Origin of the sequence: Algorimicrobium echini, assembly GCF_900115185.1 — a bacterium.
GTDB classification, from domain to species: domain Bacteria; phylum Bacteroidota; class Bacteroidia; order Flavobacteriales; family Flavobacteriaceae; genus Algorimicrobium; species Algorimicrobium echini.
This window is the reverse complement of the sequence record NZ_FOVN01000005.1, coordinates 65,172-122,842: the sequence shown is the minus strand read 5'-3', so window position 1 is coordinate 122,842 and position 57,671 is coordinate 65,172. Positions and strand designations below refer to the sequence as shown.

The following is a 57,671-nucleotide window of genomic DNA, read 5'->3' as shown; positions in this document are numbered from 1 at the left end:
AAAACTCCGTACTACGCGAGCTGTTACAATTGATAATAAAGTACTGGTAATTCCTAATCATCTCTATTTAACCAATAGTTTATACAATTGGACACAAAATGGCATTTCTACACGCGAAAACATAACAGTTGGAGTGGCTTATGGAAGTGATACTCAATTAGTAAAACGCCTATTGCTAGATGCCGTTAATTCGCATCCAGATGTATTAGATCCTAAAGCAACAACTGTTTTATTTACAGATTTTGGCGATAGTTCATTAGATTTTAAAGTTGTATTTACTGTAAGCGATAGTTTTAAAGCTCAATTTCCTAAAAGTGATATTCGATTTGAAATTGACAGATTGTTTAGAGAAAACAATGTATCTATACCATTCCCACAAAGAGATATCCATATTATTGAAAAACCTAAAAACACTTAATTATTAAAAAAAAACTATTGAAAAAACGAATTAAATACCACTTTAAATGCTGTTTTACAGGGCTTTTCATGATTATGTGTCAGTTTATTAGTGCACAAATGACAGATTTAGCACGTGTTGAGTATTCTTTTATTCCACAGACAAGGTCTGAAGATCAATACACACGATTACGAGCGTTGTTTAATTATCCAATCGCATTGAAAAATAAATCGTATTTAGTTTTAGGAGCAGAATATAACCGTGTTATTCTAAATATTGAAGAAGATTATCCATTTGAAACATCGCATTTGAATACCATCCATATTATTGATTTCAACATTGGTTATACTTTTAAAACAAGTGAAAATTGGCGTTGGGGAATTAAGTTTAATCCGCGCATTGCCTCAACCCTTGAAACAACAGTAACAAATGAAGATATTTTTTATAATGGTGGTGTTTTTGCAATTCATGATAGGAGTGATGATACAAGTTTAAAACACCCGTATCGTTTAATATTGGGTGTAACCTACAATGCCACAACAGGATTGCCATTTCCACTTCCTTTTATAAGTTACACACGTGAAATAAATGAGCACTGGAGCTATAATGCTGGAGTCCCAAAATCCAGTATTAAATACAATTTTAACCCTAAAAATGTGGTTTTAGCTTTTGCAGGATTAGATGGATATTTTGCAAATTTACAGCAAGGCATACAAGTTAATGGTAAGCGAGCTGATAATATTTCACTTTCTGTAGTTGTTGGTGGATTAGGATATCAATATTTCCTTACTAAGCATTTAATTGCCTACACTTATGCTGGTTATACCTTTAGGCTCAATAACCGTTTAAGGGATTCAAACAGAGATGAAGTTTTTTCGTTAAACGAGATAAACGCTTTTTATTTAAGAACAGGAATAAAATTTAAACGATAACTATGCCAAAAATATTAGTAATAGAAGATGAAGCAGCCATAAGGCGTGTACTTGTTAAAATCCTTTCGGAAGAGAACGATACCTATCAAGTAGAAGAAGCTGAAGATGGTGTTGAAGGTTTAGAAAAAATTAAAAATGACGATTTCGATCTCATTTTTTGTGACATTAAAATGCCAAAAATGGATGGTGTTGATGTGTTAGAAGCTACCAAAAAAATAAAACCCGAAATTCCTATTGTCATGATTTCAGGTCATGGGGATTTGGACACGGCAGTAAATACTATGCGTTTAGGTGCTTTTGATTATATTTCCAAACCACCTGATTTAAACCGTTTATTAAATACTGTTAGAATTGCTTTAGATACTAAAGTGTTAGTGGTTGAAAATAAAATGCTGAAAAAGAAAGTCAGTAAAAATTACGAAATGATAGGCGAGAGTGCTGCTATTTCTCATATTAAAGATATGATAGAAAAGGTTGCTCAAACTGATGCACGTGTGTTAATTACTGGACCAAACGGAACAGGTAAAGAATTAGTAGCTCATTGGTTGCACCAGAAAAGCGATCGTTCTAAAGGAAATTTAGTAGAAGTGAATTGTGCTGCTATTCCCTCGGAATTGATTGAAAGTGAGTTGTTTGGTCACGTAAAAGGAGCCTTTACAAGTGCGGTTAAAGATCGTGCAGGAAAATTTGAAACGGCTAACGGTGGAACGATTTTCTTGGATGAAATTGGCGATATGAGCTTGTCTGCACAAGCAAAGGTATTACGCGCACTTCAAGAAAATAAAATCCAACGTGTTGGAAATGATAAAGATATAAAGGTTAACGTCCGTGTTGTTGCTGCTACTAATAAAGATTTAAAAAAGGAAATAGCAGAAGGCCGTTTTCGAGAAGATTTGTATCACAGATTAGCCGTTATTCTCATACAAGTACCAGCTTTAAATGACAGACGGGAAGATATTCCATTACTAATAGATTATTTTTCAGAAAAAATATCCCTTGAACATGGAACTGCTAAAAAATCTTTTTCCAATAAAGCCATCAAACAACTTCAGGAGTATGATTGGACTGGAAATATTCGTGAGCTTCGAAACGTTGTTGAGCGATTAATTATTCTTGGTGAAAAAGAAATTAGCGAAAACGATGTAAAAATGTTTGCTTCTAAATAATTTAAAATGTCTGGAATTTTTCAGACATTTTTTTTGTAAGTCATTCAGCATACAATCTATTTATCAAAGCGTATAGAATTATGTATATTTATAATTCCATTCAAATTTGAATATGTCAATATGAAATCAATAAAACCAAAAGATTTTAAGGCGCCCAAAACGGTAGTCCTAAAAGATCTTAAAACAACCTTTGATTTAAAGGAAAATAAAGATACCATTGAAGATGCGCTAGAAGATGTTTGTAAAGATCTTGCAAAAATTCAGAATGCCATGTATGCCCATGGAAAATATGCTGTTTTAATCTGTATCCAGGGCATGGATACTGCTGGAAAAGATAGTCTTATACGTGAGGTTTTTAAGGAACTTAACGCAAGAGGTGTTGTGGTGTATAGTTTTAAAACACCTACAGCATTAGAGTTAAAGCATGATTATTTGTGGCGTCATTATATAACGTTACCTGCTCGTGGAAAATTTGGTGTTTTTAATAGAACCCATTATGAAAATGTTCTGGTAACACGAGTTCACCCTGAATATATTTTGAATGAAAATTTACCAAACGTACTATCACTAAAAGATATTAATGATGAATTTTGGGATAATCGCTTCGAGCAAATCAATAATTTTGAAAAAACAATAGCTCAAAACGGTACAATTATTTTTAAGTTCTTTTTAAACATTTCTAAAGAGGAACAAAAGCATAGATTATTACGCCGATTAGACAAACCAGATAAAAACTGGAAATTTTCACCTGGAGATTTGGAGGAGCGCAAATTGTGGGATCATTACCAAGATTGTTATCAAGATGCTATTTCTAGAACAACAAAGCCACATGCTCCTTGGTTTGTAATTCCTTCCGATGATAAACCAACCGCTCGGTATATTGTCGCTAAAATTCTATTAGATACCTTAAAAACGTACAAAGATATTCGTGAGCCAGAATTGGATGATGACATCAAAGCAAATATTACTAATTACAGAAAACAATTAGAGAACGAATAATTTTAAGATTCCTTTTAGAAGTAAAACGTTAATTATAGCCTATTTTAGTCTTTTTAACGACACTTATACTAATTATGAAACAAATACTGCCTATTTTATTTTTTCTTTTAACCATCAATATATCAGCTCAAACAGATGCTGAAACGTTAAAAACCATTTATTCCACATCTTTAACAAATGGAAAAAGTTATGAATGGTTAGATTATTTGTCCAATCAAATTGGAGGTAGATTATCAGGTTCATTAAATGCTGAAAAAGCAGTGAACTATACCAAAGAACAATTAGAAACATTAGGTCTAGATAAAGTTTGGTTACAACCTGTAATGATTCCAAAATGGGTAAGAGGTAATAAAGAATATGCGTTTATAGAGTCTGCTTCTGGTATCACTACAACAGTAAATATATGCGCCCTTGGCGGCTCCATTGCTACACCAATTGGGGGTGTTAAGGCGTCTGTTATAGAGGTAAAAAGCATGGACGAATTGAAAATGTTGGGTAAAGATAAGGTGTCAGGGAAAATCGTTTTTTTTAACAGACCCATGCAAGCAGATTTAATACAAACCTTTGAAGCCTATGGTGGCTGTGTAGACCAACGTTATGCTGGCGCTATGGAAGCAGGAAAACTTGGTGCCGTTGGTGTTATTGTGCGTTCCATGAATTTACGGCTAGACGACCTGCCTCATACGGGAAGTATGAGTTATGGCGATTTGCCTAATTCACAACGTATTCCATCTGCAGCCATAAGTACTAACGATGCTGAAAAATTAAGTAGTATGCTAGCAATGGACAAAAGTATAAAACTATTTTTCAACCAAACTTGTCAGCAACTTAAAGACGTTCAATCTTATAACGTGATTGGAGAAATTACAGGAACCGAATTTCCAAATGAATACATTCTTGTTGGTGGCCATTTAGATTCTTGGGATTTAGGAGATGGGTCGCATGACGATGGTGCGGGTTGTGTACAATCTATGGATGTGTTACGATTATTAAAAGAAACGGGTATTAAACCTAAACGTACCATTCGCGTGGTGTTGTTTATGAACGAAGAAAACGGTTTACGTGGTGCCACAAAATATGCCGAAGTAGCCAAACAAAAAGGTGAAAACCATATTTTTTCTTTAGAAAGTGATGCAGGTGGTTTTACACCTCGTGGCTTCCAATTTGATTGTGATGATGCCGTTTTTGCTAAAATAGAAAGTTGGAAAGCTTTATTTAAGCCCTATTTAATTCATTATTTTGAAAAAGGAGGAAGTGGAGCAGATGTAGCACCCTTAAAAACAGATGGCAACGTATGCGCAGGATTGCGTCCAGATTCCCAACGTTATTTTGATCATCATCATGCAGCAAATGATACGTTTGATGCTGTAAACAAACGTGAACTTGAACTTGGAGCGGCAACGATGACAAGTCTGGTGTATTTAATTGATAAATATGGTATTTCGCCAATTTCAAATGCCAACGAACTTAAAAATTAAATTATGAAAACTAAATTTTTAGGACTGTTCGTTTTTATTAATATTACCATGACTGCACAAGAAAAACTTCCCTATTACGAAATTCCAGAAGCACCAGAAACTTTTACTGCAGGAACGGTTGCAGCTAGACTTATAGACGGATTAGGCTTTCGTTTCCACTGGTCCACAGAAGGTTTAAGAACAACCGATTTAGCTTATAAATTAACCGAAGAATCGCGCACTACAGAAGAAACTATACAACATATTTACAGCTTATCGAAAACCATTGTAAACGCAACCTTAAAACAAGCAAATACACGCGAACAAGCACCTAAATTATCTTTTGAAGAAATAAGAAAGCAAACCCTATTGAATTTCAAAACAGCCGCAGATATTTTAAGAACAAGTGATGATATTTCACAGTTTAAAATTATATTCGGTGACAAAGAAATACCTTTCTGGAATGAAATTAATGGCCCAATTGCTGATGCTATATGGCATTGTGGACAATTGGCTTCCTTTAGGCGTGCATCGGGAAATCCTATAAATTCTAATGTTAATCACTTTTCTGGAACTATAAAAAAATAATGGAACACGCGCACTTACATCAAATTCATCCAGTTTTACCCGTTCAAAATGTGTTGGCATCTTTGTTTTTTTATGTAAACAAACTCGGTTTTGAAATAGCGTTTGCTGACGATCCAAAAATACCTACTTATGCTGGGCTACGGCGTGGTGATATTGAAATTCATTTGCAAGTTCAAAATACGGAGCGTTTAGAAACGAATCAAATTACACCCATGCTTCGTGTTGTAACACAAAATATTGAAAATTTATATGTAGAATTTGAAGCCAAACAAGTTTTTCATGGAACCATACAAATTATACAAACAGATTGGGGAACTAAAGAGTTTACAATTTATGATTTAGATAAGAATGGTTTAACATTTTATAGTAATCTTTAAAGAATTAATGCGATTGATTTCCTTTCTTTTCCTCTCGCTTCAGTTCTATATACTTGCTAATCAGACGAATTCCTAATCTTGCGAAAAGGATGATAGCAAAAACCATAACAATACTAAATCCGTCCATTTAATTGAAAAATTTGGTTCAAAGATACTGGATTTGTTGGGTTTTTAAGGCTGCTTAAAGTGGTTTAACTAATAATTGTGAAAATTTAATACTTACTAATTTTGTTAGCTTTATAATAGATTTTTCTAGTAAGACGGAAGAATTTAATCATTTATTGGCTATTTTTTACATGTTACTCTAATTCTAAAAGGGCATTAATTGCAGATTGATTATCAGGATTGAGTTCTAAAGATTTCTTGTAAGCTTTTATAGCATTTTTTCGGTTTCCCATAAGCATTAAACATTCACCATAACTATCATAAGTGTTATACGCATTAGGGTATAATTCTATGTTCAATTTAAAAAGCTTTAAGGCTTCTTTATTTTGTTTCATATTATTCATAACAAAATAGGCTAATGCGTTGATGTAAGCTTCAGAGATATCGTATTCTGGAGACTCAATATTTTGGTTTTTTACGACTGCAATAATTTGATCAACCGTTTTACCATCTTCTAAAAGAGTTTCTAATTTTTTAAGTTTTGAAAGTACAGTTTCTATACTCTGGTAGGGATTTCCTAATTCTTTATTTATGAGTGTGAAAAGCGTATTAATATTTGCAACCAACATCCTGAAAACTTTTAGTAGATCACGTTCTGTATAATCTTTCAAACTAAAGGCTGCATTGAGAGTTAGTGCTATTTCAGGAAAATTGTCAGAAATATTTAAACTAGTAAATAGTTCATTGGTTGATGCGTTTTCATTTTTTAAAGCTAAAGTGTTAGGGTGATATCCTAATTTAACAGCACTTAAAAACTCCTTCAGAAAATTAGTATTATTACTGTAAGATTGAGTAATAATATTGTTTTGCATATTTTTTAAATCAATTAATTTATTTCTGATTTCTGAAGGCAGTAGTTTTATATCGCCTGTCGTTTGAAGGGTTTCAATAGTATTAGTATCAAATTTTAGGTAATCATAACTGTAATTAAGTTTTGAAGCGCTTAAAATAAGCGTTTCTGGGTTTTTATGTTCAGAAAACGTTTCTACAAACGCACTATATAGTGTAATGTTATCATTAAGCGTGGCAATTTGGCTTTTAAGAAATTTATGATCTTTTGCTAAATCTTGTAATATTTGCGTGTAATAATTATTTTTAATGTCTTCGCTTTTTCTAAATTCATTCCATTTATTAATTTGAAGTGCTATTAAAATTCCAATAACTACAAGAATAATTTCACCAATAGCATATTTTAGGTACCTGCCTGTTTTTCCAGTATCCATAAGGTGATAGCGTACTTTTTTAAAAATTTTTATCATATAATTAAATTCATATTATGATACTTGGTTGTTATTTTGGCTCCATGATTAAAAAAACGGCTGTACTATCACCAATGTTTAAAACCTGATGCCAGGTAATCGTGTCTTTTGAAAAGCTTGAGCCTGAAGGTACATTTACCTCTCGGGTTCCTGTAGTATCGGTTATTCTAAACTGGCTTCCAGACAGTGTGTAACCAACATGTGGATTGTGATAATGTTTTTCGTGACCTACACCTGGTGGAAATATGCATTTTAAAACGCGGATTTTAGGAGTGTTTTTTACAACCTCACAAACGGCTTTGCTATTCCAGCCAGCTTCCAACGGATCTGGTAAATTTGGTTTTACACCACAACTGAAATAACCAATGAATAGAAATATAAGGGTGGTTTTAAGTTGAATTTGTAAATGTATTTTTTTTGTCATACTCTTAACGAATTCATGTAGAATATCAATGCCTTGAAGATGCTTTAATTTAATGGGTGTTATAAGTCTTAATTTTTGCTGTTAAAAAAGACCCGTAAGTCTTTAAAGATAGTAATAATTTAGTTTCTGTTACATTTTTATTTTTTGCTATTTTTAAGCTGATTTATAAGTAATTCGGTATCATTAATAAGTTTTTCTAAATTTGTTATGGCATCCATGTTTATCCAGTAATGAGCTGCTGCATTACTTATATATTTTAATTTTTTAGTTTTTAAGTGAGTAGCTAATGTTTCCATATGGTTATCAGGAAATAGAAAAGCTGTGTTAGGCTCAAATCTCATAACATCGTTCTCGTAAGTAAATGGTGCATCAAGAGGTAAAGCCCAATTGGTGGCAACTGCAATCCATTCAGCTACATGTTTGTGTTTGGCATAATGATTAACAATGCTATCTCTTAGATGGATATTAGTAATGAGTTGTAAATTCCCAGTGCTGGATAAATCATCAAAAGTTGAGGTAGATGCTGTAAAAACGGGATATATACTTCCAAATTTAAAATAATTGTTTGCAGATGTTATTAAAGCTTCATTAGATATAGAATGGCTTTTTAAAGCTTCAGAAAAGGTAATAATAGACTGTTTACCATGTTCCAGGATTTTTATATTATCTGAAAATGTTATTAAATCCTGTTTGTTTTCTGAAAGTAACCTGTCAATATATTGCCGCTCTTTAGTTTTTGATTGTCGTAGTTCATTCCAATTATTAATTTGTAAAGCAATTAAAATTCCAATTACAACTAATATAATCTCACCAATAGCGTAAAGTAGATACTTGTTAACTTGATGAGTTTTTATCATGTTTTGCCTTATTTTACGAAAGAATTTTAACGTCATTTATATTCAAAAAAACAATTTTTAAATAGGTTATTTCTAGGTGAGGTTTGCATTAAAACTGAAAGTATATAAACTGTTCGCCACTACCTTGCGAAATGGCTATAAGGAAAAGCATCATAGCCCAAACAATTCCTAACAAAATAGGAGATATTTTTTGCGATACGGTTTTCATTGAAGTATTTCTCATGAACCAGTGACAAATAAACAACAGGCTTATAAGGATAAACACTTTAATGATTTCAAAACTTTGTAAAATTTTGATACCATCCGTATTCATAAAAAACATAGAATTAATCATATTTTTAGCTGTTGAAAATTCACGAGCTCTAAAAAACACCCATGTAAAATTTACGAGTGTATAGGTAAGTATAGCCAGCAAGACACCATTAAAAGAATTAATTTTTATATGAATTCTAGTTCTTAAAAGCCGTTCAATTATCAGGTATAGTCCATGTAGAGCACCCCAAATAACAAACGTCCAAGCAGCACCATGCCATAAACCACCCAAGAGCATCGTTATCATTAATGCGGCATACATTCTTGTAATTCCATTTTTGTTACCACCCAATGGGATGTATAAATAATCCCTTAACCAGCTGGATAGTGATATGTGCCAACGTTTCCATAAATCGGAAAAACCAATGGAAGCATAAGGGTATCTAAAGTTGTCTGGTAAGTTAATTCCAAGCATTAAGGCAATACCAATGGCACAGGTTGAGTAACCAGCAAAATCAAAGAAAATCTGCCCCGAAAAAGCTAAAGTGCCAGTCCAAGCATCCAGACCATGAAGAATTTCTTTGGAACCAAAAACGGTGTCAGAAGTATCAGCTAACAAAGTATCTGCTAGTACTACTTTTTGAAATAAACCGATGGTTAAAAGAAATACACCCCAAATAAATTGATTGACTGTAGCTTTTTTTTCTTCGTAGAATTGGCTAATTAAATCTTGAGCTCTAACAATTGGTCCAGCTACTAATTGCGGAAAGAAAGTAACATAAAGTGCGAAATCTAAAAATGTTCGTGCTGGTTTAATTTTTTTGTGATACATGTCTATGGTATAAGACATGGTTTGAAAGGTATAGAATGAAATTCCCATTGGCAGAATAATATCCATGGGTTGTGGTTCAAAATTTATTCCTATTGCATGAATGGCTACTGTAAAATTATCCAATAGAAAATTACCGTATTTAAAAAAGGCTAAAAAACCTAAATTGACAAACAAACTTAAAAGAAGCCACAACTTACGTTTACGAGAATTTTCTTCAACGGCTAGTTTATTGCCAGCGGTCCAGTCAACAACCGTGGATATCCAAAGAAGAATTACTAACGGTGGATTCCATAGACCATAAAAAACGTAACTTGCTATTAAAAGCATTCTTTTTTTAGAAGTCCAATTGAATATTTTTAGGTAGTATAATGCTAAAACCAATAATAGAAATACGATAAAACTTAATGAGTTAAATAACATGATTAATTGGTTTTAGAATGAGACAATGCACCATCAATTTTCATGATTTTAATCAACTCTGTGGTGAAATATTTGGCATCTTTTGCTGATAAATGGGACCATTCCGGACAGTCTAAATTTTTGAGTTGTTCATAATCTTCATAATGATAACCTTTTTTACCAGTTTGTAAAATGAGTTTATCCCAAAACTCCGATGTTTTAAAAAATTTAGTTTCTCCTTCTTTAAACAAACCAGAAGCAGGACAGTACACTAAAATTAAATTGCCGTCTTTAGCTTTAAATTTTTTAGCATCATCAGCAAAGAAACTGGTTGTAGCTTCACGTTCTGGTGGTTGATCGTTTGATGTTACTATTGTTTTCCAAACCAGTTTAACAGTATTTGCAAAAGCTGTATCATTGACAGTTTTTTGTGTCATTTGCATATTTCGGTCTTGATCTATGTCGCCAAAATTGTAGAATGGTGGAAATATGGGTTTCTCTAATCTGTTCTCTAATTGTATAGTTCCTAATAAAGATTTTAAATCTATGTCATCAGACCATCCTTCTTCAGTAGTAGAAACTAGTGCGAGGTTTTTTTGTAGTGGTAACGAAAGCCAATGGTTTAGGCGTTGTGCGTAGGTACGATTTTGATAATATTCAACACGACTTTGCGCACGTTTCCATGGACCTGCACCAGGATATGTGGTTGAGAAAAAGAGACCAGGCGTGACACCAACAATTACAGTACCATTAAAGTCTGTGTTATTTACAATGTCATGAAAAATGGGTAAAGGTGAAGCTCCAGCAGACGCTAATTGTATAGGTCTAACACCAGTTTCACTTTCCCATTCATTTAACTGAATATCAAAAAGTACTCGTGATGATCCCATGAGTAAAACATCACTTTTAGTGAGTTTATTTACTTTAGCACGTTGTACAGCCCAAAGATTTTTATCGTCATCAAGATCTGGCATTTTTCCTTCTGAACGCCAGAAGAGTTCCCAAGATGCTAAACCCAGAAAGCTAAAAGCAATAGCAATAATTAGTGATTGTTTTAAATGCATAATTTTTGGTTTAATATGTGTTGACACTGTTTAAGTTAGTTTGTATTATTTCTTTTGGGTGTCTTCATTTAGCATTCAGTACAAAATTTTGTTCAGCAGGTTTATAACAATCAGTGTTATTAGATAGAAATATTTTTATCTAATTTATATGTGACTGAAAATATGAAAGCTATTAAATTCGCTTTTATAATAAATTATTTAGTTTCAGCATCAGCTAATTTTTTGGTATCCACAAACTGTTGAAATTTTATAATTTTAGCATTTTCTAAAGACCATAAATGTGCAGCTTGAGCATTGTAAGTTTTTCCTGTTTCTTTGTTTTTAGCATCATACCTTAAAGTTGCTAATATGTGGTTATTACTCATATCATGAAGCTTGATGTCAGCTAGATTAAAATATTCATGATTGGCTCCAAGACGTGCAAAAACACCATTTAAAATGGCATCTGGACCTATGTAAGGGTTGCCATCTGCCATGGAGTTACTTTCGGCTTCATTCCATTCAATATTTGGATTCATACTACCTAAAACGGTTGGAATATCGCCAGTTGCAAAGGCTTTGTATAAATTGTCAATGACTTGGATATTTTGATTTGTGTTCATAATTTTTTTTGATTTTAGTTATTAAATTTTTACTGTTAAAAATTATCGATTTCAATTTTTTAACTTTCATTATCATTTAGTCTTCTCTTGGTAAGCGTAAATCCCTTTCTGCAATTTGAAATACCAATGCTGCTATAACTGTGGCATTTATCTTCATATCGCGTTCGGGAACATATTCTAATGCATCTAAATTTGTATGATGGGTTACAGTACTATAGTTTAGCGGATCTTGAATGATTTGAAATCCAGGGATTTTGTAAAAATCAAAAACTTCGTGGTCTGTAAAATTTGTGTTTTCTATGGTTAGATTATTAACATCCAAATGTGTATATGGTTTTAACATGTCTTCAAAAATTGGGCGTACAGCTTCGTTTCCTTGTAAATAGATACCACGCATTTGACCAGCACCATTGTCCATATTTAAATAGGCTGAAATGGTTTCAACATTCTTTTTTCTGGTTGATTCCTTTATTTTCCCAAAATGACTTTCTGCATAAGCTCTGGAACCTACAAGCCCTTGTTCTTCACCACCCCAAAGCGCAATTCTTATTGTTCGCTTTGGTTTTAATCCGGATGTTTTAATAATGCGCATGACTTCCATCATGACTGCGCAACCTGCACCATTATCAGTGGCTCCCGAAGCGCTATGCCATGAGTCGAAATGGGCACCAATCATTACCACTTCATCTTTTAATTTTGGATCTGAGCCTGTTATTTCGCCGAAAATATTGACGTTGTTTTCAGGTTTTAGATACAATTCAGAATCTAAATGATATTTAATTTTAGGGGAATGTCCATTTTCTGTTAAACGTTTTAATTTCCCAAAATTTTCCGGAGCAATAGCGAAATATGGAATTGGTTTGTCATTACTAGCTTTGTAGTTATAGGTCCCACTTGGATGAATAACTCCAGGAAACTTTGGAGTGGTTCCTAAAACACTCAATGCGCCTTCTGCTTTTAAATAAGCAAAAAACGCATCGTCTTTTTGGGCTAACATTTTAAAAATAATGTCGAAATCTTTAACCAAATCAAGATCTCCAGAAGAGGGACCTAAAGGTTTTTCAACCACAGGTGTAATGGATTTTTTAGCTTCTTCAAGTTGCTCTTTAGCATGACGTTTTGACAAAGTGTCAAATAGCATATCTTGATCAGGAGCCGAACCTATCAGTATTATTTTTCCCTTTAATTTTCCATTCCATTTGTGTTTTACTTGTTCCAAATCTGCGTATTTTTCAATCCAAATTAAATTGCTTATTTGTTCGCCATTAGAGGATTCTGTCCACGCATACGGATAGGCTTGAATTTTCATATAAGTGGGTTCTATCATTTCTACGTTAAATGATTTGACTTCCCAGCCCATGCAATCATCGCAATAGTTTTCGAAATAGACTTTATCCATTCCCCAATCTTCCATGGTTTTCTTGGCCCATAACGCTGCCGAATAATATTGATTTGTGCCTGTTAATCGCGGTGCATAAATATCAGAAAGGTCCGTAATGAGACTCATGACTTGGGATTTCTGAAAACCTTCTGTATTGATTTTGGCGAGTGCTTGTGGCACTGTTTGACTTCTAACAACTAATCCTATTAAGAGGAATGCAGTGATAAGAATTTTCGATATTGTTTTCATTTTTTTGTGTTTAATGATTGTTTGAAGTTTTTATGGTTTTCAGTTTCCCATTTTTGTAACTCAATCTTCAGTTGTTACCCATAAAGCACTTAATGGTATGGATTTATTTTCTAGGAACACCGTGTAAACTGAAATTGAAATCTGATGAGTTTAAATTTTCGCGATACCGTGAAACCTTATTCGTTTTTAAGAACCACTCTAAATCGTGCCTTTCCTGTTTTTAAATGTTCAATGGCGTCATTGACTTTCGTCATAGGAAATTCTTCAACATCTGGATAAATAGCGTGTCTTACACAAAAATCAAGCATGGTTTTAGTCAACGCAGGACTGCCTATTGGACTACCGCCAACCGTCTTTTCTCCCATAATTAAGCTAAATGCAGGAATTGCCAAAGGTTCCAAAACGGCACCGACTGTGTGAAACCTTCCTTTAGGTGCTAGGGCTGTTAGGTAAGAATTCCAGTCTAAGGTTACATTGGTTGTATTGATAATAAAGTTTAGTTTTCCGGTGATACTTTCTAATTCTTCGTGAGAGGTGGAATTGATTACTTTACTTGCTCCCATTTTTAAAATTTCTTCCTTTTTAGAGGGGTTTGAGCTAAAAGCAACCACTTCACATCCCCAATTTTTTAAGAATTTGATAGCCATGTGTCCAAGTCCTCCAATGCCTATTACACCAACGGTATCCGTTGGCTTTACACCACCTAACAATATTGGGCTGAAAACGGTAATTCCACCACATAATAAAGGACCTGCTTTACTCATATCAATAGTATCGGGAAGCGGAATTGCCCAAGACCAGTGTCCACGAACATAATCAGCAAAACCACCGTTTCTTCCTACAATGGTAGATTCACCATCATAGCATAAGTGATGATGACCATCCATACACTGCTCGCAACTCATGCAGGAAGATGACATCCACCCAAGTCCTACTTTATCACCTATTTTTAAATTTTTCACAGCTTTACCAACGGCAATTACTTCGCCAATTATTTCATGTCCAGGTACGATTGGGTATTCCGTCATGCCCCATTCGTTGTTTATCATACTTAAATCAGAATGGCAGATGCCACAATAGGCAACTTTAATATCTACTTGTTCAGATCCTAATTCACCTAATTCATAAGAGTAGGATTCTAATTTTTCATTTGGCTTTAAAGCCGCGTATGCATTTACTTTCATTTTTATGTGTTTTAAATTACGAGTATCCTACAGTTCATATTGCAATATTTTAATTCTGGGTTTTATGAACCTCCAATTCTATTTCAATCAAAAATTCTGGTATAGCTAATTCTTTTACACCAAGCCAAGACCCTGTTGGAAAATGATTTTTATAAATTTCAGTTCTATAACCAGCAAACTCTAAAAATTTGGGCATATTGGTTGTAAACACATTTTCTACAACCACATCATCAAACGTGCAGCCATAATGTTTTAAAATTTTATCCAAATCAGCATAGCAGTTTTTCATTTGCTGTTCAAAATCGCCAATGGCTGTTGGATTCCCTTCGTTATCCATACTAACAGCGCCAGAAACTTTAATAGAGTTTCCTATTTTTACGGCGTGCGAATACCCATATGCTTTTTCTACTTCTGGACGCAACATGAAGTATTCTGGTGTTTCATCCAATTCTTTATATTCAATTGTTTCAGTTTTTTCCTCCTGTATTTCTGTTTTTTGTTTTTCATTGCAGCTTGAGAATAAAACTGTTGTAGTTAAAAAAATTCCTAATAGATAGTTTTTTGTTGTTTTCATTTTAATTGGGTTTTAATGATTATTAGTTTTAAATATTAATGCTCCGTTTTAAAATTTAATTGTCTGTTTTTCCGAAGTTTGGATTTATAGAGTTCATGGCTTTTTTTATTTTGGTTGAGTCCTCACAACAAACTATTGTAATGAGGAATGATATATAGAAAAGAGATGGAGTTAAATTTGGTTACATGTGTTCGTTTACATGTGTTTATAGTCTAATACAAAATATTATCAAATACTTTCTCCAGATACCTTTCCTTCATGACAAATTTTTTATCTGAATGGAACACCTCCAAGATTTCCTGTTTTAACCAAAAGAGTTCTTTAGGTGAGTATTCATGGTAATTAATGGCGTCTTCAATTTTTTCAAAACAACCGTCCTCATCATCACAACAAAATTCGTTGTAGAGTTTGTTATAGGTTTCATCGGTTGTTTTAGATTTGATTAAAGTGAGTTCTTCCGCAGATTCATTTTGGTCTATTTTAGCACAAAGCAGGAGTATGTAAATTTTAAGTTCTGCTTTGGTCCATTTGGTTAATGGGTTCTTCATGATTTAATATTTCAAATTTTTATTACGATTATTTATTTAAAAATTCGGTCACTAATTTATTTTTATCAAATTCCATTTCGCAAGTCCAACTATCAATAAACCATCTGCCATTTTCATAGTGCAATTGAATACTATTTAAACCTCTTATGTTAGTCTCAATTTCAGGATTTGTGCGTATTTCAAAAGCACTCCATACTTGAGCGATATTACCAAATTGGCTTATGGTTCTTTTTAGCTCTTTTTCGTAAAAACTTTCTTTTGGTAACAACGCCATGGGCACATATTCTGATTCCAGTGCGTGCGATTGAGCTTTTCCATTTTCATCTATTCGGGTAATTAATGCATGCGCTGCATGAATGTATTTGTCTCTTTCAAATTGCCAAGGATCTGTGCTTGAGCCCGAAACAACTTCGTAGTAAGCATTGATGATGTTTTCTATGGTTTTTACATCATTTACATATTTTTCATTGGTTGTTTGTCCAAAAATTGAAAAGTAAGACAAAACCGTAATGACGAATGGCGTAATTTTTTTCATTTTATGTTTTAAGTAATAACCTTTTGGTTAGTGATACGGCTATTAGAAAATAGTTGTTTGTTACATGGAATATTCTTCTAAAGTTGTTTTAACAGACTGAAAAGGCAATCCCAAATCGTGTTCAGCAAGTTGGTTTTGATAAATGATTTTCGGTAGGTTTTTAGGCGCCTTGTTATTTAACATTAAGTTAAGGTCTGACATTGGATAGGTTTCACTTGATAATAAATAGTTTTTACCATGTAATCCAGAAATAGTAGCAGCTTTAAAAGCAGCAGCTGCTACATCTTTTACATTTACAATAGCCATTTCTACATTAGTATCATAAAGCATTTGTACAAATGGATTTGGAGCTAAATTGTTTTTTATTAAAAGCTGTAATCCTGTTGAGGTCGAGTCTTCACGTTTGGACATAGACTTTCCAAAAACGCCAACTGGTGATAAACTGGTTATTTCAACGTCTAGGTTAGGATGACTTTCAATAAAATTATTTACCACTTGGTTTGCCATAAATTTTGCTTGGGCATAAGGATGACTTTCTTCGCTTAAAAATGGTGTGTCTTTTTCATTAAAAGTATCTGAAGCTAACTTATTACCAGCAGGTAAAGGAAAGTTGGTGTTATAAGCTGCAACAGAGGCAATAAGAACTACTTTTTTCACTGTAGGCATTTCCTTAACAACAGCTAAAAAGTTTTCGGTACCTTTTATGGTAGGGTCAAATAACTCTGTTTTTGCATCATTAAAATCTAATTGAAATGGTGTTCCACTGTGAATTATTACATCACAATCAGAAATAAACTGTTTCAGTTGTTGTTTGTCTCTTACGTCTAACTCGCTAATATGTAAGTTTTCAGCATTTTTTAGGTTCATTAAATGCTGATACTTTATTTCATTTGAAATATCTGTTGTTGAAGCTTTAACCTCAAAACCGTTTTCTAGAAATGTTTTGGTAATATGACTTCCTATAAAGCCTGAACCACCTATGATGCCAACTTTTTTCATGTTTTATTGTTTTACTATTTTATATGTTGATTTATCATTTTTTTCCCATATATGTTTAAACTCGGTTGTTATAAACTCACATTCCAGGAGTTCTCGCCCTGTAAATTCTCCAGAAACTTGGATGATATGATTTTTTATCATTTCCATTTTTAAATTTATAATGGCGACTTGAGACCACTGATTTTGTAGGATTGTTTCAATTGAAATAGTGTATTTGTTTTGATTTTTTGAATCGGTAGTTTCAGATAGTAGTTTTAAATTTGGTATATGCGTTTGAAGGATTTCTGCGGTTATCACGTTGTTTGATAAAGCCTCATAAAATGATACTAATTGATTTCTGTCTGATTCTTCAATATCTGATTGGCTGTAAATGGTATTTGTATTTATTGCCATAACCAGAAATGTTATTGATAAAAAGTATTTCATAATTACGAACTATTTAATGTTGAAAAAAAACAGGCAGATTAGTAAGTGCTTCTCTATATAATAACGGGTTATAATAACTACATTAAACCTGAAAAAATGAATTGTTTGCTTACGTAATTCCCTCTAAAAATTGTATCTACCTGTTTGTGTCGTTTTTACTGTTGTTCCAGTTTCAGGATAGGAATTTGTTTGCTTTTTTCGGTTTGTAACTCAAACAAAGACAGTCCTTAAAAAAATTGACATCTTTTAATATGGTTTTAATTTTTATACTTGATATGACTCAAATAGCTTGAGTTTTGTTTGTTGATTATCAAGAATTTAAATATCCAGTAAAACCTTTTTTTAGCCTTTTGGTGGAGTAAGTGTCCAACCTATTTTGCTCAAAATATTGGCCATATCATAATAATACCTAATCATCATAATTTTACCATTAACAACTAAACTTGCTGTGTGATAAGGAATTTCAATTTTTTGTCCAGACTTTTTGTCCGTAACAGTATTGAGTCCCCATGATAGTGTCCACTCGCCTTCATTCCAGCTGTTTGTTACTTTAACAGGGAGGTATAAATCTTGTGTTATTTCGTGTTTAAAATTTGAAGTGCTATTGGTATAGTAAGCTTTATGTTGTTCCATATTTAAAGAATCTAGACCACCACCTAGACCATAAATCATAACATCCTGGTGCAACTGGGCGTTCATAGTGGCCACGTCGCCTTTTTGTAGAGCGTTGGTGTATTTTTGAATAAGCTTCATGTTGGTTGACGCATTTTCAAAATCTAACGTCACGTTTTTTTCTTGTGCGTTTGAAGCAAATGGCATTAATACTAACATAATTGCCGATAATAATGCAGTTTTTAAATTTTTCATGATTACTAGTGTTAAAAGATTAATTAATAGCGGTACACATTCTGTGTTGCTCTAAATAACTGATAATCAATGAAAGGGGCAAGTGGTCTAGGATGAAAATAGCCTGTGTTTGTCCGAAAGCAATGTTTTACTTATCCAAGGTTTTTAAATTGTATGTAATCTGTTAAGTAATTCTTCTTTTAGGCTTTTACTTAAAGGAATTGCTTTTTTTGAAATAACAACATGACTCGTTGCTATTTCATCAATATGAGATATGTTAACAATAAAAGACCTGTGAATTCTTAAGAAAAGATTAGAGGGTAATTTTTCATCTAAATCTTTTAATGTCATTACCAATAAATATTCTTTTGTCTTGGAGTATATACGGCAGTAGTTACGTTCGGCCTCCATATAAAGGATGTTAGAAATTGCCACTTTTACCATTTTGTCATGATGACGAACAAATATACAATCGCTGAGTATAAAAGGCGAAATATCATTTTTAACTCCACTCTTCACTAACAATTCATCCTTTTGGATGTTGTGGAGGGTAAGTTCAATAGCATGTTGTAAATCTAATTTTTTAAAGGGTTTTGAAATAAACGCATGAGGATTAGTTGTTTTGGCTTTTTCAAAATGTGTATCGTCCGTATTAGCAGTTAAATAAATAATGGGAATATCATAATCTTGTTGCATAATTTGTGCCATTTCAATGCCATCTATTGCACCTTTTAGCTGAATATCCAATAGTAAAATATCTGGTTTGTTTTCTTTAATATGAATAAGCGCTTCTTCGCCTCGAGGAATAATACCGGTTACATCGTAACCTAAATTAGTAAGTTGTAATGAAATATTTGCAGCAATTATCATTTCATCTTCAACAATTAATATTTTTATCGGTTGTTCCATTATGCTGCTTTTTGATATTTAAATTGAAATGATACAGTTGTCCCTTTATTACTGTCTTCTTGCATGGTTCCATTTAACTGTTGGGTTAATAAATGAATGAGTTGCGACCCAAAGCCAGTACCTTTTGGTGCTAGACCAGACACTTTGCCAATGCCGTTATCCGTAACTTTTAGATGAAGAGTGTCAGTAGTTTTTTGCTCTAATTGAATTGATATTTTACCTGTTTCAGAATTAGGAAATGCATATTTAATAGCATTTGTAAGTAGTTCATTTACAATTAACCCAATAGGAACGGCTGTATCTACGTCCAACTCTAGCTGTTCCATGGCGCATTCTATTTTGACTTTGTTTTCTGCGTTAAAAGAGTCTAAAATACCATCGCTTAAATTTAAGAAGTAATCCTTCATTTCTATACTGCCTAAATTCGTGCCTTGATAGAGTTTTTGATGAATAATACCCATTGATTGCACCCGATTTTGACTGGCTATCATAGCGTCTTTAGTAGCAGAATCCTCCAATTGTGCAGATTGTAAAGCTATTAGGCTTTTAACCATTTCCAGATTGTTTTTTACACGATGATGAATTTCTTTTAGTAGTAATTCATTCTGCTTATTTTTGGTGTCTAATTCAGCATTTAGAACTTGTAAGGCTTGCCGCTTTTTTCGAATATTTTTAAAACTAAATAACATGCCTAATAAACTGAATGCTAAAATAATAGCAATGGTTATATATAGGATTTGAGTTTTGCGTTGCTGGGCAATTTGGGTGTTTTGGGCATTAATAGTTTGATCTTTCTTTTCCGTTTCAAATTGTGTCATTAGTTGAGACATGGTTTTGTCACTTTCCATTTTTGCGGTACTATCACGCATAACAAGCGCTTTTTTTTGAAACTCCAAAGCCATTGGGTAATTTTCTAGCTTTTCGTAGATAGAACTTAAATGATGATAACCTTCTGTTAAATTGGATACATCGCCTTCAGCTTCTTGTGAGGCTACCGTTTGTAATTGGTATTTTAAAGCGTCGTTATAATTACCTAATAATAGATTTATTTCGCCTAAATTTCCTGTAATAACATAAATGGCATTACCATAATTAACGGCTTCGGCTTGGGTTAATGCCTGTTCATAGGCTGTTTTTGCTTCCTGATAATTTCCCATTCGTTTTAAAGCATTTGCACGATTGTTGGAGAAATTAATGATGCTAAAAATTGAAAAATCAAGGGATTTTGCTAAAGTTAGAGCTTCATTGTAATAACCGAAAGCTGCTTCACTATTTCCCAAAGCAATTTGAGTGTCACCTGCAGCTGTGTAGGCATAAGCTAGCTCTATTTCCAAATTATTTTCTTTGCAGAATGCAATTGTTTTTAGTGCGTATTCAAGTGCTTCTTGATGACGGCCTTGTTTGGTTAAGTCTTCTGAAATTCTGTTGTAAGCACCAGCAATTCCTAATTTATCATCAATAGCTTCCATAAGTTTTAAAGCTTTTAAATCAACTTTTAGGGCTTCTTCAATCTGACCTTGACGTTTATGAACCCAACCAATTTTAAAGTAGGTTGTGGCTTGACCTTTTTTGTCATTAATTTCGGTATAGCCTTTTAAAGCTTTATTAAAATTTACTGTTGCGGAATCTAATTCTAAAAGATTGGCATGCATACGGCCTTGCATTTCGTAAAACTTAGGAAGCCAATTTTTATGCTTACTCTGTTCCGCAATATAAACCCCTTTTCTAGCATATGTTTTGGCCAATTCTAAATCCGACTGGAAAGCAATGGCTACCATGTCGTTTAAAATTTCTAATTTTTTTTCATGATTTTTCTCAATATTAAGGATGACCGAAAGACTGTCTATCTTGGCATTAGAAATGTTTTGAGACAATATATTCTGGGTATAACAAAACAATGCTACAAAGGGTAGCGCTACTAGTAAGGTGATTTTATTGGTCATAAGTCTTTTTTAAGGCTATTATAAAGACTTGAAGGATTTATAAATGTAGTAAAATTCTCTGATTAATGATAAGAAAAGAATAAAAAAAGGGAACAAAAAAAAGCGTTACAATTATTGTAACGCTTTTAAATTATAAGCTAATTTCAATTTGGTTATTTAAGATATCATCAAAAGTCTCCCGTTTTCTAATTAGTTTCGCTTCTTTATTATGCCATAATATTTCAGCTGGACGGTAACGTGAGTTGTAGTTAGAAGCCATAGAGTAGCAGTAAGCTCCAGCATTTTTAAAAGCGAGAATGTCACCTTCTGTAATTTCGTTAATGCGTCGGTTGTTAGCAAACGTATCGGTTTCGCAAATATAACCTACTACAGAATAAAAACGTTCACGTCCTTTTATATTGGATAGGTTTATAATTTCGTGCTGTGAGCCGTAAAGCATCGGTCTAATTAAATGATTGAATCCAGAGTCTACTTGGGCAAAAACCGTGGATGTTGTTTGCTTAACGACATTTACTTTCGTTAAAAAGTAGCCAGCTTCACTTACTAAAAATTTACCAGGTTCAAATGCAAGTGTTAGGTCTTTACCATATTCTTTACAAAACCCATTGAAACGTTTGGTAAGCTTCTTCCCAAATTCTTCAATATCAGTTTCTATATCACCTGATTTATAAGGTACTTTAAATCCTGATCCAAAGTCAATAAAATCTAAATTCTTGAAGTTTTTGGCTGTTTCAAATAAAATTTCACTCGCATATAAAAACACGTCAATATCCAATATATCACTTCCGGTGTGCATATGAATACCATTAATATTCATATTGGTGTTTTCAACAATCCTTAAAATATGTGGTATTTGATGAATGGAAATACCAAACTTACTATCTATATGACCAACAGAAATATTGGTATTACCACCAGCCATGACGTGTGGATTGATTCTGATACATACAGGTGTTTTAGGGTGTTTTGTACCAAACTGTTCTAATATGGATAAATTATCAATATTTATTTGAACGCCTAATTTTGCAGCTTTTTCAATTTCATCTAAAGATACACCATTAGGAGTATAGATAATTTCTTCTGGTAAAAAACCGGCTTTTAAACCTAGTTGCACTTCTTGAATAGATACGGTGTCAAGTCCAGATCCTAACGTTTTCATTAATTTCAATACGGAAATATTAGATAACGCCTTTACAGCATAATTTATCCTTACCTGTTTCACTTTATTAAATGCTGTGTCTAAACGTTTATACTGTGATACTATTTTTTCAGCATCATAAACATAAATAGGACTACCATAATCCTTAGCAATTTGTAATAAAGTGTTTGTTTCCATTGTGAATAATTTAATTTTTAAAAAGCGGTAAAGGTAAGAAAGTATTTGACGTAACATATCATTATAATTGTCCTGTTAGTCATAACGTCTTGTTAAAAATTAGGTTTCCTATTTTTTAACGAATTACCAATTAGGTTTTTGTACCTTTAACCCGCTATTAATTAAAATATTATAACATGAAAAAAAAATTACTCGCTTTATCATTAGTACTATCCTTTGCTGGTTATGCCCAAGCACCAATTAATAACTTTTTTAGTATTCCTATGTCGTCCTATGCTATAGTAGAATCTACTCCAGCCATTGACCAAAGTGCAACAGGAGCTAATTTAGTTTGGAATTTTACAAATTTAACATCGGTAGGTACCAATACCGATACCTATGCAGCACCTAATGCTGGACAATTAACAACGTATCCAGGCACTACTGAAGTTTTATCAATAACCACAGCTGGCTCAATGGATGTAAATAATATTTTAGCTAAAGAAGAAATGTCTGGCGCTTTTTCTTTTACAGGTGTTTCAGCAGCTGGGTTTGAATTAAATTATGATAGCGATAATGCGCTTTTAGGCACATTTCCTTTAAGTTATAACAATTCAATAACAGATGCTGTTGCTGGCAGTTTTATAAGTGATGCTGCTTCGGGAGATTTTACAGGTTCTATAACAACTACGGTTGATGCACATGGAACCTTAAATATGAACGATGTTGGTGAAGGCGCTTATAGCGGTCTTGTTACTAGACTTAAAGTGGTTCAAGATTTAACCTTAACTGTATTTATTTTTAATGGAACTGTAACGCAAACATCCTATTACTATTATGATAATAGTAATGGAAATCTGGTTTTCAGATCTAATACAGCGGTAATAGTGTTTGATTTTGCTGGAATTAACGAAACGGTAACGCTTATGGAAAGTTTCTTATCCAATCCCTTATCAACACCAAACAATGAGTTGGTTACTAATGAGTTTCAAGTAGTTCCAAATCCGGTGGATGATGTTTTAAACATACAATATCAAGTCCCTAAGGCTATTAAATCTATTCGTATTTTAGATATTAATGGTCGGATTATTTTAAATTCTAACGGGTTTGATAAATATTTAGATGTATCAGGATTACAAAGTGGTCTGTATCTCCTTACGGTTCAAACGGATTATGGACTTTTAACGAAGAAGTTTTTGAAGAAATAATTTTTTAATCTATCCGAAAACAACTTTTAAAAATTATTGGTTAAAAGCGTTAGGTTGATTACTTTTGTGCAACTAAAAATTTAATGATTTTCTCTTATTGAGAAAACTCCAAACGAATTTATAAGATGAATTTACACGAATATCAAGGAAAAGAAATGTTAAGTAGTTTTGGTGTGCGTATCCAGCGTGGTATTGTAGCTCAAAATGCTCAAGAAGCTGTTGCAGCTGCCAAAAAATTAACAGAAGATACAGGTACTGGCTGGCACGTTATTAAAGCCCAAGTTCATGCTGGTGGACGTGGTAAAGGTGGTGGTGTAAAATTAGCCAAAAACCTTCAAGAGGTTGAAAAAATTGCTGGTGAAATCATTGGAATGGATTTGGTAACCCCTCAAACTTCTGCCGAAGGTAAGCGTGTGCACCAAGTATTGGTTGCTGAAGATGTTTATTATCCAGGTGATAATGAACCTGAAGAATATTACATGTCCGTTTTACTAAACCGATCTACAGGTCGTAATATGATTATGTATTCTACAGAAGGTGGAATGGATATTGAAACCGTTGCTGAAGAAACACCACATTTAATTTTTACAGAAGAAATTGATCCTTCAGTTGGCATTATGCCTTTTCAAGCACGTAAAATTGCTTTCAATTTAGGCTTATCTGGTTTAGCTTTTAAAGAAATGACCAAATTTGTAACCGCATTATATACGGCTTACGATAAGTCTGATTCTTCATTATTTGAAATTAACCCAGTGTTAAAGACAAGCGATGATAAGATTATGGCTGTTGATGCAAAAGTAACCATGGATGAAAATGCCTTATTCCGCCACAAAGATTATGCTGCTTTACGTGACTTACGCGAAGAAAATGCCATTGAGGTTGAAGCTAAAGAAGCAGGATTAAACTATGTAGATCTTGACGGAAACGTTGGTTGTATGGTAAATGGTGCAGGTCTAGCAATGGCAACAATGGATTTAATTAAGCAAGCAGGTGGTGAGCCAGCCAACTTTTTAGATGTTGGTGGTACAGCTGATGCTGCTCGTGTTGAAATGGCTTTTGAATTAATTTTAAGAGATCCAAATGTAAAAGCTATTCTTATAAACATTTTTGGTGGTATTGTACGTTGTGATCGTGTTGCTCAAGGTGTTATTGATGCTTATAAAAACATGGGTAATATTCAAGTGCCTATTATTGTACGTCTTCAAGGTACCAATGCAGATATTGCAAAAGAGTTGATTGACAATTCTGGACTAGCCGTTATGAGTGCAACAGAATTTCAAGAAGCTGCAGATAAAGTACACGAAGTCTTATCTAAATAATATAGAAAATATTCTAATCATAAAAAAAGCTCTCAAAGTTATTTGAGAGCTTTTTTAGTTTAAAGGTGTAAACCACATTCGGTTTTTGGGTTATTATTCCATCTGCCAGTACGGTCATCTCCAGGAATAGTACAATGCTTACAACCAATAGAGTTGTAACCTTTTTGTACTAAAGGATGAAAGGGTAATTGATGCTTTTTAATATAGGTGTCGCGCGCTTCTTTTGAAATATCTAATAATGGATAAAACTTCAAGATACTTCCACGTTGCTCAAAAATATTTAAACTAGCGCGATGATCACTCTGCCATTCCATTAATCCAGAAACCCAAATATTATAATGCTTTTTAATAGTTTCTAGAGGCTGTACTTTATTGATAGAACAACAGAAATCTGGATTTTTTTTCCAAGTTTCGTCTTGAGTTGTAAATGCATGCTCTTCTTTTAAGGCTCTAATAGAAGTAACATTTAAACCATATAAATCGGTTAGCTTTTTCTTATATTTTATAGTCTCATCAAAGTGATATCCAGTGTCAATAAAAAAAACATGCTGCTCCTTATTGACATCTGAAACTAACTTTAAAAGAAATGCTGATGTAGCTGCAAAAGAACTTGTCAACATTATTTCTTCCACGTTAAAGTCTTTGTACAAAGTCTCAATTCTTTGACATGGCGTTAATAATTTATATTTAGTATTTAAAAGTTTAATGTCCTTTTCAGACAATGTCAATTTAGAAAGCGAAGTAGGTAGTTGAAACATGAAATTAAGATAAATTAGTCTTATTTAGCAATATTAAGACGAACTTATTAGAGCACAAAAAATATAACTACTTTTTTTCTGTTTTTTTTATGGTATTTTTTTTAGGAGCAGTCGCTTTCATATTACCAGCTATTTTAGGTTTCTTTTCGGGCTTCGGTCCTCGTAAATGAATTACCAAACCATTCAAAAAGTTTCGTAAAATTTGGTCTCCACATTCCATGTATTTTGGGTGGTCTTCTTTTCTGAAAAAAGCACCTAATTCACTTTTCGTAATTCTGAAATCTACAAGTTCTAAAATTTTAACAATTTCGTCATCACGTAGTTGTAAAGCTACACGTAGTTTTTTAAAAATGTCATTGTTTGTCATAGTTTAATAATATGGGCAAAGGTTTATGTGTTTTAAAGTACAATTAGCAGAATATCGACGAAATGCACATAACATGTAAAACACTTAAATTCAGTTAATTAAATATGTATTTTTGAGTAAATGTAAGATAATAACGATAAAACGCATCTAATTTTTCGACAAGTTACAATTTATCATGGATTATCAAATAATCATTGTGCGTATCTTTATACCACTAATTATTAATCTATTCCTCATGATGATTAACAGGGTTGAAAAATTAAGCCTCCTATCTGAAATGATTTCATTTGCTAAAAATGAAAGCGACTTAAAACCTATAGAATACAATTTTCTTTTAGCTATTGCCAGACAGCTTGATATTTCAAGAGAGGATTTTGATTACCTCATTGAACATCCTATTAATTATATTCATTTAAAATCGCATAGCGAACGGATTGTTCAATTTCATCGCTTGGTTTTGCTTATGAATATTGATGAAGAAAATTCGCCTAAAGACAAAATTAAACTCCATAATTATGGCTTGCGCATGGGCTTGAGTCACGAATCTATTAATAAAGTCTTGTATCTTATGGAAAGCTTCCCTAATAAAGTGGTTCCACCAGATGTGCTTATAGATATTTTTAAGGTGCAGTATAATTAGAAGTTTTTTGTAATTATATTACTAAACCTTCAGTTTATCCAATTTTTCCTGATATCCTTTTATTAAATCTCTAAATTGAGCTGCTTCCATAAAGTCCAAAGCTTTAGCCGCTTGCTCCATCAATTTACGATTTTCACGTATTTTCTTTTCCAATTCTCCTTTGGTTAAATATTGACTTTCAGGTTCAGCCGCTTTGGCAGCCTCTAGTTCGTAACTGTAGGTGCTTACCGAGTTTTTAGTTAAAGCATTATCCAAACTTTTATTTAAAGCTGTAGGGATTAAATTGTTTTTGGTATTATAAACAATTTGCTTTTCACGTCTATATTCTGTTTCGTCAATGGTTTTTTGCATGCTTTTGGTAATTTTATCAGCATACATAATGGCTTTACCATTGAGATTTCGTGCCGCTCGACCAACCGTTTGGGTTAATGAACGCGCAGAACGTAAAAAACCTTCTTTATCAGCATCTAAAATAGCAACAAGTGATACTTCGGGTAAATCTAATCCTTCACGAAGCAAATTAACACCAACTAAAACATCAAACAAGCCTTTTCGTAAATCTTGCATGATTTCAACACGTTCCAATGTATCCACATCACTATGGATGTAACGACAGCGAATTTGAATCCGATCTAGATATTTGGTCAATTCTTCAGCCATACGTTTGGTTAATGTGGTGACTAAAGTCCGTTCGTCTTTTTCGACCCGTAATTGTATTTCTTCAATTAAATCATCTATTTGATTAAGGCTTGGACGCACTTCAATAACAGGATCTAATAATCCCGTTGGACGAATAATTTGTTCTACAAAAACACCATCAGATTTTTCTAATTCATAATCTGCAGGTGTTGCGCTGACATAAATAACTTGGTTTTGCAGCGCTTCAAACTCTTCAAACTTCAGTGGTCTGTTGTCCATAGCAGCCGGTAAACGGAATCCGTATTCTACCAAGTTTTCTTTTCTACTTCTATCCCCTCCATACATGGCATGGACTTGCGAAATGGTTACGTGACTTTCATCTACAACCATTAAAAAATCTTCTGGAAAATAATCTAATAAGCAGAAAGGCCTGGTGCCTGGTTGTCTGCCGTCTAAATAACGCGAATAGTTTTCAATACCTGAACAGTAGCCTAATTCTCGAATCATTTCTAAATCAAATTCGGTGCGTTCTTTTAGGCGTTTTGCTTCAAGATGTTTACCAATTTCTTTAAAATAATCGTATTGTTTTACCAAATCATCTTGAATACTTTTTATGGCGCCTTGCAACACATCTGGCGACGTAACGAACATGTTGGCCGGATAAATAGTAAGTCGGTCGTATTTTTCAAGAACCTCATTGGTTTGTACGTTGAAGGCTTCAATCTCTTCAATTTCATCACCAAAAAAGTGAATTCTAAAGGCATGATCGTCGTAACTTGGGAATACATCAACCGTATCTCCTTTTATTCGGAAATTTCCATGATTAAATTCGCCTTCGGTTCTAGAGTATAAACTTTGTACCAAACGATGTAATAATTCGGTTCGAGAAATAATCTGATCACGCTCAATAGAAATGACATTCTTCTGAAATTCTACAGGGTTTCCAATACCGTATAAACAGGAAACAGACGCGATAACAATCACATCACGACGACCTGAAAGTAGGGAAGAGGTGGTGCTTAAGCGCATTTTTTCTATTTCTTCGTTTATAGATAAATCCTTTTCTATATAAACACCTGAAACCGGAATGTAGGCTTCTGGTTGATAATAATCATAGTAGGACACGAAGTATTCTACTGCATTTTCTGGAAAAAATTGTTTGAACTCTGAATATAATTGAGCGGCCAGAGTTTTGTTATGCGCTAAAACTAAAGTTGGTTTTTGTACCTCTTGTATAACATTTGCAACTGTAAATGTTTTTCCCGAACCTGTTACGCCTAAAAGCGTCTGGTATTTTTCTTGTGAGTCCACACCAGTAACCAGTTTTTTAATAGCTTGAGGTTGGTCGCCAGTTGGTTTGAATTCGGATTTTATTTTGAATTTCATATGCTTCCTTATATTGATTTTCGAGAGTTATTCCAATAAACATGGAAACTAACCATAACTAAAAATACGTTAATAAGAAATTTTAGTCCTGCTCGTATCAAGATACAAAAATACGTAAATTCTAGCGTTTTCGATGACTGGTCTATTTGTGTAGTTAACCTTTTCGTGAATTTCAAAGAGTTGAAAAAATCTAGCCTTGCTCTTATCTTACTAAAGAAAAGTGTCCTAAATATTCTTTCCCATTTGGTAGTACTGCGCGATACCAATAATCATCAGAACCTAATTGTAAACCATTATAGGTACCATCCCAACCAGAATTTGTTGAATTTATTTGTTTGATCAGTTTGCCATAGCGATCAAAAATACTGATTTGTAATATTTTAATATCTGAATTCACGCCAATTGGTTTCCATACATCATTCATGCCATCACCATTTGGTGTGAAAAATTTAGGAAAACCAAGCACTGAAACATTTTGTGAAACAGAACCACATCCGTTGATATCATTGACTGTAATGGTATGAGCGCCTGCTGAAACATTGGTAAAGGTTGAACTGCTTTGGAAACTCCCAAAATCTAAAGCATACTCATAAGAACCTTCTCCAGAAACAAAAACAGTAATGGTGTTATTTGATGATGCATCTACAACTACAATATCATTTATAGTCGGGATGTTAGATGGCAGAACTTCAATGTTTCTTACGGAAGTACATTGGTTTGTGTTTGTTACAAATACGGTGTAAATCCCAGTTTCATTAATTGCTATTTGATTTGTGTTCAAATTCAAATCCACACCATTTAAATCCCAGCTGTATGTAAAATCACTAGGGTTCTGCTGAACACCCGAATTTATAAAAACTGTATTAGGAAACTCATTTAAACAATAAAAGATGCTTTCATCAGGAATTAATTCTGGTTGATCAAAAACTTGTAACGCAATGGTTGTAAATGCATAGCAGTTTCCGTTATCGCTTATTTGAACAAAAAGCGTGTCGGAATTTGGACTGTTCGTATTTTCATAAGTTCCAGAAATTTCATTGGTTTGATTCTCCAAGTCTGTCTGCGTTTCAAAAAACGAAATAGAAGCGGTGTTAGGAACATCTGGTTCCGAAATAATATAGGTTTCTAATTCAGAAATATCAAAATTAATAATACCATCAAAATCGGTATCACAACTTGTATAAGGTGCTAAACTAACTGGGTTATTTGCAATATCTAGACTAATTTCGGCAACTGAAATACAACCATTAGAGTTAGTAATACGTGCGTAAACGGTTTCTAAAATACTGGAGTTATTGTAATTAGATGGGTTTGTAATAAGTCCGTTTCCGGTTTGCCCTGCACCTATAAAAGTGTTGTAAAAACTATCTGCTGACAATTGAGTGTCACCATTTGTTATTGCGCTTTCGGCATCAAATAAATTATAAGTCGTTAAGCCATTCAAATCCAAATCGCAAGCAATTAGGGTTGTGTTGGAAACAATTGGATCTGGCGCATATTCAATGGTAACATTACCAGTACTTATGCATGTTCCATTAATATTTACTTCCACCGCATAATTGCCAGGCTGTGTAACGGTATAGGTAGCGTTGGTTTCAGTTAGCAGTTCAACACTGTTTCTAAACCATCTATACGTATTGTTTCCTGGTTGAAAAGCATTTAATTCTATTGTTTCATTACTACAAAGTGCTGTTCGTTCTGCAATTAATAAATCAGGACCTAAATCAGAGCTTAATTGAAAACTACCAGCTTCGAGGTACACAGCAGAATCATAACGAAAATTTTGTTCGTCAGCTATTACTAGTTTTACATGATATGTAGTATTGGGAATTACGTTGGCAACAGCTGTTAGAACAGCCGTTTGGCCATTGAAATTTATAGGAGCACCAGAGCCATTCCAACCGCCAAAATATTGTTCGTTTATGGGGTTGCAGCTTCCAGGGATTCCAGAATGAACGGTTGTTACCTTAATAGGTGTTTGAGTATTAGGAACTACAGCAATATTGGTGTATTGTGATTCATTTTCTGGACGAATGAGAAAGCCGAATAAATCCGAATAGCGACAGGTATTAGCATTAGCTTCTTGATATTCTTCTGAAGCAAAAATATAGCGAAAGCTGATTTGGTCTGCAATGGCTTCAAAATCAAATTCTAAAATAGTTGCATTTAGAGTGTTAGATTCGTTTAAAACAAATTCTAAATCAGCATCACCAATCCAGTTTGATGCATCATCATCGCTTAAACTAGTGTTGGGGCCTTCGGTGTTTTCAAGGCGTCCAGTAGACATGACAATGCCGCTTTGAAACGGGAAGCTGGAATTATTGTTTTCAAAATATCCATAGCTTAAATCTCCTCCATTAAAATTTCCGCTCACTGCGTTGGTAACAACCACATTAGAAATGCAGTCGCTATCAATTAACACATCTTCAATAAGTTCTTGAGGTGTGTAAGCACGTGCATCTACAGTCACATTTTGTGACCATGACAAAAGTGACCATAAACAGGTTATTATAAAAAGGGCATTTCTCATTCCTAGCAATTGGATTGCAAAGATACACAATAGAACTTATCTTAACTTTTTCTTTTGTTGGCAAAATTTACATATTGCACTCTCATTTTGCTTTTTTATCAACTTTGAAATTTCATATTGAAAGAAAACACCATCATTACAATTTATAAGTCAAGTTTTTCATTTTAAAATTAAAAGTAATGATGGCTAGAATACGATTTTTTATATTAAAGACTTGAGTTTTTTTATTTAAATAAGGGTCTCGATTAACTGTCGGTTACAGGTTTTAATGCTTCAATTCTCGGTTTGGCACAGACGTTAGCAGTTTCGAATGGATTGGGATGTAATTGAAAGCGCCCTAATAGCGTTTAGATATGTTTGTGCAACGTTTTTATTCACAATTCTCCAATTGTTTATGTGAACCGTCACAATTAGGTTTCCGTTTTGAAAGTCCACAAACACAATCATTTAGTCCATAACCATCTATTATTCTTTCCATATTTTTAGCAATTCGGGATAGTTTGGTTTTGGATTGCTTTGGTTTATCAAAATGTAGAAGATAACCACGCTGGCGTCCAGCAGACAAATTCTTAAATGCTTTTTTAAAGTTTGGATTTTCAGAAAATATTTGTTCCAATTCTTTTGGAATATTAAAATCAGAAGTTTTCTTCTTCTCAATTTTCTTTCCCGATTTCTCAATCTCGATTGCTTCTTTTATGTATTCTTTTATAGTCGGTTTTAGTTCGTGAATTTCTGGCAAATCCGTAAACCTAATTTGTCTTGCCGATTGCACATTTTCGGTTTGTTGAACTAAAAGATTTTCAGAGTCTTTGAGTAAAACTCCTTTATGGAATAAAAGTGCACAATATTCCTTGAAATCGTGTATTAAAACAATGTTTTTTCCATTATCTGTATAACAAGGATGCATCCATTTAAATTCTTCTTTTAATCCGCATTCAAGTATAATTTTACGAAGTTTGGTCAACTCCGCTTTCCACTTTTTAAGTCCGTTCAGGTATTTTTTGACTTCTTCGTTCATTGGTTTTTACAATTCTCTCAAATGTTGCCAACGTTTTCGTATAAGAATAGTAGCGGGTTTACGTGCGAGGATTTTCCGCAGGAAAATCAGACGTAGTAAACTTGCAACGACTTTTGGTTTAGCCCAAAATTGAGCGATTATTTTTATACATTGTTAGCTGTAGTTTTTATTTTTCATTAAATTTTTCACAATAATTGTTAGGTCAACAATTAAATATCCTCCAACAATTACGATACCTATAATTCCTAACGGTCTTTGTTTTATGTGATTTGAATCAGGATTTAAAATCATTTGAATACATAAATAAAGCATAAGTAAGCAGAATGGATAGAGAATAAGCCTTGTCAAAATTTTTGTAAAAGTCCATTCTTTAACCTTTTCTTTCTTTAATTCAGTTTTCGGTTTGTTTATGAGTTCAGGATTATTTTTCCTTTCTATATTTTCTATTGCTTCTTTCAGTTCGTCAGTCAGAATTTTTGTCTCGTATTTTTTTGCTTTTGACATTACTAAATGCAATAAAGTTCCAATTACAGAAACTCCGATTATTCCAATAGTGGCAGTCTTAAAATCAGTCGTAAATAACAAAACCAAAGCAAGTACAATAAAAAATCCGATTGATATTTTATTCAGAAGTTTATGAAAAGGGTTTTTCTCCTTTTTTATTCCATTCAATTCAGCATTTTGGTCAAAAATCAGATGAAAAATTGGATATGCTCCTCTTAAAAAATGTGCAGACCTCCAAATCAGAATTTCGTTCGGTTTTACTTCTCCGCTGTATTTTGTTGTGTTGTAAAAAAACGCATCGTTCCAATGATTTTTCAGAGTACTTTTTTTGTTCTGAATGATTAGTTTTTCAATGTCTTTTTTTTCTACCATAAAGATTGGTTCAAATTATAGCCAACTAGTAAATAATAGTTATCGTTTTAAGGTAAAATGACGTTTCACCTCAAAAGCAGTATCTCCTTTTTTTACTTTTGCTAAAAACCAGTAATCGTTTGATGGCATGTTTTGGCCATTGTAAGTACCATCCCAACCAGGTGAAGAATGTGTTAAGGTTTTTAGAAGCTTTCCATAGCGATCAAAAATATATACGATGGTTCCTGGAATTTGATTGACACCTGTAATATGCCAAGTATCATTTTGTCCATCCTGATTGGGTGTGAAAAAGAGTGGAGCATCTATAATTACAATTTCTTTTATTGCCGATGCACACCCATTTAAATCATAGACTTCAATGGTATGTGGTCCCAAGGTAACGTTATAAAACACATTGGAAGATTGAGGAACACCATTGTCTAAAATATACATGTAGTTTCCTATACCACTAATGGTAACGGTAATATTATTAGGATTGGAAAAGTCAATGGTTTCAGTAAATTCTATGGTAGCTTGTTCAGATTCAATAACATTAAAGGTTACAGAGGTCGTACAGCCATAATCTGATGTTACGGTTACCGAATAAGCTCCTATTTGGGTGATTTCTATTTCGGGACTTGTTGCATTAGTAGACCATAAATACGTATCGGAATCAAATCCTGTTTCAGCTGAAACAACTAAAGGTAAATTATCTAAACAAACGGTCTGGTCTGGGATTTCAATAAATGGTTTCCGTTGAATTAAGGTTAAAAAACTGTTAGTTGCAAAGCATCCTGTAGTATTATTTTGAACGCGCACATAAATAGTTTGCTCATGAAATGCATTATAATTTAATTCCGTTATTGGGTTGTTATTTTCTATTGCTTCAATTTCAAGTTCAAAATAGGTTACGCTAAAGTTAGCTGGATTTTGACCACCTAGAATTGTATTTGTTTGTTGGGATAAATTGAAAATACGCATTCCATCAAAATCATCATCACAGGCTTCTAAATTTGCAGGTGTTATTGCTATAGGATTAGGGTTTACTATTAAATTGAATGAATCTACAGCAAAACATCCTGTAATGGTGTTTTCTGCTCGTATGTGAATTGTATCGTTATTAGAGTTATAATTATAATTGCTGTCTAAAGGATTTTGAGCTGATTCTGCATCCGTTTGCGAGGCATAAAAAGTAACAGCTACATTTGGTTGTGAATCTATTAAAGTTTCAATGGTCTCATTTAAATCAAATATGTTATCCACAGCTTCACAGGTATTATAATCTGTAATTGGGTTAATAGTTGGTGGTAAATTTACCTCCAAATCCAATGGCACCATCACATAACATTCAGATACAGTATTGGTTATACGAATATAAACGGTTTGTGGGTTTTCAATATTTTCATAGGCTTCTGGATTAGGAATACTATTGATATTGGCCTCTAAATCATCAATATTTTCATGGTAGGTAACTAGAATATTGTTCTGTCTGATTTCAAGCACCTCAAATTCTGCTATGGTTAAATCGAAGGTTGTGGAACCATCATAATCAGTGTCACATGCTGTCATGAGTGATGCTTGATTCACGTTAGGAACTTGAATAACATTCAAACCAAATTCAGCAATTCCATGGCAATAGGTGCCATTTTCAATACGAGAATATATCTGTTGCGGATTACTTTGATTGGTGTAATTTAAATCAATTGGATTTTCAGCATTTTCAGCATCGTCTAAATTTTCATAAAATGTAATGGTTAAATTGTCGGTGCTTCCTAAACTCATGGCAGCTTGAATAGCTGCTAAATCGAAAGTTTCTTGACCATCATTAGATATATCATCGCATAGGAATTTGTCTAATGGTGGATTAAAGATAGGAACAGAACCCACTTCAATAAAAAAAGTGCTTACATCATAACAGCTAGTATCACTGATGTTTTCAACACGAATATGAATGAGTTGTGGGTTGGATGTGTTTTCATACACAGCAGTTTTATCTATGATATTAGTTCTATTTATTGCATCATTGGCATTTTCAAAATATAAAACACGTTTACCCGTTTGTCCGTTTAGTATATCCGCATCTTTTTCTTGAAATATAAATTCAGCAATTTGATTACCATCTGTTTCACAATTATTGAAATCAGGAATAGTTGTAAAAACAGGTAGGGTATTCACTACAATTTCAAAGTTTTCAATAGCAAAACAGCCTGTGGTTATGCGCTCCACTCTAGAGAATACGGTTTGTGTGTCGGCACTGTAAGCAGAGGTATTTATAATTCTATTAGTGTTAGTTTCTGCTTCAGCAAATGTTCTGTGAAACGTGATATTTAAGCCTTCTGTTGAAGCAACAATTTCTGGTATTTTGGCATCTAAATTAACAATGGTCAAGGCGTCTTGATCATCATCGCAAATAATTTCATTGCTTGGTTGTGTGGTAGTTGGGGCTGGTAGTACTTCTATTTCTAACGTTGCAACATCGTAACATCCTGTGTTACCATTTCTAACACGAACGTATACTTCAAATGGATTGCTGGTATTATCATAAAAAGGAGGTAACGGATTTTCATTATCTGTAGCTTCCTCTTCAGTTAGAAAATAGCTAACCTCTGCGTTTGGAATTCCTGAACTCACATAACTGTTGAAACTTGATAACTCAACAGATGTCATGGTATTGTCATCCGTATCGCAATAGGTAACAGAATTTAAAGTAGGTAATATGGTTGCTGGGTGGATAATAAGTTCAATTTCAGAATTCACTGAACAATTGGCGCCTATAATTGTTACAAATAAAGGGAGTGGTGTTTGTGTTACTTCATATGGAATAGTTTGGTCAATAGCATTAGTGCCAGCGGTTTGGTCAGCTTCTGACTCATAAAAAACAACAGAAACATCTGTTAAACCATTAATTATAGTTGTGGCAATATTTTCTAAATTAAAATTGACGATTCCATCATTAGAAGCATCATCACAGCGAGAAAAGTTTCTAATATTACTTTCATTTAAAAGTAAATTGGTATGGAGTTCAATGTTTGCTATAGCTGGGCAACCAGTAACATTATCTACAACACGAATATAAATAACTTGAAATTCAGGCGTTGTATTGGTGTAATTGGTGATATCTGTAATGGGATTACTACCGGTTTGTGCGTCTTCATAGGTGACATGAAATGTGGTTGAAACATTTGTAATGCCATTTAAAACATCGTCTATTACTGTGGTTAAATCAAAATTTTCAAAGCCATCATCATCTTGTTCACAGGCATCAATGGTATGCGAATCATTATCAATAGCCGGACTATCAAGAACGGTAACATCTAAAGTTGTCGTACTTCTACATCCTGTAGAAGCATCCATAATGCTAACAAAAAGCTGGTCATTTTGAGTTGTATTTGAGTAAGGTTCAGGCACAGGGTTGGCACCTGTTTCAGCATCTGTTTGGTTGTAGTGATAACTAACTATATAATTTGAGTTATCTCCTGTAATTTCGGAGTTCTTCACACTTAAATCAATTAGTGTAAAACCATCTCCATTCCCATCATCACAAACTTCTAAAGGAGTTGGAGGTGTTATGGTTGGTAAAGGGTTAACAACAAGATTAAATGTACCGAAAGCTAAACAGCCATTATCTATGTCTAGAATCCGGACATAAATAGTTTGCGGATTTGCTGAATTCTGAAACGGTGTTGAAATTGGAAAACTGCCATCTTGAGCACTATTAGAGTTAAAATGGTAAGAAATAGCATAATTACCAGCAGGAACAGCAGTAAGAACATCAGGATCTTTTATAGACACATCAAAAGTATACAATCCATCATTACTAGGGTCGTCACAAACTATGTAATCTGAAATAAGACCAGCAGATTGTTCTGAACTCAAAGTGATAATGGTGGTGTCTTCAATTTCACAAATCGTGTCATTGATAGGTATCGAGATAGAAACCGTATACGTTCCAGAGTTCGTAACGTTAAGTGTTGGATTGGTTTCACCAGATATAGGAATGCCGTTTTCTAACCATTCATACGTTGCTAAAGGGTTTTGTATGTCTCCATTTAATGTAATGGTGTCGGCACAGGTAGTAATATCAGGTCCTAAATTAACCGACGAATTAAAACTATTTCCTTGAATAAACACCGCAGAGTCAAAATTTTCATCCTCTTGATCGGCAATAACTAATTTAATGTGATATTGCACATTAGGTTCTATAGTTGCAGATGCTGTAAGTACCGTTGTACGGCCATTAAAATTGGTGTCACCTAAATTATAACCTTCAAAATATTGTTCGTTTTCAGCAGGACAAAACCCCACAACTTCTTCGTGAATAGTACTGGTATTTACAGCGGTACCTGTTCCAGGAATTACAGCAACATTTTGATAAGGATTGGTTGTACCTGCTTCTTTAATTAGAAACGCAAACCCATCAGAATACTCACATGGGTAATTGGCATAATACTCTTCGGAAGCTAGTATGTAGTTAAATTGCACTTGATTTGAAACTGAAATAAAATCGAATTCTATGGATGTGGCATTTAACGTATTAGTAATTCCTAAAGCACTCTCTAAATCAGAATCGGTAGGCCAATCTGCTTCACCATCATTTAAAGGGTTTGCATTAACAGTATTTCCAGCCGAAACGGCAGCTCCTGTAGACAATAAAATACCATTCTCAAAAGGGAACGTAGAATTTGAACGTTCAAAATAGCCAAAGCTGTTTATATTATTAACAGAACCGTTTACTACGGATTGTACATTAGAAATTTCCACACAACCGTCAATTAAGCGATCTTCAATAAGTTGCTGAGCAGTAAAGGTATCATTAATAGATATTTGTTGTGCGAAGCTAATATTGAAGAAAGCTACTAAAAGACAGGTAAATAAGAAGATTTTCTTCATTTTTTGTAATTCAAGTTTCAACTAACGGATTTGGGGCTAGTTCAGCAAATGTAATAAAATAATCAGATGAAACGCTAATTTTATCGATTAAATGCAGTTAAAATGCATTTAGTAGTTCACGTATACCCAACCAGTTATATTTTCAAAACTTTCATCGTTTAAAAACAGCACATAAAAATAAGTACCAACAGGCACTCTATTTCCTTGGCTTGTTAAGCCTTTATTAGCTGTTCCGTCCCATGGTAAATTATTATTACCTTGAAAAATGAGTGTTCCCCAACGATTATAAATTAACAGTTTGTGGTTTTCAAAAATATTGTAAAGCCCTTGAATATTAAACCAATCATTAAATCCATCATGGTTTGGTGTGAAGACTTGGGGAATATTGGGCGGACAATTTTTGACACTAACCTTAAATTTATAAAAATTAAAGCAGAAATCTGCGTTTACACGAATAAAAATTTCTTGTGGTGATGAGGTATTTTCAAAATATTCTGGAATCAATATCTCATTTTCCTGATTAAACAAATCGGTTTCAGTTTGATAATAACTGATATCCTCAAGGGTTTCATAATCAATAAATTGAAGTTGATCAGTTAAGTTGAATGTTGCTTTGTTAAACCCAATATCGCAAGATTCTAAAGGATTTAATGGTATGGCTTCAGGAATGGGAAGCAAGGTAATTCCTTCTATTTTGGTATTATTTAATTCGTTTAATTCAGTAACTATACCAGCTCCATTTCCGGTATCATCTATAACAATTTGAAGTGTAAAACTATCAGATATAGTTTCGGGAATATTAATGGTTATGGATTGTGTTTCAAAACCATCAATTGGAATGCTGTTTGTTGTTTCACTTTGTGCTACTAAAACTCCGTCTGCATAAAAGGCAATAGGTGTTGCTGCTGGTAAAATTTCGGTAGCGTTATTATTAAAAGCTGTAAAATTGATAGTCACATTTCTGGTGGCACATTCCAAAAAATAGTTGTCTACACTAACGGTTGCATCAGGTAGTTGACTGTTTAAAACGGTCACGACGTTATTCAGTATTATTAAGTCTGCTCTTAAAACCCCAAACTCATCGGTTTCACCTGTAGTTAGTTTTATTTCTACCGAATTATCACCAATTGCTATATTATTTTCAATATTGTATACATCTAAATCGCCATTATAAAAAGTGTTACTACCCGTAAATGAGTTTGTTCCGTTAAAGGCATTGTTTGAGGGATTTAATGGCGGGTTGGAGAGCAGGTTGTTATTAATTAAAAGCGATTCACCATAATTTAAATTCACATCGCCTTCCCAAGCTAAAAAACCAATTTTAGCACCTTCATTGTCTAAAACATTGATGTTTTCTAATAAAATAGTTTTTTCTTGCACATTTCGGTTGATGATTTCTAACCCTTGAAATAAATTTATTTGGTTGATTGGTAAGTCAGTGTTTTCATAAATCACGTAAATACTCCAGCCGGCAAAATTAGTTCGGTTACCACAATAACCTTCATTTGTAGTTAAAGTTTCAGAAATATCTAGATTTGAAAACGTATAGGTATCATTTCCTGTCGCACGTAGATAATCTGTTATGTCTGTGTAACAAGAAAAATAGGTGAGGAGTCCGTAAATAGGATCGTTATAGTCCACCAAATAAGTATTATCTGCACTAAATGGATTGCCGTTGAGGCTTACATCTGTATCGCCATTACCAGAACCAGCCCAATATAAATAAGCTGCTACAATATTCCAGTTTGGATTTAAGTTAAGTTCAGCCTCGGATTCGGGTAATATTTCACAAAAACTTCGGTCTAAATTATTTTCAAATTGGTTTAGTGTGTTGCCAATAGCTAAATAATCATAACGGCCATTAAATTGTTGAAATAATGATATTTCCTGACTGTATGCGAGGGAAGACGCAAAACAACAAATGATTAAGATGAATTTATTAATCTGAAACATAGAACGGTGTTACCGTTTTAAATGTACGATTTTTTTAGTGTTAACGCTTTAACGTGAAATGACTTTTAAAAATACGGCCATCTTGAAGCTTTACAGTAAACCAGTAGTCGTCATTTGGCATAATTTCACCATTATAAGTGCCGTCCCAACCACCATTCAAAGGGCTTAATTCTTTTAATAATTTTCCGTAACGGTTAAATATTTGAACGCGAGTGCTTGGTTGGAATAATGCAGTAACACCTTGAACATTCCAAGTATCGTTGGTGCCATCACTATTTGGTGTGAATACATTTGGAAATCCAATAACTGAAACCATATCATCTACCACGCCACAATTATTTTTAACATCACGAATGCTAACGGTATAAATTCCAGGATCTACATTGTTAAATTCATTACTTGTTTGATAAGAAGTGTATAAAAGTCCGTCACCATCAAAAAGTGCATATTCGTATTCTCCTTCACCTGAAACAATAACAGTAATGGTATTATTTCCACGAAGTGCATCACGTACTGTAATGGATTCTATGGTTGCAATATTAGAGGGTTCCACAGTAATGGTACGCGTTTGTGTACATCCCGAATTATTTGTGGCAGTTACGGTATAATTTCCTATTTCGTTAATAGCAATGGTGCTTGTGGTTTGGCCAGACGACCAAGCGTAGGTATAATTGTTTGCTGAATCGTTTAATATTCCAGCTTCTAAACTAATAGTGTCAGGGAATGTATTTAAACAATACAGTACTGTTTCATCTGCTTCTAATTGCGGTCTTGGGTTAATGGTTAACGTTACCTCACCAATCCCATAACAGGCATTATTGTTTTCAACACGTGAATAGATAGTTTGGTTATAAGGTATGGTATTATTAAAAGGTGTAGTTAATGCATTTTGCTCGAGCAGCGCATCATTATAATTTTCATAATAGGTAACTGGAAATGTAATGGTATTGTCTTGCTGAATGGCTACCGTAATTTCGTTTAAATCGAAGGTATTAATGCCATCTTCTGAGTCTAATTCATCACAAACTTCAGGAGCTTGATAATTATTAATTTGGGTTGTACTGACTTCAAGAGATAATTCAGCCAAGCTGTAACAAAGCGTTGTGTTATCAATAATTTTGGCAATTACGACTTCTGGATTACTCGTGTTTACATACCCTAAAGGGTCAAGCATGTCTGAACCAGAATTAGCATCTGTTTGATTGTCATAATACTCAATAGAAACCGTTGTGGAATTTCCTGATAAAGCACCAAAAGCTTCATCCAAATTAAACGCAGTTCTGCCATCTTGATTAGCATCTTCATCACATTGAATTAAGCTTGAGTTGAAAGCAGGAGGTAAAGGGTTTACAACAACATTAAAAGAGGTTGTGTTGAAACAGTCTGAATTTAAAACGTTTTCAACACGAACAAAAATTTCTTCTTGAAAAGCTGTTTGGTTGTAATATGTATCAGGAAGTGGGCTCATACCAGAATTAGCATTTGCTTGCGAGGTATGGTAACTCACTGAAAAATCTGTTGGACTTTGTGTATCTAGAAACATGGGGTTAAAACTCAACAAATCAATATCAGTTTGGCCATTCGTGGCATCTCCATCAGTAGCATCATCGCACCAGATTTGATCGGGAATTGGGTTTGCCGTTGGTGTTATAAACACTTCTACCTCAAAGGATGTAGTGTCATAACAATTTGGGTTGTTTTTGTTGTGAATACGAGCAAAAATAGGTGTTGGATTCAAGGTGTTAGTAAATAAGCCCGTAATCTCGTTTTCGTTGTTTTCAGCATCTAATTGGGATTCAAAATAATGAACTTCGTAAACGCTAGGATTTTGCGTTCCAAGAATATTCGCATCACGAACGGTTAAGTCAATATCTGCAGATAAAGCGTCATTACAAACATTCAACTTCCCAGCAGGATTAGCAATAGGAATATCAAAATATTCAACAATAGCTTCTCCTTCTAATCGGTTACAATCACCATTATTTAAATCGATTAGAACTCTATAGATACCTGCATCATTAATAATTAAGTCGAAATCAGCTTCTGGAAGTGGATTTTCGTCTTTTGTCCAAATGTAAGTTGCGCCAGGGATATTATCTGATATTAATGTATAAGTATCACCTGTGCATAATGGTAAGAATGTGGTTTCATTACCATTACCAATAATATCAATTTTTTCAGTAAAGAAAGAGGCTATGAATGGTGGTAATCCTTGTGTAGAATTATTTTGTCCTAATGAAATAGCATTGTTTACAAAATTGCAATCGGTTCCAAGTATATTGGGATTATTTATAACACTTAAAAAGGGTAAACCACGACTGTAGGTTTCAGATGTAGTTCTGTAAATTTTACCATCAGGACCTAACTGTAAAGCACTTCGGTAGCCATTCCGACTATCTAAAATAAAGGCTGAATTACTAATATCTCCAGCTGTTAGATCATATTGGAGTAATACAGATTGATGAGAACTTGGATTAGTATCACCATTACCAAAAAAATCATTTGAGGCGGTTACATATAAAATCTCGCTTGTTGGTGAAAATTCGGCACCGTAAGGGCGGTTATTTATACCAGGAATTGTGATTCGTGCACTATTACTTAACATACCCGTTGTAACATCAAAATCAAATAGGTCTAATCCATTAGACATACTAGCACAAGCTACTTTTGATCCATCAGGAGATAATTTGAGATACCCTCTAGAATCAGAAATATTTAAACGATTAAAAGTTGATTTGACTGCTATAGGATTAACACCTGTATCTGTAACTTCAAAAGCGTGAAATGTATCCATTCTTGCTGTTGAAGTACCATTAATATCTGAAAGCCCAATAACCCATATGGCTCCAGTTTCACAATCTTTTAAAACGGCTGCAATTTTTTCAGCACATTGTGATAAAAGATTAACATTTTTTACTGTTATTTCTCCACGACCAGAATCTAAAGTCATGTCAACAATTGAATATTTTAATCCCGTAAAAGACTGGTTTGATCCCACTGTAAAAATGTAGTAGATAGTAGAGTCGTCTGGCTTTGGAACTACTATAGCAGATTGTGAACTTGATAAATCACCTAATAACCCAGTGCCATTCACCATTATGTTATGCTCACTATTATAAACTAACGAACCATCTGTATAGAATAGTAAGTTTCCATTGTTATCTGAAATTGATGAACATCCTTCAACAGTATTTAGTTGCCCATCATTTAAGGCAGAAACGGTTCCATCAGCAGCAAACTGAATTCCAGCATTTTCGCCAAAATACCAATTGGATGCCTGTTGTTGACCATACACACCAACAAAACAGATTAAAAATGTATAAAAGAGTATTTTTTTCATTTGGATAGCAATATGATCCAAATATATTACAAATCTCGCTTCTTTAATAATCTTAACGATAAAAACACGAATATAGCAGTCCAACCAAGTACAATTGCAATTTCGTACCAATGCACAGCATAATCATATGATAAATCAGCTTTTTCAGGGAATTTTGTCATCATAATACGCTGGATAGGTTGGTCAATTAACTTATACATAGATTCTAATGGTAAGAAGTTTTTAACTTTAAACGCCGTTTCTGTACTACCAAAAATTTCATAAGAACCCCAAAATATAAGCCATTCAGCAATATAAAGTACTATTAAAAACGCCAAGGCAAATGCCGATCGTTTTAATAACATGGCAAAGAATAAACAAAGTGTAAAGAATCCAACAAGCTTTACAAAATAGGCTAGCAAGAATTCGGTTTCTCTAAAGATGATACTTGCTTCTGTATAGCTTGAATAATATAAGCCTATTAAAAATGACGCTATGGCAATTAAAACCGTAGCAAATAATGAGAAAAATACAATGGTGTAAAATTTAGAGAGTATAAATTCTTTTTTACTTAAACCATCAATTAAATTTTGTTTGATGGTTTTGTTGCTGTATTCATTCCCAATCATACTCACCACAACAATTGCAAAGAACAATTTGAAATATGAGGCAAAAAATGTGGTGATATGCCAGATTAATGGGAAGTTAAAAATGCCTAATTCGCCTAATTCTAAAGTGAAAAATCCGAAGAAATTTATTTTTATAGATGACAATACCAAAACCGTAAATGGCAAAATAAAGGATATAAATATTAATATTTTATTCGTTCTGCTTAACAGTAATTTTTGCAATTCTAAATTTACTAGTCGTAACATGTGGTTGGTTTTGATTGGTTAGTTGTCTGTTAATTGTAAGAATTGTTCTTCAAGACTTTCTTTTCGTTTTACTAAATGGGTTAAAACGATACCGTTATCAAACAACAATTTGTTAACGCTTTTGGCATCCATAGGTTCGTCTAGAAATGCTGTAATCAAATCGTCTTCAATTTTAATTTTTCCAAACATTTTTTTAGCTTCTAAAAATGCTGTTAACGTCTGGGTGTCGTCACATTTTAATTCTAAATAGCCATGACTCGATATCATTTCGTCTACACGACCAGAATATAATTTTTCACCTTTACGTAAAACTACAACATGAGAGCATACTTTTTCCACTTCATCTAATAGGTGTGATGCCAATAAAATGGTAGTGCCTTGACTAGCAATTAATTTAATTAAACTTCTAATTTGATGAATTCCTTGAGGGTCTAAGCCATTAGTAGGTTCGTCTAATATTAGAATTTCAGGATCATTTAATAAGGCAGAAGCTATGGCTAAACGTTGTTTCATACCTAGAGAAAAGGTTTGAAATTTGCTGTCTTTTCTGTCTAAAAGGTTTACCAACTCTAATTTTTCATCAATTTTATGATAATCAACACCTTTAATTTTACAAACTAATTTAAGGTTTTGATAAGCTGTCATGTATGGGTAAAAATTTGGACGCTCAATAATAGCACCTACTTTTTTTAAAGCATCATGGGTTGAGGTATTGCCATCAAACCAATGAAATTCGCCTGATGTTTTATTTACAACATTTAAAACAATCCCTAATGTGGTAGATTTTCCGCTACCATTTGGTCCTAGAATACCGTAAACATTGCCTTTATTGATGGTGAATGATAAATCTTTGACAGCGGTCAGGTAGCCAAATTTTTTAGTCAGATTATTAATTGTTAGAATGGTTTCCAAAATAGTCTTGGTTTTGGTTAATGGTTACTTGTAGGACGAGTAAGTTAATGATTTGTTACATGCTAAAATAAAAAAAGCATTCGGTTAAGAATGCTTTTTAATAGTAATTATTGTCTGCTTAATTGACTAGCAAGATCTTAATTCCAATTCTCGTCAAAATCTAAATTGTCATAATCATCTATATCTAAATCGTCTTCAAATTCATTATAATCATCAAAACTTTCGGCTTCAAAGTTTTTTTCTGGTGCTTCATCAGGTACTTGTCCGTGTACAAACATGAGGTTAGGATAATCGGTACCTTCGGTTTCTTCCACAATTTCCGCGAGCTCCACATAAAAGGTCCACATGCTTAAAAAATCATAAATATAAATAAGCTTGTTTTGTGCTTCGTGAACAGTGTCTTTTAAAACAGATTTACTCATAAGTTTAACAGGAGTCAACCCATCACTCATATCAAATAATGAAATCTCTTCACCTTGGTTCCATTCATCATCAGATAAATAAAAAGAAGCCATTTCAGAACCATCAAAACCAAAGGATTGTGTGATGGTATTATGCAGATCTTCCATGGTATCCGATTCACGGATTTCTATATCGCGAAAAACGTCTTTATCCGTATCGTTATCTAGTACTATTCGAAATCTATATATCATATTATAATTTATGCCGCAAAGGTAGTTATTTTAATATTATTTGCTAAATCGATGTAGCGTAAATGTCATAGCTGAAAGTAAGAAAAATGCACCCACTTGATGTGCCACACCTAACCATAACGGAACCGCATAAATAATGGTTAATACACCTAATAAAAATTGAAAACCAACCAGAATTAGCAAGGCGTTTATACTTTTTTGTTGCAGGTTTGTAAGTGTCATTTCGCGCGTTTTAAACCATAATATAAATATGGATGCCACGACTAAATAAGCCAATGTTCTGTGAATAAATTGAATGCCACTTGGGTTTTCAATGAGGTTTTTATAATACGGTTCTAATATATAAACGGTGTGATGCATGAATTTGCCTTCGTTCATAAAAGGCCAATGGTTATGAAGTAATCCTGCCTTTAAGCCAGCTACAAATCCACCATATATAATTTGGATGATAAGTAGTATAAAGCTAACAATTATTAAGTTTCTAAACTTTTTATCAATGACTTTTTTATTAGGATAAATTAAATCTAAAGCCACCCAAAGTGTGGCAGCAAAAGTTAAAAATGCGGTTGTTAAATGGGCTGCTAACCTAAAATGGCTTACGTCTGGCCGATCTACCAGACCACTTTTTACCATATACCAACCTAAAAAGCCTTGAAAAGCGCCAAGGCCTAATAGGACTATGCATTTTTTTATTGTTTTTCTAGTAAGTTGTTTTCGAATTAAAAAATATAAAAAAGGAATAATAAACACTAACCCAATAGTTCTACCAATTACACGATGAAGCCATTCCCAAAAATAAATACTTTTAAAATCCTCAATAGTGAAGTGTGAATGTAGCTTTTGAAATTCTGGGTATTGCTGATATAGAGCAAAAGCCTCTTGCCATTCAGCATCATTTAAAGGTGGAATTGTACCAGTAATTAATTTGTAGTCAGACATAGATAGTCCAGAGTCTGTTAATCTAGTAATGCCACCAACAACAACCATGATAAAGATGAGGACGCAACCTGTAAGGAGCCAGTAGATTACTTTTTTATTGTCTTTTTTCATTTTTTATTGAGTTTTCAGAGTTACAGAGTTACAGAGTTACAGAGTTACAGAGTTATAGAGTTTGAGAGTTTCAGAGTTTTGAAAAGGTTAGTTTTTTATTTTACGAATAAAACTGGAAAGCATCCGTTCAATTTCTCTACTGTCATTATATAATTTATTAAAATTATCTTGTTTCAAAAACTTTAAATTGTAAGCTATTTCAAGTTGTGTTTGTAATTCAAACAGCGAACTTAAAGCAATGTTCAAAAAACGCAAATAATCTTTCTTTCCTTCTCTACCGTAACCTTCTGCGATATTACTCGGAATAGAGGTTGCAGATCTTTTTATTTGAGACGTTAACGCATACAATTCATCAGGCGGAAAAACCATTACTTCACTATAAATTAAAGTCACCAATGCCATAGACTTTTGCCAGACTAATAATTTTCTGAAGGTGCTATTTTTTGAACTTTCCATTTGTGAATTATGTTTTTTAGTGTCAAATTATTTTACCGCTTTACCGCTTTACCGCTTTACCGCTTTACCACTTTTCAACTTTGTCTCTTTGCAACTTATACTCGCGTCAACCCCAAACGTTCACCTTCTTCCAACATGAGTTGAAAAGCTGCTTCATGTTCATTGGGAATATCACCTTCTAAAATGGCTTCTTTAATTTTTTCTTTTATTACACCTATTTCTCGTGATGGTTTTAAACCAAAGGTTTCCATAATTTCTTCACCAGAAACAGGTGGTTGAAAATTTCTGACTTGATCCCGCTCTTCAACTTCCACAATTTTATCGCGTACAAGTTTAAAGTTATTGTGGTATTTTTTAAATTTCTTTGGATTTTTTGTGGTAATATCTGCTTCACAGAGCGTCATTAAATCTTCTACATAATCACCAGCATCAAAAACTAACCGTCTTACGGCAGAATCCGTTACCATATTATCCGCTAATGCAATTGGCCTAGAACTCATAAATACCATTTTCTGGACAAATTTCATTTTATCATTTAAAGGCATTTTTAGTCTTTTGAATAAATGGTAAACCATTTTTGAACCTTCAAATTCGTGTGCGTGAAACGTCCAGCCATTTTTTTTATGAAAGCGTTTTGTTGGTGCTTTTCCAATATCATGCAATAAAGCAGCCCAACGTAGCCAGAGGTTATTGGTGTTTTTTGAAATATTATCTACAACCTCTAGTGTGTGATAAAAATTGTCTTTATGACGTTGTCCTTCAATTTCATCAATTCCTTTTAGTGCTGTTAATTCCGGTAATATTTGTTTTAATAAGCCGGTTTCTTCTAACAATAAAAATCCAATAGATGGTTTTGGTGATTCCAAAATTTTATTGAGTTCAACAACTATGCGTTCGTTAGTTATAATCTCTAATCTTTGATTATTTTTTGAAATAGCCTGTAAGGATTCGAGTTCAATAGTAAAGTGTAATTGTGTGGCAAAACGGATGGCACGCATCATACGTAATGGATCGTCACTATAGGTGATGTCTGGATTTAGAGGTGTCCGGATTATTTTATTTTCCAAATCTTTAACACCTTGAAAAGGGTCTACTAAATCACCAAAAGTTGTGTGGTTTAAACTTAACGCTAGAGCATTTATGGTAAAATCGCGACGATTCTGATCATCTTCTAATGTGCCATTTTCTACAATAGGATTTCGGCTGTTTTCATGGTAACTTTCTTTACGAGCTCCCACGAATTCTATCTCAATATCTTCAAACCGTAACATGGCCGTACCATAGGTTTTAAAGACTTGTACCTTGGGTTTGGTAGGAAGGTTTTTTGCCACTTGTCTGGCTAACTCTATACCACTCCCAACGGCTACAATATCAATATCTTTAGGGTTTCCACGCTTTAAAAGGAAATCACGAACAAACCCACCAATTACGTAACTATCAACCTGTAACTCTTCAGCAGATTTTGAAATTATTTTGAATATAGAATGCTCTAATGCGTTTTTGTAATTCATCTCTTATAAATTTCCCATCTTACCGATTGGCTGTCAAGATTCCATTTCAATTCTGAAAATCATCTGATTTATGACATGTTAGGGTCTTAAAACCGTTACATTTCCATCTTTATCCAATTTAATAATTGTGGACGGTTTTGTATTGATTTTTTCGTTTTGCAAATTTACAACATAGTCCACATCTTTTAAAATGTCTTCATGGATTTCTTTAAACGATTTAGGTGATGCTTGACCACTGATATTTGCCGATGTAGAAACTATGGGTTTTTGAAATAATTCAATTAATTCGTAGGCAAAACCTTCATGAACCATACGGATGGCCAAGGTATTATCTTGAGCAATTAAATTTGTCGCAACCAATTTTGGATTATTGTAAATAATGGTTGTAGGTTTTGTTGCCGTCTCTAAAAAATGAATAGCCGCTTCAGGTATTTCTTCAATGTGCGTTTTTAGCATGTTTAAACTAGAAACCAAACAAATTAATGCTTTACTTTCTATACGATTTTTTATTGCGTAAATTTTTGAAACCGCTTTGGCATTAGTAGCATCACAACCCAGTCCCCAAATAGTATCGGTTGGGTAGAGAATAGTTTTTCCTTGTTTCAAATTTTCTAAAGCTGTATACAGTTCCGACATAAATATTTAGTTGTAAAAGTTTGTCATGGTTTTAATAAAAGCGTCTCGTCCACTCTGACCAATAATAAAATTTCTAATGGTTTCTGGCGAAAAAATAATATTCTTATCCTTTATTCTTAAGAGATTTACTGCTATGGCTTCGGCATCTTTTAAATTCACCAAAACGCCAGTTTCTGCTGTTATGGAATCTTCTACACCACCACTTTTTGTTGCAATTACGGGTTTGCCGCAAAGCATGGCTTCTCTAACCGCTACACCATACGTTTCTGCTACACTTGTGGAAACAAAAACATCACAGGTTTGTAGTTGGGAATTTATTTCTTCTCGAGTTAGTTGCGGATAAAAGGTGCATTTATCAAACACCTGATGTTTTTTTGCCAATGTTTCAAAATGTGAACTATTGGCTTTACTACTATCATTAAAAGAATCGTTACCAATAATAATAGCTTCAAAATCATCTGCGCAGATAGCTTGAAAAGCTTCCAAGCTCCTAATGAACGTTTCAGTATCTTTTATTAAATGTGGATAAGTAATTGTTAATATCGTGAATTTTTTTTGAGGCCGTTTTGTCCCTATTTCAAACTTGTTTTCATCCGTTAAGTTCCAAATTACAAAAGGGTTACAATCCATACTGTTCATTAAAATACAGCGTTTTTGATGGTGACTAACAGCGCCAATTTTGTAAGCATTTTCTACCGCTTCTCGGATACCTTTTTGTACGTATTTATTATAGTAATTTAATAGAAATGTTTGGTGTTCAATGATAACAAAGGGGACCTTATTTAATTTCGATAAATAATGGGCGTAAATACCACCATTGGCACTACATTGTGCATGAATTAATTCGGGTTTCCAATGTTTTGTTATAGTTTTATAAGCTTGTTGGTATTGTTTTTTACGAGACTTGAGCTTCCATTTTTTTGGCCACTTTTTATACTGATAACTGTTAAAGGAAAGTGCTTCTGGATTTTGTTTTAAGTAGGTATTATGAATTGTTTGCTTTTTGCTGAAAAGTTGTTTAAAACGAAGGAATAGATATTTGAAAAATCCAACTTCATGCTCAACCCCAAAAAGAATTTTTATGTCAAAACCATTAGCATTCAAAAGATGTGCCTGCTCCCGAAAAAAGGTTCCAACCAATTCATTATCAGAATTTGGATACCAAGAAGGAATAATTAGAATTTTTTTAGGCATACTTTTAATCTTTTTTCTAGGGTAAAATTATACATTTAACTAGGAAATCTTTCTATTATAAAAAAAAATATTTTTATGAGTATTAGAACACGAAGTTTGTTAATTTTGTTTTAATGATAAACGTTACACAATCTTTTCTGCCACCAATCCAAGAGTTTGAAGCTATTTTAAAGCGCGCTTGGGATAAAAAGTGGATAACTAATAGAGGTGAGCTACTTCTGGAATTAGAAGCTGAATTAGCCACATATTTAGGGGTTTCCAATTTTTTTATAACCACCAACGGAACCTTACCCTTGCAAATTGCTTTAAAAACATTGGGTATCACCAAGGAAGTGATTACCACGCCTTTTAGTTATGTGGCAACGACATCTGCTATTATCTGGGAAAATTGCACACCTGTTTTTGTGGATATTGAACGAGATATGTTAACCATTGATCCAGCAAAACTAGAAGCAGCCATTACAGAAAATACCCAAGCTATTTTAGCAACCCATGTTTTTGGAAATCCGTGTGATGTGGAAGCTATTCAAGAAATAGCAGAAAAGCACAACTTGAAAGTTATTTATGATGCAGCGCATTGTTTTGCTGTAACGTATAAAGGGAAATCTATTTTTGAGTATGGTGATGTTATTTCTACCAGTTTTCATGCTACAAAACTATTTCACACAGGAGAAGGTGGTGCCATATTTGTTCCTAACGATGCCCTTTATAAAAAATGTTATTACCATCATAATTTTGGTCATAATGGACCATTAGATTATCATGGTTTGGGTGTTAATGCTAAAGCTTCAGAAATGCAAGCTGCAATGGGTTTAAGTGTGTTACCTTATATTGATACTATTATTGCCAAACGAAAATTATTAACAGAAACATACGAGACTTTATTAAAAGACAATCCACATCTATCGCTTTTTGAATTTAGAGAGTTTGCAGAGAAAAATTACTCTTATATGCCTGTTATTTTTAAAGATGAAGCCCACATGCATATTGTTTTAGAGAAATTGGCAGCCGTGCAAATTTTTCCAAGGCGTTATTTTTATCCGTCATTAAACAAATTACCGTATTTAGATAAATCAGTATCTATGCCAATTTCTGAAGATATTTGCAGTAAAATTCTTTGTTTACCCTTATATTTCGAATTAGAAAAACAGCAAGTTGTTGAAATCTGTAGTATAATTAATTCGCTTTAAATGATTGTTCTAGGTGCTAAAGGTCACGCAAAAGATGTGTTAGTTGTTTTAAATGAAACAATAACAAAAGAATCTACTTTGTCTTTTTTTGACGATTATACAAAACCTGAAGAAGCTCTTTTTTTAGGAAAGTATCCCATTATACATTCTTTAAGTGCTATTGATTTTAGTAGTAATCCGCATTTTGTATCAGCAATAGGAACACCTCATTTACGCAAACAAGTGGTTAAAAAATTTGTAAAAGCAGGTGGTGTATATCAAACCGTTATTTCGAAACATGCTGTTATTGGTGCTTTGGATGTTCAAATAGGGCAAGGCACTAATATCATGCCGTTTGTATTTATTAGTAATAGCGTTCAAATTGGTGAAGGTTGCTTAATTAATACATCTGCTCACATCCATCATGATGTTAAAATTGGCAATTATTGTGATGTGTCTCCAGGTGCCAAAATATTAGGTCGGGTTACAATTGGAAACAATTGTAATATTGGTTCTGGAGCTATTATTCTGCCCAACATTACATTAGGTGATAATGTTACTGTAGGCGCTGGAAGCGTGGTTGTAGAAAACTGTTTATCTGAAAATACAATTGTTGGAATTCCAGGAAAATTAAAGAATAAATAAGCATGAAGCCCTTACTAACAATATGTTGCACCACGTTTAATCAGGAGAAATATATAGAGCAAACATTAGAAGGTTTCTATCTTCAAAAAACTAATTTTCCAATAGAAATTCAGATTCATGATGATGCATCAACCGATGGCACACCAGCTATTTTAAAAAAGCATGCTGAAAAAGATCCGCGAATTAAACTCATTCTTCAAACCGAAAATAAATATTCCCAACATATTATGCCTTGGTGGCATTATAGTTTTCCGCAAGCGGAAGGGAAATATATAGCTTTATGCGAAGGCGATGATTATTGGACAGATCCATTAAAACTTCAAAAGCAAGTGGATTTTTTAGAAGCAAATACAGATTATGTCATTTCTTGGACTAATTATCAAATATTTAATGGTAGCAGCTTGTCATCCAATGCATGGAATCATCAAACGGAAAACACAACCATTGATTATGATAACATATTCTCACCATATTGCACGTTAACTTTAACGGCTGTTTTCAAAAAGGAAGCACTAAATTTAGAACTTTTAAAATCCTTTAAATATTCTAAAGACAATTCGCTCTATTTGGTATTGTTACAAAAGGGGAAAGGTGTTTTTATGGATTTTGAGTCAGCTGTTTATCGGGTTCATGAGGGTGGTGTATATTCATTACAATCGGAATTCTTTAAAAATTATTCGTCTTATTTAAATGTAAAAGAAGTAACCGATGCCATTCCAGAATCGAAAACGGCAAATCTTAAAAAAGTAGTAAAATCTTTAGGAAATGCAACCGCGTTTGAAGTTTTGAAATTGAAAAATGCTGGACAGGATTTATCGGAAGTTCAGTTAAACTTTATGAAAAGCTATTTTCAAGAAGCCGATTTTAAAACAAAATTTAAGTATTATAAACGACTGCTAAAGTATCTTTTTTCAAAATAAACATTTGAGGTAGAAGGTCAATTTGTCTACAGGTTTAAGGTTGTTAAAAAAACCAGATTCGTTTTTTATAAATTTATAAAACGCTTTATTGTAACTGGTGGCATTTCTAATTGTTCGCACGATTGTTCGGTTGATGTGATTCTCAAATAACTTCAAATCGTAAACTTGTAAATTCTTATTGTGTTCTAGCAAATCTTTAGCGGCTTGTACTGTTTTTATAACATGCTCTGAAGCTTGATTGCGTTGTAAAGAAACGGCATATACGTAATGTAAAATTTCTGGATTTGTAGGTTGAATTCTTAAATGCTCTAACTGTTTTGTTTTAATGAGAATTTCAGATTTACGAAGGTTGGCTTCTTTGGTCTGACTAATATTAGCATCATGCCATCGGTATTTTAAAAGCGATTCTGGAATATTATGAAATTGGGTTTTAAAAATGAGTTGACTCCATAAGCCATAATCTTCAGCAGGAACGTACTGGTGTTCAAAACGTAAACCTTTTAAAACTGATTTTCGGAACATAACTGTAGGATTTCCAATACCACAACTGTGCAAAAACTGAACTTTTAGGGCGTCGTGAGAGACTTCGTGCCTAACGGTTTTCTCTTTTTTATCGCCAAAAAATGTAAACCACGTGCCACAAACACCCACTTCAGGATGGTTTTTTAAATAGTCTAATTGTTTTTCAAATCGGGTAGGTAAGGCAATATCATCAGCATCTAGCAAGGCTATAAATTCTGTGCTGGCACGTTCAATACCTTCATTTCGTAGGTTTGCTGGCCCCTCATTTTTGGTTTTTGTAATAACTGTAATACGCGAATCCTGCTTTGTAAAAGCGTCTAGAATCTCTGACGTTTTATCTGTAGAATTATCATTTAAAACCAATACTGTAAAATCGGTAAATGTCTGATTCAGTAAACTGTTCAGGGATTCTTTCAAGAATTTTTCGCCATTATAAACAGGCATGATAACAGTTAATGTAGACATTTATAGAGGTTTTTTTAGTTCGTTTTATAAACAAAAGTAGGTGATTTCTAAAGTATAAACGAAATATGTAAAAATATATTAGTTTAATAGGTCATGCCGTGAGGCTAATTATGTTAGCTTATTTCTATATGTATATTTCAAGTATGAGGTTTCAAAAAATTTCAGAATATTTTTTTTGTTGGTGTTTCTAATTAGTTTGAAGGCAGCCTCTGGATTTGCTCCTCCATAACGTATAAATATGTTGAATTGATTTGATTTGGCTGGATTTAGATTAATATATTCACTAATGTAACATGCATTAAGATGGTTTTTAATCAGCATGGCTCCTTCATCTTTATAGGTTAGTTTTTTATTCTTTTTTATAAATCTAAAAAATCCAGCTGTAATTGTAATTTGTAATTTCAGAATGTAAGTGCCTATTATTAACTTATTCTGCTTATTTTCTTTTAAATAATAATTATTAAAAATTTCATCAAGAACTGTTATATAACATTTAAGATTGTTAAAGCTGTAGTTTTTAGTTATGGAGTATTTGTTTCCTACATTATAATAATAAGTTACGTCCGAATTAAAGATTATGTTTTTAGCCAAATACAAGGTTTCAAAAACCCAAAGTTCATCTTCATGAACAATACCTTCTTTAAACGTTAAATTATTTGAAAAAATAAATTTGGCATTATAAAGATTGTTCCAGCATACAACTAAAATTGGATGGAATAATGTAAGCTCTATAAAATTTGTTTTTTTAAGTTCTTTTAGGGGAGTAATACCATGTTCAAAAACCTTGTTTATTTCTGTTGTTTGTCCATATACCTCGGCATTTTTACCAATTACCACATCAATATTATCATGAAATAACTCTATTAGGTTCTCTAAACAATCTTGAACTATTAAATCATCCGGATCAAAAAAGTAAATACAATCACCTTTAGCTTGTTTTAGACCTGCATTTCTAGCAGCAGAGACACCCTTGTTGACTTGTGAAATTAGTTGAAATCTTTTATCTTTTTTTGTCCATTTTTCTATCTCGGTTTCAGTATTATCTGTACTTCCATCATTAACAACAATACATTCCCAAGAACTGTAGCTTTGGTTTGATATGCTTTCTAATCCTTTAAAGATGTATTTTGCTACATTATAACAGGGTATTATAATGCTGATAAATGGCTTTTTTATAGGTTTAGGATTCACGGACATGAACTATGTAATTTTTAAATAATACCAAAGCAGGCTAGGGTTTCTTTATGGTTTTTAGCTATTTTTAAACAAACGGTTAAAATAGTAATTAGAGTCTTTTTAGTACATTTTAGTAACAAAAATAGGTATTTCTATGGCTTAAACTATATTTGTAAAAAATAATCCGCAAATACCCATGAAAAAAATTCACGTTGGTTTTTTACTGTCTTATGATTATGATAAATTAAAAAAATCCATTCCACCTGTTTATAAGGAAGCTGACGCAATTTTTATTGCTATGGATCATAAAAATAGAACCTGGTCTGGTGAAACTTTTATTGTGGATCCTGCTTTTTTTGAATGGTTGGAAGCTTTTGATGTGGATAATAAGATTCAATTATATAAAGATGATTTTTACGACCCGAATTTAATAGCCATTGAAAATGATAATCGGGAACGGCATATGTTATCGCTTAAAATGGGTGTTGGAAATTGGCTAGTTCAAATAGATAGTGATGAGTATTTTGTAGATTTTGCCAATTATGTAAAAGACTTAAGGCGCTTTGATAGTTATCTGGATAATCCTGAAAAGAAAAACATTCAAATTGCTGCTTATTTAATAAATTTATACAAGTATACAGATAATGGTGTGTTGTTTATAAAAGAGCCAACACGCGGAATTATTGCCACCAATTACCCGAATTATCAAGTGGCACGAAATACCCGAAAACGTATTGTTTACACGCAAAATATTTTACTACATGAGAGCATTGCTAGAGATGAAGCGGAACTGGTTTTAAAATTAGATAATTGGGGACATAATATTGAAGTTCAAGACAAAGCGGCTTTTTTAGAAAAGTGGCGAACCACCAATAAATCCAATTATAAAGAGCGTGAAAACTTTTTCTATATAGAACCCGAAAAATGGAAGCATTTGGAGTTTTGTGAAGGGAATACGATTGAAGAAATTAGAAAAAACATCAATTTAAAAGGGATTATGCCTTCCAAATTTTTTATTGCTAAAAAGAATTTTGGTCAATACTTCAAACACTTATTTAAGTAGGCTTTCATATACCTTTAAATACTGTTTCGCAGTTTCATTCCAAGAATAGGAATTAGCATGAAACTTCAGTTTTTCACTATAATTCGTTGGGTTTTCTTGGTATGTTTTCATGCCTTTCACAAGGATATCAGCCATATATTTAGGTTCAAAATGTTCCCAGTAAAATGCGTGTTTACCACCAACTTCTGGAAGCGAACTTTTATCAGATAAAAACACAGGTTTACCATATTGCATCGCTTCAATTGGGGGAATGCCAAAGCCTTCTCGCAGAGACGGAAAGCAAAACGCATAACAGTTTTTTAAATAATAGGCTTTGTCCGCTTCACTAATTTTTCCTGTTAGAAACACACGGTTTTCAAGGTTTAAATCAGTAATTAATTTCATGATGTTTTTAGCGTAATCGGTTGTGTTTTTTCCCGAAATTATTAAACTCAATTCGGGAAGATAAGCAAGCATATTTACTAATGTATGAAAATTCTTTTTTTCTAAAAGTTCACCAATTGTAAATAAAAAATCGCCTTTTGGAAGTAATTCAGGGGTATGGTTTTTGGCTAACTCAAAAGGTTTAGAACTACCATTATAAATAACATATTCTGGAACATTTGGCACTTTAAAATAGGTATGCGTCATGCTTTTTGCATATTCTGAAATATAGGTAATTGCATGACTTCGCTTTAGTTTAGCATTGAAAATTGCAACGCGTTTATCTAGCTTCTTTCCAGATAATTCTTCCATGAAATTAACATCATGAACCGTTAAAACATACGGTATGTTTTTAAAGGGTTCAACTTTGGTATTTTGATTTAAGGAATGCCATAAGTCGAATTGTTTTTTAATTCGGAATAGTTTGTTACGTTGTAAAG

The 57,671-nt window shown here is 33.3% G+C and carries 51 protein-coding genes (2 of these 51 cut by a window edge); 14 read left to right on the top strand and 37 right to left on the bottom strand.

What is annotated here, in order from left to right; all coding sequences use genetic code 11:
- The 7 genes from BM239_RS11875 to BM239_RS11845 form a co-directional block, all read left to right on the top strand.
- Positions 1–418 carry the 3' portion of a mechanosensitive ion channel family protein gene (locus BM239_RS11875; protein WP_092208888.1) on the top strand. It extends 479 nt beyond the left edge of the window, so the window shows 418 of its 897 coding nt (coding positions 480–897); its start codon lies beyond the left edge, outside the window; the stop codon is at positions 416–418.
- 17 nt (positions 419–435) lie between these two features.
- Entirely contained in the window at positions 436–1,329 is an 894-nt protein-coding gene (locus BM239_RS11870) for a DUF6268 family outer membrane beta-barrel protein (protein ID WP_245758235.1), read from the top strand.
- A 2-nt stretch (positions 1,330–1,331) separates the two neighbouring features.
- Entirely contained in the window at positions 1,332–2,495 is a 1,164-nt protein-coding gene (locus BM239_RS11865; RefSeq protein WP_092208884.1) for a sigma-54-dependent transcriptional regulator, read from the top strand.
- Positions 2,496–2,615: 120 nt separating this feature from the next.
- Entirely contained in the window at positions 2,616–3,494 is an 879-nt protein-coding gene (locus BM239_RS11860; protein ID WP_092208882.1) for a PPK2 family polyphosphate kinase, read from the top strand.
- A 74-nt stretch (positions 3,495–3,568) separates the two neighbouring features.
- Positions 3,569–4,972, top strand: a complete 1,404-nt coding sequence (locus tag BM239_RS11855; RefSeq protein ID WP_092208880.1) for a M20/M25/M40 family metallo-hydrolase — start codon at positions 3,569–3,571, stop codon at positions 4,970–4,972.
- Positions 4,973–4,975: 3 nt separating this feature from the next.
- Positions 4,976–5,539, top strand: a complete 564-nt coding sequence (locus BM239_RS11850; RefSeq protein ID WP_092208878.1) for a hypothetical protein — start codon at positions 4,976–4,978, stop codon at positions 5,537–5,539.
- Positions 5,539–5,916, top strand: a complete 378-nt coding sequence (locus tag BM239_RS11845) for a VOC family protein (protein ID WP_092208876.1) — start codon at positions 5,539–5,541, stop codon at positions 5,914–5,916. Before BM239_RS11850 ends, BM239_RS11845 begins: the two co-directional genes overlap by 1 nt.
- Before the next feature lie 299 nt (positions 5,917–6,215).
- On the opposite strand, the gene BM239_RS11840 is transcribed toward BM239_RS11845, so the two are convergent.
- The 17 genes from BM239_RS11840 to lysA all read right to left on the bottom strand — a co-directional run bounded on the left by BM239_RS11840 (position 6,216) and on the right by lysA (position 22,700).
- A complete protein-coding gene (locus BM239_RS11840) occupies positions 6,216–7,340 on the bottom strand; it encodes a tetratricopeptide repeat protein (protein WP_092208874.1) in 1,125 nt (374 codons plus the stop codon).
- 31 nt (positions 7,341–7,371) lie between these two features.
- Positions 7,372–7,764 (bottom strand): cupin domain-containing protein, encoded by a 393-nt coding sequence (locus BM239_RS11835; RefSeq protein ID WP_143094921.1) that lies wholly within the window; start codon positions 7,762–7,764, stop codon positions 7,372–7,374.
- 137 nt (positions 7,765–7,901) lie between these two features.
- A complete protein-coding gene (locus BM239_RS11830; RefSeq protein ID WP_143094920.1) occupies positions 7,902–8,621 on the bottom strand; it encodes a DUF6090 family protein in 720 nt (239 codons plus the stop codon).
- 88 nt (positions 8,622–8,709) lie between these two features.
- A complete protein-coding gene (locus BM239_RS11825) occupies positions 8,710–10,125 on the bottom strand; it encodes an MBOAT family O-acyltransferase (RefSeq protein ID WP_092208870.1) in 1,416 nt (471 codons plus the stop codon).
- Positions 10,126–10,127: 2 nt separating this feature from the next.
- Complete coding sequence (locus BM239_RS11820) at positions 10,128–11,168, bottom strand: hypothetical protein (RefSeq protein ID WP_092208868.1); 1,041 nt, start codon at positions 11,166–11,168, stop codon at positions 10,128–10,130.
- 194 nt (positions 11,169–11,362) lie between these two features.
- Complete coding sequence (locus tag BM239_RS11815; RefSeq protein WP_092208866.1) at positions 11,363–11,770, bottom strand: nuclear transport factor 2 family protein; 408 nt, start codon at positions 11,768–11,770, stop codon at positions 11,363–11,365.
- Positions 11,771–11,846: 76 nt separating this feature from the next.
- Positions 11,847–13,400: a M20/M25/M40 family metallo-hydrolase gene (locus BM239_RS11810; protein ID WP_092208864.1), complete on the bottom strand. Its 1,554-nt coding sequence runs from the start codon at positions 13,398–13,400 to the stop codon at positions 11,847–11,849.
- 176 nt (positions 13,401–13,576) lie between these two features.
- Positions 13,577–14,584 (bottom strand): NADPH-dependent aldehyde reductase Ahr, encoded by a 1,008-nt coding sequence (gene ahr / locus BM239_RS11805; RefSeq protein ID WP_092208862.1) that lies wholly within the window; start codon positions 14,582–14,584, stop codon positions 13,577–13,579.
- Between the two features lie 49 nt (positions 14,585–14,633).
- Positions 14,634–15,158, bottom strand: coding sequence for a RidA family protein (locus BM239_RS11800; RefSeq protein WP_218151655.1), 525 nt, complete (start codon positions 15,156–15,158; stop codon positions 14,634–14,636).
- A gap of 212 nt (positions 15,159–15,370) precedes the next feature.
- Positions 15,371–15,706 carry a hypothetical protein gene (locus tag BM239_RS11795; RefSeq protein ID WP_092208860.1) on the bottom strand — a complete coding sequence of 112 codons (336 nt, stop codon included), beginning with the start codon at positions 15,704–15,706 and terminating at the stop codon, positions 15,371–15,373.
- 28 nt (positions 15,707–15,734) lie between these two features.
- Positions 15,735–16,241 (bottom strand): hypothetical protein, encoded by a 507-nt coding sequence (locus tag BM239_RS11790; protein WP_092208858.1) that lies wholly within the window; start codon positions 16,239–16,241, stop codon positions 15,735–15,737.
- A 60-nt stretch (positions 16,242–16,301) separates the two neighbouring features.
- Entirely contained in the window at positions 16,302–17,240 is a 939-nt protein-coding gene (locus tag BM239_RS11785; RefSeq protein ID WP_092208856.1) for an NAD-dependent epimerase/dehydratase family protein, read from the bottom strand.
- A 3-nt stretch (positions 17,241–17,243) separates the two neighbouring features.
- Positions 17,244–17,633: a hypothetical protein gene (locus tag BM239_RS11780; protein ID WP_143094919.1), complete on the bottom strand. Its 390-nt coding sequence runs from the start codon at positions 17,631–17,633 to the stop codon at positions 17,244–17,246.
- A 375-nt stretch (positions 17,634–18,008) separates the two neighbouring features.
- Complete coding sequence (locus BM239_RS11775) at positions 18,009–18,533, bottom strand: hypothetical protein (RefSeq protein ID WP_092208851.1); 525 nt, start codon at positions 18,531–18,533, stop codon at positions 18,009–18,011.
- A 144-nt stretch (positions 18,534–18,677) separates the two neighbouring features.
- A complete protein-coding gene (locus BM239_RS11770) occupies positions 18,678–19,421 on the bottom strand; it encodes a LytR/AlgR family response regulator transcription factor (protein ID WP_092208849.1) in 744 nt (247 codons plus the stop codon).
- Entirely contained in the window at positions 19,421–21,364 is a 1,944-nt protein-coding gene (locus tag BM239_RS11765; RefSeq protein ID WP_092208847.1) for a tetratricopeptide repeat-containing sensor histidine kinase, read from the bottom strand. Before BM239_RS11765 ends, BM239_RS11770 begins: the two co-directional genes overlap by 1 nt.
- A 130-nt stretch (positions 21,365–21,494) precedes the next feature.
- Entirely contained in the window at positions 21,495–22,700 is a 1,206-nt protein-coding gene (gene lysA, locus BM239_RS11760) for a diaminopimelate decarboxylase (protein ID WP_092208845.1), read from the bottom strand.
- A 176-nt stretch (positions 22,701–22,876) separates the two neighbouring features.
- Between lysA and BM239_RS11755 the strand changes: the two genes are divergently transcribed.
- Both BM239_RS11755 and sucC read left to right on the top strand, forming a co-directional pair.
- On the top strand, positions 22,877–23,887 hold the full coding sequence (locus BM239_RS11755) for a T9SS type A sorting domain-containing protein (RefSeq protein ID WP_092208843.1): 1,011 nt from the start codon (positions 22,877–22,879) through the stop codon (positions 23,885–23,887).
- 125 nt (positions 23,888–24,012) lie between these two features.
- Positions 24,013–25,206, top strand: coding sequence for an ADP-forming succinate--CoA ligase subunit beta (sucC, locus tag BM239_RS11750; RefSeq protein WP_092208841.1), 1,194 nt, complete (start codon positions 24,013–24,015; stop codon positions 25,204–25,206).
- Positions 25,207–25,265: 59 nt separating this feature from the next.
- On the opposite strand, the gene BM239_RS11745 is transcribed toward sucC, so the two are convergent.
- Positions 25,266–25,964 carry a phosphoadenylyl-sulfate reductase gene (locus tag BM239_RS11745; protein ID WP_092208839.1) on the bottom strand — a complete coding sequence of 233 codons (699 nt, stop codon included), beginning with the start codon at positions 25,962–25,964 and terminating at the stop codon, positions 25,266–25,268.
- 67 nt (positions 25,965–26,031) lie between these two features.
- Positions 26,032–26,331, bottom strand: a complete 300-nt coding sequence (locus BM239_RS11740) for a DUF1456 family protein (protein ID WP_092208837.1) — start codon at positions 26,329–26,331, stop codon at positions 26,032–26,034.
- 238 nt (positions 26,332–26,569) lie between these two features.
- On the opposite strand from BM239_RS11740, the gene BM239_RS11735 reads away from it, so the two are divergent.
- A complete protein-coding gene (locus tag BM239_RS11735) occupies positions 26,570–26,971 on the top strand; it encodes a hypothetical protein (RefSeq protein ID WP_092208835.1) in 402 nt (133 codons plus the stop codon).
- Between the two features lie 21 nt (positions 26,972–26,992).
- Here BM239_RS11735 and uvrB read toward each other — a convergent pair whose 3' ends face one another.
- The 15 genes from uvrB to BM239_RS11660 all read right to left on the bottom strand — a co-directional run bounded on the left by uvrB (position 26,993) and on the right by BM239_RS11660 (position 50,848).
- Complete coding sequence (gene uvrB, locus BM239_RS11730) at positions 26,993–28,996, bottom strand: excinuclease ABC subunit UvrB (protein ID WP_092208833.1); 2,004 nt, start codon at positions 28,994–28,996, stop codon at positions 26,993–26,995.
- A gap of 202 nt (positions 28,997–29,198) precedes the next feature.
- Positions 29,199–31,526: a T9SS type B sorting domain-containing protein gene (locus tag BM239_RS11725; RefSeq protein WP_092208831.1), complete on the bottom strand. Its 2,328-nt coding sequence runs from the start codon at positions 31,524–31,526 to the stop codon at positions 29,199–29,201.
- A gap of 370 nt (positions 31,527–31,896) precedes the next feature.
- Entirely contained in the window at positions 31,897–32,544 is a 648-nt protein-coding gene (locus BM239_RS11720; RefSeq protein WP_092208829.1) for a DUF1801 domain-containing protein, read from the bottom strand.
- Between the two features lie 153 nt (positions 32,545–32,697).
- Positions 32,698–33,420, bottom strand: a complete 723-nt coding sequence (locus BM239_RS11715) for a hypothetical protein (RefSeq protein ID WP_092208827.1) — start codon at positions 33,418–33,420, stop codon at positions 32,698–32,700.
- Between the two features lie 39 nt (positions 33,421–33,459).
- The gene (locus BM239_RS11710) at positions 33,460–38,289 is read right to left on the bottom strand and encodes a T9SS type B sorting domain-containing protein (protein WP_092209125.1); all 4,830 of its coding nucleotides are present in this window, start codon (positions 38,287–38,289) and stop codon (positions 33,460–33,462) included.
- Positions 38,290–38,397: 108 nt separating this feature from the next.
- Complete coding sequence (locus BM239_RS11705) at positions 38,398–40,242, bottom strand: T9SS type B sorting domain-containing protein (RefSeq protein WP_092208825.1); 1,845 nt, start codon at positions 40,240–40,242, stop codon at positions 38,398–38,400.
- A gap of 40 nt (positions 40,243–40,282) precedes the next feature.
- Positions 40,283–43,582, bottom strand: coding sequence for a T9SS type B sorting domain-containing protein (locus BM239_RS11700; RefSeq protein WP_092208823.1), 3,300 nt, complete (start codon positions 43,580–43,582; stop codon positions 40,283–40,285).
- A 26-nt stretch (positions 43,583–43,608) separates the two neighbouring features.
- Positions 43,609–44,436, bottom strand: coding sequence for an ABC transporter permease (locus tag BM239_RS11695; RefSeq protein ID WP_092208821.1), 828 nt, complete (start codon positions 44,434–44,436; stop codon positions 43,609–43,611).
- An 18-nt stretch (positions 44,437–44,454) separates the two neighbouring features.
- Entirely contained in the window at positions 44,455–45,348 is an 894-nt protein-coding gene (locus tag BM239_RS11690; RefSeq protein ID WP_092208819.1) for an ABC transporter ATP-binding protein, read from the bottom strand.
- Between the two features lie 137 nt (positions 45,349–45,485).
- A complete protein-coding gene (locus BM239_RS11685; protein ID WP_092208817.1) occupies positions 45,486–46,001 on the bottom strand; it encodes an IS1096 element passenger TnpR family protein in 516 nt (171 codons plus the stop codon).
- A gap of 36 nt (positions 46,002–46,037) precedes the next feature.
- Entirely contained in the window at positions 46,038–47,051 is a 1,014-nt protein-coding gene (locus BM239_RS11680; RefSeq protein WP_092208815.1) for a COX15/CtaA family protein, read from the bottom strand.
- An 87-nt stretch (positions 47,052–47,138) separates the two neighbouring features.
- Positions 47,139–47,507: a four helix bundle protein gene (locus BM239_RS11675; protein WP_092208813.1), complete on the bottom strand. Its 369-nt coding sequence runs from the start codon at positions 47,505–47,507 to the stop codon at positions 47,139–47,141.
- Between the two features lie 95 nt (positions 47,508–47,602).
- Positions 47,603–49,018, bottom strand: a complete 1,416-nt coding sequence (locus BM239_RS11670) for a CCA tRNA nucleotidyltransferase (protein ID WP_092208811.1) — start codon at positions 49,016–49,018, stop codon at positions 47,603–47,605.
- Between the two features lie 78 nt (positions 49,019–49,096).
- Positions 49,097–49,654, bottom strand: a complete 558-nt coding sequence (locus BM239_RS11665) for an L-threonylcarbamoyladenylate synthase (RefSeq protein WP_092208809.1) — start codon at positions 49,652–49,654, stop codon at positions 49,097–49,099.
- Between the two features lie 6 nt (positions 49,655–49,660).
- Positions 49,661–50,848, bottom strand: coding sequence for a glycosyltransferase (locus BM239_RS11660; RefSeq protein ID WP_092208807.1), 1,188 nt, complete (start codon positions 50,846–50,848; stop codon positions 49,661–49,663).
- 113 nt (positions 50,849–50,961) lie between these two features.
- Here BM239_RS11660 and BM239_RS11655 point away from each other — a divergent pair, with 113 nt between their 5' ends.
- From BM239_RS11655 to BM239_RS11645, 3 genes are read left to right on the top strand one after another with little or no spacing between them, the layout of a single operon-like run.
- Positions 50,962–52,038, top strand: a complete 1,077-nt coding sequence (locus BM239_RS11655) for a DegT/DnrJ/EryC1/StrS family aminotransferase (RefSeq protein WP_092208805.1) — start codon at positions 50,962–50,964, stop codon at positions 52,036–52,038.
- Positions 52,039–52,662, top strand: coding sequence for a NeuD/PglB/VioB family sugar acetyltransferase (locus BM239_RS11650; protein WP_092208803.1), 624 nt, complete (start codon positions 52,039–52,041; stop codon positions 52,660–52,662). It begins immediately after the preceding gene.
- Between the two features lie 2 nt (positions 52,663–52,664).
- Entirely contained in the window at positions 52,665–53,582 is a 918-nt protein-coding gene (locus tag BM239_RS11645) for a glycosyltransferase family 2 protein (RefSeq protein ID WP_092208801.1), read from the top strand.
- Here the strand turns inward: BM239_RS11645 and BM239_RS11640 are convergent.
- Complete coding sequence (locus tag BM239_RS11640) at positions 53,574–54,569, bottom strand: glycosyltransferase family 2 protein (protein ID WP_092208799.1); 996 nt, start codon at positions 54,567–54,569, stop codon at positions 53,574–53,576. The two genes, BM239_RS11645 and BM239_RS11640, sit on opposite strands and share 9 nt — an antisense overlap.
- Before the next feature lie 108 nt (positions 54,570–54,677).
- The gene (locus tag BM239_RS11635; protein WP_092208797.1) at positions 54,678–55,766 is read right to left on the bottom strand and encodes a glycosyltransferase family 2 protein; all 1,089 of its coding nucleotides are present in this window, start codon (positions 55,764–55,766) and stop codon (positions 54,678–54,680) included.
- 175 nt (positions 55,767–55,941) lie between these two features.
- Here BM239_RS11635 and BM239_RS11630 point away from each other — a divergent pair, with 175 nt between their 5' ends.
- On the top strand, positions 55,942–56,808 hold the full coding sequence (locus tag BM239_RS11630) for a hypothetical protein (RefSeq protein WP_092208795.1): 867 nt from the start codon (positions 55,942–55,944) through the stop codon (positions 56,806–56,808).
- Here BM239_RS11630 and BM239_RS11625 read toward each other — a convergent pair.
- A protein-coding gene (locus BM239_RS11625; protein ID WP_092208793.1) for a glycosyltransferase family 4 protein crosses the window boundary here: on the bottom strand, positions 56,797–57,671 show its 3' portion. It continues 202 nt past the right edge of the window; the window shows 875 of its 1,077 coding nt (coding positions 203–1,077); its start codon lies beyond the right edge, outside the window — the gene reads right to left on this strand; the stop codon is at positions 56,797–56,799. The genes BM239_RS11630 and BM239_RS11625 overlap by 12 nt on opposite strands.

Excerpts from the sequence above, each read along its gene's own strand:
- BM239_RS11665 (WP_092208809.1), bottom strand. The coding sequence starts at position 49,654 with ATGTCGGAACTGTATACAGCTTTAGAAAATTTGAAACAAGGAAAAACT.
- BM239_RS11845 (WP_092208876.1), top strand. The coding sequence starts at position 5,539 with ATGGAACACGCGCACTTACATCAAATTCATCCAGTTTTACCCGTTCAA.
- BM239_RS11670 (WP_092208811.1), bottom strand. The coding sequence starts at position 49,018 with ATGAATTACAAAAACGCATTAGAGCATTCTATATTCAAAATAATTTCA.
- BM239_RS11640 (WP_092208799.1), bottom strand. The coding sequence starts at position 54,569 with ATGTCTACATTAACTGTTATCATGCCTGTTTATAATGGCGAAAAATTC.
- BM239_RS11715 (WP_092208827.1), bottom strand. The coding sequence starts at position 33,420 with ATGGTAGAAAAAAAAGACATTGAAAAACTAATCATTCAGAACAAAAAA.
- BM239_RS11675 (WP_092208813.1), bottom strand. The coding sequence starts at position 47,507 with ATGGAAAGTTCAAAAAATAGCACCTTCAGAAAATTATTAGTCTGGCAA.
- BM239_RS11830 (WP_143094920.1), bottom strand. The coding sequence starts at position 8,621 with ATGATAAAAACTCATCAAGTTAACAAGTATCTACTTTACGCTATTGGT.
- BM239_RS11745 (WP_092208839.1), bottom strand. The coding sequence starts at position 25,964 with ATGTTTCAACTACCTACTTCGCTTTCTAAATTGACATTGTCTGAAAAG.
- BM239_RS11795 (WP_092208860.1), bottom strand. The coding sequence starts at position 15,706 with ATGAAGAACCCATTAACCAAATGGACCAAAGCAGAACTTAAAATTTAC.
- BM239_RS11635 (WP_092208797.1), bottom strand. The coding sequence starts at position 55,766 with ATGTCCGTGAATCCTAAACCTATAAAAAAGCCATTTATCAGCATTATA.
- BM239_RS11780 (WP_143094919.1), bottom strand. The coding sequence starts at position 17,633 with ATGGCAATAAATACAAATACCATTTACAGCCAATCAGATATTGAAGAA.
- BM239_RS11790 (WP_092208858.1), bottom strand. The coding sequence starts at position 16,241 with ATGAAAAAAATTACGCCATTCGTCATTACGGTTTTGTCTTACTTTTCA.
- BM239_RS11815 (WP_092208866.1), bottom strand. The coding sequence starts at position 11,770 with ATGAACACAAATCAAAATATCCAAGTCATTGACAATTTATACAAAGCC.
- BM239_RS11645 (WP_092208801.1), top strand. The coding sequence starts at position 52,665 with ATGAAGCCCTTACTAACAATATGTTGCACCACGTTTAATCAGGAGAAA.
- BM239_RS11840 (WP_092208874.1), bottom strand. The coding sequence starts at position 7,340 with ATGATAAAAATTTTTAAAAAAGTACGCTATCACCTTATGGATACTGGA.
- BM239_RS11630 (WP_092208795.1), top strand. The coding sequence starts at position 55,942 with ATGAAAAAAATTCACGTTGGTTTTTTACTGTCTTATGATTATGATAAA.
- BM239_RS11865 (WP_092208884.1), top strand. The coding sequence starts at position 1,332 with ATGCCAAAAATATTAGTAATAGAAGATGAAGCAGCCATAAGGCGTGTA.
- BM239_RS11850 (WP_092208878.1), top strand. The coding sequence starts at position 4,976 with ATGAAAACTAAATTTTTAGGACTGTTCGTTTTTATTAATATTACCATG.
- uvrB (WP_092208833.1), bottom strand. The coding sequence starts at position 28,996 with ATGAAATTCAAAATAAAATCCGAATTCAAACCAACTGGCGACCAACCT.
- BM239_RS11735 (WP_092208835.1), top strand. The coding sequence starts at position 26,570 with ATGATTAACAGGGTTGAAAAATTAAGCCTCCTATCTGAAATGATTTCA.
- BM239_RS11710 (WP_092209125.1), bottom strand. The coding sequence starts at position 38,289 with ATGAAGAAAATCTTCTTATTTACCTGTCTTTTAGTAGCTTTCTTCAAT.
- ahr (WP_092208862.1), bottom strand. The coding sequence starts at position 14,584 with ATGAAAGTAAATGCATACGCGGCTTTAAAGCCAAATGAAAAATTAGAA.
- BM239_RS11810 (WP_092208864.1), bottom strand. The coding sequence starts at position 13,400 with ATGAAAACAATATCGAAAATTCTTATCACTGCATTCCTCTTAATAGGA.
- lysA (WP_092208845.1), bottom strand. The coding sequence starts at position 22,700 with ATGGAAACAAACACTTTATTACAAATTGCTAAGGATTATGGTAGTCCT.
- BM239_RS11695 (WP_092208821.1), bottom strand. The coding sequence starts at position 44,436 with ATGTTACGACTAGTAAATTTAGAATTGCAAAAATTACTGTTAAGCAGA.
- sucC (WP_092208841.1), top strand. The coding sequence starts at position 24,013 with ATGAATTTACACGAATATCAAGGAAAAGAAATGTTAAGTAGTTTTGGT.
- BM239_RS11650 (WP_092208803.1), top strand. The coding sequence starts at position 52,039 with ATGATTGTTCTAGGTGCTAAAGGTCACGCAAAAGATGTGTTAGTTGTT.
- BM239_RS11725 (WP_092208831.1), bottom strand. The coding sequence starts at position 31,526 with ATGAGAAATGCCCTTTTTATAATAACCTGTTTATGGTCACTTTTGTCA.
- BM239_RS11700 (WP_092208823.1), bottom strand. The coding sequence starts at position 43,582 with ATGAAAAAAATACTCTTTTATACATTTTTAATCTGTTTTGTTGGTGTG.
- BM239_RS11835 (WP_143094921.1), bottom strand. The coding sequence starts at position 7,764 with ATGACAAAAAAAATACATTTACAAATTCAACTTAAAACCACCCTTATA.
- BM239_RS11685 (WP_092208817.1), bottom strand. The coding sequence starts at position 46,001 with ATGATATATAGATTTCGAATAGTACTAGATAACGATACGGATAAAGAC.
- BM239_RS11680 (WP_092208815.1), bottom strand. The coding sequence starts at position 47,051 with ATGAAAAAAGACAATAAAAAAGTAATCTACTGGCTCCTTACAGGTTGC.
- BM239_RS11820 (WP_092208868.1), bottom strand. The coding sequence starts at position 11,168 with ATGCATTTAAAACAATCACTAATTATTGCTATTGCTTTTAGCTTTCTG.
- BM239_RS11855 (WP_092208880.1), top strand. The coding sequence starts at position 3,569 with ATGAAACAAATACTGCCTATTTTATTTTTTCTTTTAACCATCAATATA.
- BM239_RS11720 (WP_092208829.1), bottom strand. The coding sequence starts at position 32,544 with ATGAACGAAGAAGTCAAAAAATACCTGAACGGACTTAAAAAGTGGAAA.
- BM239_RS11785 (WP_092208856.1), bottom strand. The coding sequence starts at position 17,240 with ATGAAAAAAGTTGGCATCATAGGTGGTTCAGGCTTTATAGGAAGTCAT.
- BM239_RS11800 (WP_218151655.1), bottom strand. The coding sequence starts at position 15,158 with ATGAAAACAACAAAAAACTATCTATTAGGAATTTTTTTAACTACAACA.
- BM239_RS11765 (WP_092208847.1), bottom strand. The coding sequence starts at position 21,364 with ATGACCAATAAAATCACCTTACTAGTAGCGCTACCCTTTGTAGCATTG.
- BM239_RS11755 (WP_092208843.1), top strand. The coding sequence starts at position 22,877 with ATGAAAAAAAAATTACTCGCTTTATCATTAGTACTATCCTTTGCTGGT.
- BM239_RS11660 (WP_092208807.1), bottom strand. The coding sequence starts at position 50,848 with ATGCCTAAAAAAATTCTAATTATTCCTTCTTGGTATCCAAATTCTGAT.
- BM239_RS11705 (WP_092208825.1), bottom strand. The coding sequence starts at position 40,242 with ATGTTTCAGATTAATAAATTCATCTTAATCATTTGTTGTTTTGCGTCT.
- BM239_RS11825 (WP_092208870.1), bottom strand. The coding sequence starts at position 10,125 with ATGTTATTTAACTCATTAAGTTTTATCGTATTTCTATTATTGGTTTTA.
- BM239_RS11860 (WP_092208882.1), top strand. The coding sequence starts at position 2,616 with ATGAAATCAATAAAACCAAAAGATTTTAAGGCGCCCAAAACGGTAGTC.
- BM239_RS11775 (WP_092208851.1), bottom strand. The coding sequence starts at position 18,533 with ATGAAAAATTTAAAAACTGCATTATTATCGGCAATTATGTTAGTATTA.
- BM239_RS11655 (WP_092208805.1), top strand. The coding sequence starts at position 50,962 with ATGATAAACGTTACACAATCTTTTCTGCCACCAATCCAAGAGTTTGAA.
- BM239_RS11740 (WP_092208837.1), bottom strand. The coding sequence starts at position 26,331 with ATGACAAACAATGACATTTTTAAAAAACTACGTGTAGCTTTACAACTA.
- BM239_RS11770 (WP_092208849.1), bottom strand. The coding sequence starts at position 19,421 with ATGGAACAACCGATAAAAATATTAATTGTTGAAGATGAAATGATAATT.